Origin of the sequence: Streptomyces sp. NPDC056479 (assembly GCF_042795335.1) — a bacterium.
Classification (GTDB): Bacteria; Actinomycetota; Actinomycetes; order Streptomycetales; family Streptomycetaceae; genus Streptomyces.
The window spans coordinates 964,029-1,021,699 of record NZ_JBHTRZ010000002.1 but is presented as its reverse complement, the minus strand read 5'-3'; the positions used below and the strand labels follow the sequence as shown (position 1 = coordinate 1,021,699).

At 71.4% G+C, this 57,671-nt stretch carries 38 protein-coding genes (1 of these 38 only partly in view); 25 read left to right on the top strand and 13 right to left on the bottom strand.

The window, feature by feature from the left end:
- Positions 1–102: 102 nt before the first annotated feature.
- The 5 genes from ACFQ6S_RS10655 to ACFQ6S_RS10635 are packed head-to-tail and all read right to left on the bottom strand — an operon-like array spanning position 103 to position 4,280.
- Positions 103–678, bottom strand: a complete 576-nt coding sequence (locus ACFQ6S_RS10655) for a hypothetical protein (protein ID WP_383405986.1) — start codon at positions 676–678, stop codon at positions 103–105.
- Positions 675–2,066, bottom strand: coding sequence for a hypothetical protein (locus ACFQ6S_RS10650; RefSeq protein WP_383405983.1), 1,392 nt, complete (start codon positions 2,064–2,066; stop codon positions 675–677). Before ACFQ6S_RS10650 ends, ACFQ6S_RS10655 begins: the two co-directional genes overlap by 4 nt.
- A complete protein-coding gene (locus tag ACFQ6S_RS10645; RefSeq protein WP_383405980.1) occupies positions 2,063–2,896 on the bottom strand; it encodes an ABC transporter ATP-binding protein in 834 nt (277 codons plus the stop codon). Before ACFQ6S_RS10645 ends, ACFQ6S_RS10650 begins: the two co-directional genes overlap by 4 nt.
- Positions 2,893–3,711: a zf-HC2 domain-containing protein gene (locus tag ACFQ6S_RS10640; protein ID WP_383405978.1), complete on the bottom strand. Its 819-nt coding sequence runs from the start codon at positions 3,709–3,711 to the stop codon at positions 2,893–2,895. The genes ACFQ6S_RS10645 and ACFQ6S_RS10640 overlap by 4 nt, the downstream gene beginning before the upstream one ends.
- A 17-nt stretch (positions 3,712–3,728) precedes the next feature.
- The gene (locus tag ACFQ6S_RS10635) at positions 3,729–4,280 is read right to left on the bottom strand and encodes an RNA polymerase sigma factor (RefSeq protein WP_383405975.1); all 552 of its coding nucleotides are present in this window, start codon (positions 4,278–4,280) and stop codon (positions 3,729–3,731) included.
- Positions 4,281–4,461: 181 nt separating this feature from the next.
- Between ACFQ6S_RS10635 and ACFQ6S_RS10630 the strand changes: the two genes are divergently transcribed.
- Positions 4,462–7,818 (top strand): S8 family peptidase, encoded by a 3,357-nt coding sequence (locus ACFQ6S_RS10630; RefSeq protein WP_383405972.1) that lies wholly within the window; start codon positions 4,462–4,464, stop codon positions 7,816–7,818.
- A 120-nt stretch (positions 7,819–7,938) separates the two neighbouring features.
- Here ACFQ6S_RS10630 and ACFQ6S_RS10625 read toward each other — a convergent pair whose 3' ends face one another.
- Positions 7,939–8,580, bottom strand: a complete 642-nt coding sequence (locus ACFQ6S_RS10625) for a TetR/AcrR family transcriptional regulator (protein WP_383405969.1) — start codon at positions 8,578–8,580, stop codon at positions 7,939–7,941.
- A gap of 177 nt (positions 8,581–8,757) precedes the next feature.
- On the opposite strand from ACFQ6S_RS10625, the gene ACFQ6S_RS10620 reads away from it, so the two are divergent.
- From ACFQ6S_RS10620 to ACFQ6S_RS10605, 4 genes are all read left to right on the top strand, one after another.
- Positions 8,758–10,155: an MFS transporter gene (locus ACFQ6S_RS10620; protein WP_383405966.1), complete on the top strand. Its 1,398-nt coding sequence runs from the start codon at positions 8,758–8,760 to the stop codon at positions 10,153–10,155.
- Entirely contained in the window at positions 10,152–11,375 is a 1,224-nt protein-coding gene (locus ACFQ6S_RS10615) for an FAD-dependent monooxygenase (RefSeq protein ID WP_383405963.1), read from the top strand. The genes ACFQ6S_RS10620 and ACFQ6S_RS10615 overlap by 4 nt, the downstream gene beginning before the upstream one ends.
- Before the next feature lie 408 nt (positions 11,376–11,783).
- Complete coding sequence (locus ACFQ6S_RS10610; protein WP_383405960.1) at positions 11,784–12,581, top strand: maleylpyruvate isomerase family mycothiol-dependent enzyme; 798 nt, start codon at positions 11,784–11,786, stop codon at positions 12,579–12,581.
- Between the two features lie 76 nt (positions 12,582–12,657).
- Entirely contained in the window at positions 12,658–13,317 is a 660-nt protein-coding gene (locus ACFQ6S_RS10605) for a TetR/AcrR family transcriptional regulator (protein WP_383405957.1), read from the top strand.
- Positions 13,318–13,350: 33 nt separating this feature from the next.
- Here the strand turns inward: ACFQ6S_RS10605 and ACFQ6S_RS10600 are convergent, their stop codons facing one another.
- The 4 genes from ACFQ6S_RS10600 to ACFQ6S_RS10585 all read right to left on the bottom strand — a co-directional run bounded on the left by ACFQ6S_RS10600 (position 13,351) and on the right by ACFQ6S_RS10585 (position 18,892).
- Positions 13,351–15,057: a carboxylesterase/lipase family protein gene (locus ACFQ6S_RS10600; RefSeq protein ID WP_383405954.1), complete on the bottom strand. Its 1,707-nt coding sequence runs from the start codon at positions 15,055–15,057 to the stop codon at positions 13,351–13,353.
- Positions 15,054–16,181 carry a choice-of-anchor Q domain-containing protein gene (locus ACFQ6S_RS10595; RefSeq protein ID WP_383405952.1) on the bottom strand — a complete coding sequence of 376 codons (1,128 nt, stop codon included), beginning with the start codon at positions 16,179–16,181 and terminating at the stop codon, positions 15,054–15,056. Before ACFQ6S_RS10595 ends, ACFQ6S_RS10600 begins: the two co-directional genes overlap by 4 nt.
- Before the next feature lie 612 nt (positions 16,182–16,793).
- A complete protein-coding gene (locus tag ACFQ6S_RS10590) occupies positions 16,794–17,846 on the bottom strand; it encodes a zinc-binding dehydrogenase (protein ID WP_383405950.1) in 1,053 nt (350 codons plus the stop codon).
- 38 nt (positions 17,847–17,884) lie between these two features.
- Positions 17,885–18,892, bottom strand: a complete 1,008-nt coding sequence (locus tag ACFQ6S_RS10585) for an NADP-dependent oxidoreductase (RefSeq protein ID WP_383405947.1) — start codon at positions 18,890–18,892, stop codon at positions 17,885–17,887.
- 193 nt (positions 18,893–19,085) lie between these two features.
- Here ACFQ6S_RS10585 and ACFQ6S_RS10580 point away from each other — a divergent pair, with 193 nt between their 5' ends.
- From ACFQ6S_RS10580 to ACFQ6S_RS10570, 3 genes are all read left to right on the top strand, one after another.
- Entirely contained in the window at positions 19,086–20,042 is a 957-nt protein-coding gene (locus ACFQ6S_RS10580) for a GlxA family transcriptional regulator (RefSeq protein ID WP_383405944.1), read from the top strand.
- A gap of 127 nt (positions 20,043–20,169) precedes the next feature.
- Positions 20,170–21,168, top strand: coding sequence for a type I glyceraldehyde-3-phosphate dehydrogenase (gene gap / locus ACFQ6S_RS10575; protein ID WP_383405942.1), 999 nt, complete (start codon positions 20,170–20,172; stop codon positions 21,166–21,168).
- A gap of 26 nt (positions 21,169–21,194) precedes the next feature.
- Positions 21,195–23,084, top strand: coding sequence for an AMP-binding protein (locus ACFQ6S_RS10570; protein ID WP_383405939.1), 1,890 nt, complete (start codon positions 21,195–21,197; stop codon positions 23,082–23,084).
- On the opposite strand, the gene ACFQ6S_RS10565 is transcribed toward ACFQ6S_RS10570, so the two are convergent.
- Entirely contained in the window at positions 23,072–25,780 is a 2,709-nt protein-coding gene (locus tag ACFQ6S_RS10565) for a SpoIIE family protein phosphatase (protein ID WP_383405937.1), read from the bottom strand. The two genes, ACFQ6S_RS10570 and ACFQ6S_RS10565, sit on opposite strands and share 13 nt — an antisense overlap.
- A gap of 199 nt (positions 25,781–25,979) precedes the next feature.
- Between ACFQ6S_RS10565 and ACFQ6S_RS10560 the strand changes: the two genes are divergently transcribed.
- From ACFQ6S_RS10560 to ACFQ6S_RS10545, 4 genes are all read left to right on the top strand, one after another.
- Positions 25,980–27,101 carry a PP2C family protein-serine/threonine phosphatase gene (locus tag ACFQ6S_RS10560; RefSeq protein WP_383406530.1) on the top strand — a complete coding sequence of 374 codons (1,122 nt, stop codon included), beginning with the start codon at positions 25,980–25,982 and terminating at the stop codon, positions 27,099–27,101.
- Between the two features lie 130 nt (positions 27,102–27,231).
- Positions 27,232–28,218 carry a hypothetical protein gene (locus tag ACFQ6S_RS10555; RefSeq protein ID WP_383405934.1) on the top strand — a complete coding sequence of 329 codons (987 nt, stop codon included), beginning with the start codon at positions 27,232–27,234 and terminating at the stop codon, positions 28,216–28,218.
- Positions 28,219–28,268: 50 nt separating this feature from the next.
- A complete protein-coding gene (locus ACFQ6S_RS10550; RefSeq protein WP_383405932.1) occupies positions 28,269–30,125 on the top strand; it encodes an HSP90 family protein in 1,857 nt (618 codons plus the stop codon).
- Positions 30,126–30,127: 2 nt separating this feature from the next.
- Positions 30,128–33,058, top strand: coding sequence for a hypothetical protein (locus ACFQ6S_RS10545; RefSeq protein ID WP_383405929.1), 2,931 nt, complete (start codon positions 30,128–30,130; stop codon positions 33,056–33,058).
- A 78-nt stretch (positions 33,059–33,136) separates the two neighbouring features.
- On the opposite strand, the gene ACFQ6S_RS10540 is transcribed toward ACFQ6S_RS10545, so the two are convergent.
- Positions 33,137–34,237, bottom strand: a complete 1,101-nt coding sequence (locus ACFQ6S_RS10540) for a mannose-binding protein (RefSeq protein ID WP_383405926.1) — start codon at positions 34,235–34,237, stop codon at positions 33,137–33,139.
- A 478-nt stretch (positions 34,238–34,715) separates the two neighbouring features.
- On the opposite strand from ACFQ6S_RS10540, the gene ACFQ6S_RS10535 reads away from it, so the two are divergent.
- The 4 genes from ACFQ6S_RS10535 to ACFQ6S_RS10520 all read left to right on the top strand — a co-directional run bounded on the left by ACFQ6S_RS10535 (position 34,716) and on the right by ACFQ6S_RS10520 (position 41,366).
- On the top strand, positions 34,716–35,468 hold the full coding sequence (locus ACFQ6S_RS10535; RefSeq protein WP_383405923.1) for a type VII secretion system-associated protein: 753 nt from the start codon (positions 34,716–34,718) through the stop codon (positions 35,466–35,468).
- Positions 35,465–36,661, top strand: a complete 1,197-nt coding sequence (locus tag ACFQ6S_RS10530; RefSeq protein WP_383405920.1) for a ricin-type beta-trefoil lectin domain protein — start codon at positions 35,465–35,467, stop codon at positions 36,659–36,661. Before ACFQ6S_RS10535 ends, ACFQ6S_RS10530 begins: the two co-directional genes overlap by 4 nt.
- A gap of 152 nt (positions 36,662–36,813) precedes the next feature.
- Positions 36,814–40,131: a right-handed parallel beta-helix repeat-containing protein gene (locus tag ACFQ6S_RS10525; RefSeq protein ID WP_383405917.1), complete on the top strand. Its 3,318-nt coding sequence runs from the start codon at positions 36,814–36,816 to the stop codon at positions 40,129–40,131.
- Positions 40,128–41,366 (top strand): S8 family serine peptidase, encoded by a 1,239-nt coding sequence (locus tag ACFQ6S_RS10520; RefSeq protein ID WP_383405915.1) that lies wholly within the window; start codon positions 40,128–40,130, stop codon positions 41,364–41,366. Before ACFQ6S_RS10525 ends, ACFQ6S_RS10520 begins: the two co-directional genes overlap by 4 nt.
- A 92-nt stretch (positions 41,367–41,458) precedes the next feature.
- Here ACFQ6S_RS10520 and eccCa read toward each other — a convergent pair whose 3' ends face one another.
- Positions 41,459–45,457, bottom strand: coding sequence for a type VII secretion protein EccCa (gene eccCa, locus ACFQ6S_RS10515; protein ID WP_383405912.1), 3,999 nt, complete (start codon positions 45,455–45,457; stop codon positions 41,459–41,461).
- Positions 45,458–45,910: 453 nt separating this feature from the next.
- On the opposite strand from eccCa, the gene eccD reads away from it, so the two are divergent.
- The 9 genes from eccD to ACFQ6S_RS10470 all read left to right on the top strand — a co-directional run.
- Positions 45,911–47,317 carry a type VII secretion integral membrane protein EccD gene (gene eccD, locus ACFQ6S_RS10510; protein WP_383405909.1) on the top strand — a complete coding sequence of 469 codons (1,407 nt, stop codon included), beginning with the start codon at positions 45,911–45,913 and terminating at the stop codon, positions 47,315–47,317.
- A 40-nt stretch (positions 47,318–47,357) separates the two neighbouring features.
- Complete coding sequence (gene eccB, locus ACFQ6S_RS10505) at positions 47,358–48,917, top strand: type VII secretion protein EccB (protein WP_383405906.1); 1,560 nt, start codon at positions 47,358–47,360, stop codon at positions 48,915–48,917.
- 484 nt (positions 48,918–49,401) lie between these two features.
- A complete protein-coding gene (locus ACFQ6S_RS10500; protein WP_383405903.1) occupies positions 49,402–49,737 on the top strand; it encodes a hypothetical protein in 336 nt (111 codons plus the stop codon).
- Between the two features lie 89 nt (positions 49,738–49,826).
- A complete protein-coding gene (locus ACFQ6S_RS10495; RefSeq protein ID WP_381452153.1) occupies positions 49,827–50,135 on the top strand; it encodes a WXG100 family type VII secretion target in 309 nt (102 codons plus the stop codon).
- Positions 50,136–50,305: 170 nt separating this feature from the next.
- The gene (locus tag ACFQ6S_RS10490; RefSeq protein WP_383405900.1) at positions 50,306–50,770 is read left to right on the top strand and encodes a type VII secretion system-associated protein; all 465 of its coding nucleotides are present in this window, start codon (positions 50,306–50,308) and stop codon (positions 50,768–50,770) included.
- A gap of 162 nt (positions 50,771–50,932) precedes the next feature.
- Positions 50,933–54,241, top strand: coding sequence for an AAWKG family protein (locus ACFQ6S_RS10485; RefSeq protein WP_383405897.1), 3,309 nt, complete (start codon positions 50,933–50,935; stop codon positions 54,239–54,241).
- A 181-nt stretch (positions 54,242–54,422) separates the two neighbouring features.
- Positions 54,423–54,887 (top strand): YbaB/EbfC family nucleoid-associated protein, encoded by a 465-nt coding sequence (locus tag ACFQ6S_RS10480; protein ID WP_383405895.1) that lies wholly within the window; start codon positions 54,423–54,425, stop codon positions 54,885–54,887.
- A gap of 2 nt (positions 54,888–54,889) precedes the next feature.
- Positions 54,890–55,264, top strand: a complete 375-nt coding sequence (locus tag ACFQ6S_RS10475) for a hypothetical protein (RefSeq protein WP_383405892.1) — start codon at positions 54,890–54,892, stop codon at positions 55,262–55,264.
- A gap of 81 nt (positions 55,265–55,345) precedes the next feature.
- Positions 55,346–57,671, top strand: partial view of a hypothetical protein gene (locus ACFQ6S_RS10470; protein ID WP_383405889.1) — the 5' end (the start) only. The gene runs 16,331 nt beyond the window's last position; the window shows 2,326 of its 18,657 coding nt (coding positions 1–2,326); it begins with the start codon at positions 55,346–55,348; its stop codon lies beyond the right edge, outside the window.

Sequence of the window (57,671 nt, the reverse complement as noted above, 5' to 3'; positions counted from 1 at the left end):
ATCCCCGTGGAGGTTCCGTACTGACTCGCGTGCCGGCCTGTGGGGACGGGCGACGTCACATTCGCCCTGTCCTGACGGGAATCCGGTGGACCCGGGGCCCGGTCACCGCCTCGGTCCCGCGACCGCGTAGGCCGCAGTGCCGGTGACCGTGAGGGCCAGGGCCGTCCAGGTGGCCGATGCCGTGCCGGGTGGCAGCAGCAGCCAGGTCGCGACCTCCATCGACGTACTGGTCGGGGGCGGGGCGAAGAACGAGAACGAGAGCCAGGCGAACGGCAGCGTCCATGCGTACTGGCCGCCCGAGACCGCCGCGCCCAGGGCGACCAGTCCCATCAGACCCGCGCTGTCCCGGACGACGAACGCGGTGGTGGCAAGATCCGTGCCCATGCTCTGCACTGTCAGCAGCGCCGCGGCGACGACCGCGCCGGCGAGCAGAACGTGCGTCGCTCTGCGCGGCACCCAGCGGATCGCGGCCGTCCGGTCCAGCGCGAGGTCCTGCCCGCCGAGTCCGATCGAGGCCGCCATCGCCCCCGTGGCGAGGACGAGTACGGGCAGCCGCGGATCACCGGGCCCCTCGCCCCCGTCGCCGGCGAGTGCCCCGACCGCCACCGCGCTGATCAACACCGCGGCGAGCGACGCGGGTACCTGACGCGAGCGCGCGTACAGCGTCAGCCATCTCACCGGGACGCACCGCCGGACAGCGCGTCGAACGCGTCGCCCTCGCAGGAGAGCGCGGCGGCGTGCATGGCGCTGATCCGCGAAAGCTGTTCGGCGCGCGGCAGCGCCATCAGTTTCTTCCACACCGGGCGGGCCAGGGCGATCTGCTCGGTCGAAGCGTGGGGGGAGCCGCTGAGCGGCTTGAGGTCCCCGAGGACCCAGCTCGCCGCGATGCTCTGCGCGGCGGCGTCACTGAGCGTGCCGGTCCAGCCGAGGGGGGAGCACCCGGGCACCATGCCGTTGGCGATCAGCGCCCGGGTCAGTTCCTCGCCCTTCGCGTCGGCGATGATGGCGTCGTCGAAGTCGAGGAGCATGGTCTCGCGGGACCACCGCGGTGCGGAGCCGTCCGGCCGTACGGTGACGTTCTCCCGGATCGAGACCGGCGCCTTGCCGCCCAGGGCATCGTGCAGCAGACGTAGCGCCTTCTTGCCGTGAGGCCCGAGGTCGGCGAGCCGTGCCTCATGTGACTTCGTCACACACACAGGGCCGTCGCACACCAACTCCGCGGCGGCCTTGTCGACGACATGGATCCGGTGCGGGTCGGAGGGGAGGACGAGCAGGGCGATCATCGCGCCCGCCAGGACGGGCGTCAGGGCGATCAGCCGGGTGCGCAGGGTCGTGGCGACCAGCAGCGCGAAGCCGGTCGCGGCCATGCCGAGCAGCCAGATCGTCTGTCCGAGGTGCACGGAGGCGGAGAGCGTGACGAACACATCGCGCACCTCCTCCACCGTCGGTGACAGCAGGGTGATCCGGGTCGGCTCCGTGCTCTCGATCCCCGTTGCCGCGTCTGTCTCCGTCCGTCCCAGCCACATGGGCATGACGGCCGTGAACACGAAGGCGGTGATGGCCAGCACGGGCGGGGTGAGTGCGGACGGCAGGGCTCGCCCGGCCCCCATGCCCAGCACGGCCCCGGCGACGAGAAAGAGTGCCCCCACCAGCGAGATAGGCAGCCATCCGAGGTGCGTGTACTCGGTGTTGGCGAGCACCTGGACCCCGCCCACGAGGACGAGGAGCGCAAAGGCCGAGGCCAGGGTGATCGCCGTCGTGCCCGCCAGCGTGGCCGCGCGGTGCCAGGCGGGCCGGGACGTGCTCGTCAGCAGTTCGGACATCTTCGAGCGGTGGTCGCGCAGGCCCTGCAACGCCCCGAGCCCCACGGCGAGCGGCCACAGGTAGAACAGCATGGCGCGGGTCCACAGGGCCATGGTCGTCCACTGGGCCGTCCAGGCCGTGGTGCCGTGCCACCACGCGGCGTTCACCAGATACAGGAACCCCAGCGCCGTCGTCAGGACCACGGCGCCGGCCCAGGGGGCGACGGAGCGCCTCAACTCGATGCGCAGGACGCGGACGTTCACCAGGCGCCCCTTCCCTGCTTGGGGTTGAGCAGCATGGCCGAGTAGCCGCGCTCCAGCGGGCTGTCACCCTCGTGCTCCGGGCCGCCCACCGAGGCCAGTTCGTCCGGCGCGCCCTGGAACACCAGCCGTCCCTCGGCGAAGAGCACCACGTCGGTGCAGGCGGCGGCGACGTCCTCCACCAGATGGGTCGAGACGACCACGCAGGTGTCCATGCCCAACTCCTGCAACAGCTCGCGAAAGCGCAGCCGTTGTGCCGGGTCGAGGCCGACCGTCGGCTCGTCCAGCAGCAGGATCGTCGGGTCGTTGACGATGGCCTGGGCGATGCCGACCCGTCGGACCATGCCGCCCGAGAGGGCCTTCATCCTCTCGTCGGCGCGGTCCGCCAGTCCCACCCTTTCCACGGCGCGCTGCACCGCGGCGGGGATGTCCGCCTTCGGCACCTCCTTGAGCCACGCCATGTACTCGACGAACTCGCGCACGGTGAAGCGCTTGTAGTAGCCGAACTCCTGCGGCAGGTAGCCGATCCGACGGCGCAGCGCACGGTGCTCACCCCTGCCGCCCGTGGACTCGCCGAGCAGCTCCAGGGTGCCCTCGGTGGGGCGCAGCACGGTCGCCAGCGCCCGGATGAGGGTGGTCTTGCCCGCCCCGTTGGGGCCGAGGAGACCGTGTACACCGGTGCCCAGCGACAGGTCGAGTCCGTCGACGGCCATCCGTTTCCTGCCGACCCTGACCTTCAGCCCGGTGGCCTGGATCTCCCAGGCGTAGGCCGTCGGTGCGATGTCGGCCGCGCTCACCGCGGACGTCATGTGGTGTTCCTTTCCTTTGGTCATCGATGGGCTCCCAGCTCGGAGTACGCGCCTCTGCGGGCGATAACGACACCGATACCGAGCGCGAGGATCAGCCCCCACAGAGGCAGACCGTCCGTCTGCAGGGCGAAGGTCGTACGGCGGGTGGCCAGGGTCGGCGCCACGACCACGGCGGCCCATACGGCGGCCAGGCCGACGGCGGCACGGGTCACACCGACGACACCGCCGAGCGCCAGGGTCGCCGCGGTGAAGGCCAGGCAGGGCAGCAGCCACTGAGCCACCATCACCCCCGTCGCCCAGCCGCCCACCAGCAGCGCGGGGACGACCACGCCGAGGACGGACGCGGTGCGCCGCAGCACCAGATAGAGCCCGGCCCTGGGCACCGCCGCGGTCAGTTCGTACGCCGGGTCCAGACCGCGCGACCAGGACGCCGCGACACCGAGCACGGGCAGGACCGGCGCGAACAGCAGTACCAGCGACACGTCGCCGGTGCCGGTGCCGACCACGTCGAGCAGCAGGGCCAGCAGCGTCACGCCCAGGACCATGGCCAGCCACGGCACCATCGTGGGCGTCATCCACCTCGACAGCCGCGCCGAGAAGCGCCGTTCACGCGGCATCGTGGCGGTGACCGCCAACTGGGGTTCGAGGCCGGACCACACGGTCTCGACCAGCGACGCCACCGCGGGCACCCCGGCGTCGACGGCGGCGGACAACCGGTCACGGCACACCCGGCACATCTCCAGATGGGCCTCCACGGCCCACACCTCGTCGGCGGCGAGGTCCGCGCCGCCACGCGCGTAACCCTCGATGATCCGCGTCGACGCGTGTTCCACACTCATGCCAGCCCCCTCCGCACTCATGTCAGCGCCCTCCGCATCGCGATCCGGGCCCGGCGGGCACGGGTCTTGACCGTGCCTTCGGGCAGCCCGAGCAGGACCGCGGTCTCCCGGACGGACAGCCCGTCGAGCACCATGGCCTGAAGCACCTGTCTCAACTCCGGCGCGAGGCACCGCAGCGCGTCCCCGACGTCACCGCCGACGGTCGCCGCGAACGCCTCTTCCTCGGCGGCGGGCGACGCGTCGGGCACAGCGGCGGCCGGCGGCGGCTCCGCGTGGTGAGCCCTGCGCCGGAACGCGTCGACCAGACGGCGTGCCGCGATCGTCCACAGCCAGCCGACGGCCGTCCCGCCGGCCGCGGCCCCGGCGAATGCTCCTGCCGCGCGCCACACCGCCAAGTAGGTCTCCTGCATCACCTCTGCGACGATCTGCTCGTCCCCGCACCGGCGACGCAACCGCACCGCCATCGACGGCGACGTACGCCGGTACAACTCCTCGAACGCGGCACGGTCGCCCTTCGCCACGAGCCGGACGAGACGCTCCTCGTCCAGCTCATGCAGCGCTACCCTCACTGATCTCACACCCCCTAGACGCCCGAGCCGGGCCGCAGGTTTTCCCCTCAACGTGATCCCCGCCACATGCGAACAACCCCGCCCCTGCTGCGATTTGCGAGCGCCGCCGAGAACCGGACGCGTCCCACTCGCGTGGTAGCGGAGAACGCATTGGCATGCACACGAGGGCGGGGGAACGCGAGTGGGATCCACAGCACGCGCGAGAACGGCGGCACTGGCTGCCGTGGTGGCCGGGGCGCTGGTCACAGGAGCGGTGTCGGCCGGCGGCCAGCCGGCGCAAGCCGCCGGCTCGGCCGCACATGACGGGACGAGGGCCCCGGCGAAGGCGAAGCCCCCGGCGACCGTCACGCTGATCACGGGCGACCGAGTGGACGTCGGCTCCGACGGCCGGGTGGTTCGGCTCGTACGCGGCAAGAACCGCGAGGGGATCGGCTTCTCGGTGCGGCGCGAGGCCGGCCACACGTACGTCGTCCCGCAGGACGCCTTACGCCTGGTCACCGACGGGGTGCTCGACCGGCGTCTGTTCGACGTCGCGCAGTTGGTCAAGGACGGGTACGGCGACGCACGCCGCACCACGCTGCCGCTGATCGTCGGCTACCGGCAGGACGGCTCCGGGACAAGGGACTTGGCCCCCACCGGCGATCCGTTCGCGGGCGTGGCCGTCCGGGAGCGCCGTGCGCTGCCCGCGGTCGGCGGCGAGGCCTTCGAGGCACCCAAGTCCGGTGCCCCGACGCTGTGGGCGGCCGTCAAGGGCCGCTCGTCGGCCCGTACATCCGACGGTACGGCCGCCCCCGCGCGGCCCGTCGCCCACGTCTGGCTGGACGCCAAGGTCCGGGTCTCCCTGGCCGAGAGCGTGCCGCAGATCGGTGCGCCCGCCATGTGGCAGTCGGGCTACACCGGCAAGGGCGTCAAGGTGGCGGTCCTGGACTCGGGCGTGGACGAGACCCACCCGGACCTCAAGGGCGTCGAGACGGCGCAGAAGAACTTCAGCGAGTCCCCCGTCGTCGAGGACCGCTACGGCCACGGTACGCACGTGTCCTCCATCCTCGCCGGGAGCGGTGCGAAGTCCGGGGGCCGCTACAAGGGCGTGGCGCCCGACGTGAAGCTGCTGGACGGCAAGGTCCTGGGCGACGACGGCTTCGGGGAGATCTCGAACATCGTCGCCGGCATGCAGTGGGCCGTAGACCAGGGCGCACAGGTCGTCAACATGAGTCTGGGCGCCCGCGACACCCCGGGTGTAGACCCGATGGAGGCGGCCGTCGCCCGGCTCTCCGGCAAGGCCCTGTTCGTGGTGGCCGCGGGCAACCAGGGCGACGGGCCCCGCACGATCGACACGCCCGGCAGCGCCCCCGCGGCCCTCACCGTCGGTGCCGTGGACAAGCAGGACCAGATCGCCGACTTCTCCAGCCGCGGCCCGAACCTCGACGGCACGCCCAAGCCGGACATCACCGGCCCCGGCGTGGACATCACCGCCGCCCTGACCACGCAGAGCGAGGAGCCTTCGGGCGAGGACTACATTGCGCAGTCCGGCACGTCGATGGCCTCCCCGCACGTCGCGGGCGCCGCCGCCCTGGTGCTCCAGCAGCACCCGGACTGGAGCGGAGCCCGGCTGAAGGCGCTCCTGACCGGTTCGGCCAAGCCCAACCCGCAGCTGAACGCCCATCAGCAGGGCGCGGGCCGGGTGGACCTGGCGCGCGCCGCCACCGCCTCGGTCGTCTCCGAGCCCGGCTCCCTCGGCTTCGGCCTGCACGCCTGGCCGCATGCCGACGACAGGCCGGCCGCCAAGACCCTCACCTACCGCAACCACGGCACCCAGGCCGTCACCCTGCGGCTGAGTGCCTCCGGGACCGGCCCGTCGGGCGGCCCCGCGCCGGAGGGCATGTTCACCGTCAAGGACGACCGGCTCACCGTTCCGGCCGGCGGCACCGCGAAGACCACCGTCACCGCCGACACCCGTAAGGGCACGGTCGACGGCGTCTTCGGCGGCACCGTGCTGGCGTCGGGAGACGGCCAGCAGGTGCGCACCGGCCTGGTGGTCGAGCGGGAGGTGGAGTCGTACGACGTCACGGTGCGGCACATCGACGCCGACGGGGCGAACCCGGCCACCTACGCGACGACGATCACTCACGTCGACGGGCCCGGGTACGTGGAACTCGCGTACAGCGCGAACGGCACCGTGGTCCAGCGGCTGCCCAAGGGCTCCTACCAGCTGGAGAGCCTGGTCTTCGCCGAGGACAACGAGGTGGGCTTCTTCGTCCAGCCGGTTCTGGACGTGACCCGGAACGTCACGGTCACCCTCGACTCCCGCAAGGCCAAGCCGTTCGTCGTGAAGGCCCCGGATCCGGCCGCGAAGCTCGTCACCTCCACCGTCGGTTACTACAACGAGGCCCTGGGCGTGGGCAACACCTGGTCCAGCAACGGAGTGCCGCCGATGCGCACCGCCGCCCTCGGCCCGGCGTCCGACACGATGCGGGCTCAGTTCAGCGGGGTGTGGAAGACGCCCGGCGCGGCCGGCAAGAACGTCGACTACCGGCTCGCCTTCAACCGCAAGGGAAGCTTCTTCACCGGCCTGACCCGCACTCTCACCCGGGCCGACGTCGCCGAGGTGAAGCTCGGCTTCGGCGCGTCCGTCACCGGGGCGAAGGGCAGGGTCGACATCACGCCGATGGACGAACGCGGGATGACCATCGACACAAGGGAACCGCAGGAGCAGACCCTGCCGTTGGCCACCACGCACTACCTCAGCACCGCCGGTGTGCGCTGGTCCTGGAGGGCCGCACAGCTCGACGCCGGCAGCGAGGTCCGCATGCTCTACACGAAGGACCTGGTGACCTACAAGCCGGGCTCCACCCACACACTGCGGTTCAACACCGGTGTCGTCGGCCCCGATCTCGCGGCAGGGAGCCCGGAGGACCAGGGCGCCGAGCGGACGGGTGACTACATCAGCGCCAGGATCCCGCTGTTCAACGACGGCAGCGGCAACCCGGGTTCCTCGATCGTCACCGGCGGCTTCGCCCGGCTGGAATCCGGCGGCCGTGTCCTCGCCGAGGTCCCGCCCACGGACTGGGTGGGCGCCGAGGTTCCCGCCGCCTCCGCCGCGTACCGTCTGACGGTCGAGGCGAGCCGCTCCGCCGAGGACACCTCCACCAGCACGAAGGTGACAGGCGTGTGGACGTTCACCTCCGCCCGGCCGGCGTCGGACGCCACGGCCAGGCTGCCGCTGTCGACGGTGCGGCTCGCCCCGAAGCTGAGCCTGAAGGGGACGGCTCCGGCGGGCGGCACGCTCACGGTGCCGCTGAGGCTCAGCGGTGCGGCCGCCGCGGCCGGACAGGTCGCCACGCTGACCGTGAACGTCTCCTACGACGGCGGCCGGACCTGGAAGCCGCTCACCGTGACGACCGACGCGAACGGAGCGCGCTCGGTGAGCGTGAAACACCCGGCGACCGCCAAGGCCGTGTCCTTCCGGGTGGACCTCAAGGACAAGGGCGGCAACACCATGCGCGAGACCATCATGAACGCCTACCGGCTCGCTCCGTGAGGTGCCCCTAGGACGGTGCCCGTCGCCGGGCGCCGGTGAACCCTCGGCCTGGTCCTCGCGTCTGCGGGGGCCAGGCCGGATTCGTATCCGGTCGACCGGCGGGTGGTACTGGGCGCTGGCTCATTCAGTCGACCTCAACCGGTATGCCCGCAGAAAGGTCCGCACTCCCTCCACGATGAGTGGCCGCACGCGGTCGTCCTCCGTGGCATTCGCGGAACCGAGCCTGTCCAGCGCGACGCCGAAGGTCAGGGCGATGAACTGGTCGGCCGCGAGCCGGGGGTCGGGGACGTCGAGCAGTCCCGCCGCGGCGAAGGCGGCGAAACGCTCGGCAATTGCCTCGTCGGGGGTGTCGGCCATGGAGTTGTAGCCACGGTGCGGCAGGTGGCGGGATTCCGCCCGGACCAGTCGTTGCAGCGTTGCGTACTCCGCCGAGCCGAGCATGTCGGTCGCGATGCTCATCGAGAACGTGATCAGGGCGTCCTCGAGGTCGGCGGCCTCGGTGAGGTCGGTCAGGCTCTCGTCGAGGGTGCGCCGGATCGTGGTGATCATCGACTGGCCGATGGCGTCGACGACTGCTTGCAGCAGTGTCTGCTTGTCGCCGAAGTAGTCGTAGACCGTCCGCTTGGACACCTCGGCCCTGGCGGCGACCGCGTCGACGCTTGATCGGTCGAACCCGTCGGCGAGGAACAGTTCGCGGGCCGCGGAGAGGATGGCGGCCCGCTTCCGCGTGGACCCCTCGCGCAGTGTCTTCGTGGTCGGCATGGGCACATCTTAACGGTTCTACACTGCACGGTGTAGTGTAGAACCGTCTCATGGCGTTACCGATTGCCCGGGTTCACCCCGCGGGGCGACCTCGGACCTGTCCACACAGCACCAAGCGCCGCGCGTACGACCGGCCACTCTCCACCCACTCGCCGTGCAATGACGGAAAGGACGTCCATGACCGCAACTCTGGCTCCACCACTCCGCATCAGGAAGGCCGCTGTCGGGGCCCTCGGGATGCTCGCAGTCGCCACCGGTGCCTTGGAGTCGGTGGTGACGCCGACGCTCCCGCTTCTGCAACGCGAGCTGGACATGAGTCCCGCCGAAGGGGCGTTGCTCAGCATCGTGCTTCTCATCACCGGCGCGCTCGTCACTCCGGTCGCAGGCAAGTTAGGCGACCGCTACGGCGGAAAACGGATCCTGATCCGGCTGATGGCGGTGGTCTGTGCAGGCGGTCTGGTGTCCGCACTGGCGCCCAACCTGCCGGTGCTGCTGCTCGGTCAGGTACTTCAGGGAGCGATGGTGGGCGCGCTGCCCCTGTCGTTCATCCTGGTGCGCAGCCACCTCCCCGCGGGAGAGTCGAAGGTGGCCATCGGGGTGGTCAGCGGGTTGTTCGTCGGAGGCGGGATGGCGGGGACGCTGTCGGCCGGGCCCGTGGCGGAAGGGCTGTCCCGGCACTGGATGTTCGCGCTGCCGACGATGGCGGTGATCGGTTCCACCCTGCTGGTGAACAGGCTGATGCCGCATGATCCGCCGGGCCGGTCCGACGACGCCGGGGTCGACTGGCCCGGACTGGTGCTCTTGAGCGGGACGCTGGTCACTCTCATGCTCGTGCTCGCGCTGGCGCCCGACCTCGGCTCGCAGCCACTCGTACTCGGCGCACTCATCGTGGTTCTGGCCGCCTTCGTGACCGGATGGACGGCCGTTGAGCGTCGTGCGGCCTCGCCGATGGTCGACCTGCGCATGCTGGCACGGCCCGCGGTGTGGAAGTCGTGTGTGCTGACGTTCGTGATCTGCGTCGGTACGTCGGTGGCGGTCTATCTCGTCCCGCAGCTGTTCGCGGTGCCCGCAGACGCGTACGGATTCGGGGCCGGCGCCACCGAGATCGGCTTCTACCTGCTGCCCGGCGCCGTGGCCGCGTCGCTGGCCGGGCCGATCAGTGGGATCTGGGCGCGGCGCTACGGCTCGCGTGCCGTGGTCACCGCCGGGATCTTCATCATGGCCGCCGCCCTCATCGCCCTGGCCGCCGCGCACACCGAGATCTGGCACCTCGTCATCGGCAAGGTGATGATCTCGCTTGCCAACGGCCTGTGCGTCACGGCGATGGTGACCAGCACCGCCACATCCGTCGATCAAGGTGACACCGGCATCGCCACCAGCCTGGTCCTGGTGACCCGTGTGGTCGGCTTCGCCGTGGGTGTGCAGGTCAGTGGTGCGATCCTCACCGCCGGGACCCCTTCCGGGTCGGATGTCCCGGCCGAATCGGCCTTCGTCACCGGCTTCGTCATAGCCGGCGCCGTCACGGCGCTGTCCCTGCTTGTCGCCCGCACCATGAGCAAAGGAGTCAAGGAATGACGTCCACCGGTCTGTTGAGGGATGTCCGTTCCACGCCCAGGCGCAAGGTCCTGATATCCGGGGCCAGCGTCGCGGGGCCAACGCTCGCGTTCTGGCTGAACCGCCACGGGTTCGCGGTCACGGTGGTCGAGAAGGCGGGGGCAATTCGCAGCGGTGGTTACCCCATCGACGTGCGCGGCACCGCGCTCGAGGTCGTCCGGAGGATGGGAATCCTGCCGCAACTGCGGGACGCGCACATCGACCTGCGCCGGCTGACCTTCCTCGACGGGGACGGCAGCGAGGTGACCTCGGTCAACCCGCACACCCTCACCGGCGGTGTCGAGGGACGGGACCTCGAGGTGCGGCGCGGGGATCTGACCGACGCTCTGCACACGGCGGTCCGTGACGACGTGGAGTTCTTGTTCAACGACTCCATCGACACCCTCGACCAGTCCTGCGGCCACGGGGTCGACGTCACCTTCCGCGGGGGCAGCAGGCGTACGTTCGACATGGTGTTCGGTGCGGACGGTCTGCACTCACGTACCCGCGAGTTCCTGTTCGGCCCCGAGAAGCAGTTCCACCGATACCTCGGCTACTGCTTCGCCGGATTCACCATGCCCAACACCTTCGGGCTCTCCCACGAGCTCATGATGTGGAACACCCCGGGCAGGGCCGCGGCACTCTACGCCGTGGGCGACAACGACGATGTGCATGCCTTCCTGAACTTCGCCCACCCGGAACCACCGTTCGACGCGTTCCGGAACCCGGAGGCCCAACGGGACCTGGTCGCCGCGGTCTTCGCCGACGGGGGATGGGAGGTCCCGGGCATGGTTGCCGCGATGCGCGACGCGGATGACCTGTTCTTCGACGGGGTCAGCCAGATCCGCATGCCCCGCTGGTCCAGCGGCCGGGTCGCGCTGGTGGGCGACGCAGCGTACGCACCCTCGTTCCTCACGGGACAAGGCTCCAGCCTCGCGCTCGTCGGCGCGTACATGCTCGCCGGTTCCCTGGCCGACCGTGACCACGCCGCGGGCTTCGCCGCCTACGAACACAACACCCGCGAGTTTGTGACCGTGAACCAGGAGCAGGTCGGCGAGGGCGATGCCACACTCTTCCCGACCACCGCCCGGGCCCTGGAGCAGCGGAACACCATGCTGCGCAATCTCAGCGCCATGCCCTCCGCGGAGGGCCGACCGGCCCATTCGGCCCTCACCCTGCCCGAATTCATGCCCATGACGTGAGCACGGGCACGCGCACCGATGACGGGCGTCACCGGTGGTATCGCGCGAATACGGCATCGACCATCCCGGCCTCCTCGCCGCTCTCCCGCCGGCCACCGCGGCGCGTGCAGGGTTTCCTGCTCCTGTTCGTCGAGCCTGTCCAGGCCTCGCCGTAGTAGGCAGCCAGCGAAATGTCCGTCGCCCTACGCCCCGGAAACTTGACCATCTCAAATATCGGTGGCTACGGTCCTATTGCTTGAAGTTCACAAGCTTCGACGTTCTCAAGTAGTTCGTCGAGGACTCACTCCAGGGAAGAGATTCGGTGTCCCCAGCACAGCACTCGGCGGACCGACGGCACTCGGCGGACACTGCGGTCGTCCTGCTGCTCGGCCTTGTGACCCCCGCAGCCTCTTCGAAAGGCCTGTCACGTTGAACACGTCCGACCACACCGACCACGCCTCCGTTGTCACACCGGTCGATCACCGCACGGCGGTTGCGGCGGAGACCGCCCGGTTCGTCGCGGCGGTCAAGGACGCCGACCTGGCCACCGCGGTGCCCGGCTGTCCCGGCTGGACGCTCGCCGACCTGGTCAAGCACACAGGCAGTGTCCAACGCTGGTTCTCGACCCTGCTGCTGGCGCGTATCCAGGAACCCCCGCGCAAGCGGGAGGTGGACCTGCGGCTTCCCGAGCAGGAGGACGGATACGCCGACTGGCTGGCCGAGAGCGCGACCGTGGCCGCGGACGCGTTCGCAGCCACCGACCCGAACCTGCCGATGTGGGCGTGGGGCGTCGACCAGCATGCCCGCTTCTGGGCGCGCCGCATGCTCTTCGAGACCCTGCTGCACCGGACCGACGCCGAGTTCGCACTCGGCCTCCGGCCCGCCATCGATCGCCCGCTCGCCGTCGACGGGATCGACGAGTTCCTCGTCAACCTGCCCTACGCGACCTCCTTCGCCCCCAAGGTGGCCAACCTGCGCGGCCCCGACAGGACCATCCGTTTCCAGACGACCGACGCAGACGCTGCCTGGCTCGTCCGCCTGCGGCCGGACGGCTTCGGACTGGACACCGCCCACCCGACCACGGACACCGCTGATGCGACCGTCCGGGGAACCGCGGCCGACCTGCTCCTGCTGGTCTACGGCCGCCTGCCCTACCAGGCGGACGCGCTCGCTCACGACGGGGACGAGCACCTGCTGGCCGACTGGTTCGCCAACTCCGCCTTCTGAGCCGACGAGTGTTGCCGACGAGTGTTCCCCGAAATCCGCCGCACTGCCGGCCTGTGCCTCCTTTAGAGTCGGCCCTATGACGGAGGCACCGCCCCTGGACCGCGGCGCGCGGTCCCGTGACGCGATACTCGACACCGCCGGTGACCTGATGTCGCGTCACGGCTACGCCGCCACGTCCATCTCGATGATCTCCGCCGCGTGCGGTTTGCCGGTCAGTTCCATCTACTGGCACTTCCGCAGCAAGGACGGGATCTACGTCGCGGTGCTGGAGCGTGCCAGGACCGCGCTCCTGACGGCCCTGCCGCCGGCCGAGGTGCCGGGCGCCGATGTCGCGCGGCGTCTGGACGCCCTTCTCACGGACGTCGAGGACGCGTTCCAGCGCCACCCGCGCGGTGTGAAGCTGCTGTTGGGGCTGGGCATGGTGGAGCAGGACGCCAGCGCGGCCGCCGCGGCCGAGGTGCGTCACTACCGGGACGCGCTGCTGGCCTGGGCGCGGGAATCGGTGAGCTCCGTCTTCGCACTGCGTGACCGGCCAGAGGTGGCGGACGAGTTGGCGCGCTTCACACTGAGGATGGCGAGCGGAACCGCGGTGGCCCGTTGGTTCGAGCCGGATACGGTCCTGGAGACCGGACCGCTGCGTGTGGCGCTGCTGGCGCTGGCGACCCACCACGGCGTTCCGGTGCGGGGCGCCCCCGGCGAGGACGCCCCCTCCCGCCGCGTCATCACCGGGGATTGACGACCCGGTGGTCGCGGGATCCAGGTGTGGATGTCATCGCATGGCTCCTCGGGAAACCGGGGCGGACTGCCAGAACGGGCAGTGGTGGTCGGCTGCGAACCAGGTGGTGGGACCGACCCGGTCCGGTGCCAGCACCTGGATGCGGTCCCGGGCGGCCGCGTAGCGCGGCCAGGGCGTGGTTCCCGGCGCGTTGGGGTCGCCGGTGGCCACGAAGTGGGCCCAGTAGGCGGTCATCGTGGCGGACAGGCGCCGCTGGGCGGGCGTCAGGGGCGCCAGCGCGTCCGTGGGGAAGAGATAGGCCAGCTCGGAGGCGTGGAAGGCGCCCTGCGGCGTGTGCGGCGCCGGGATGAACGGCGGTGCCTGGGCGTCGTGGAACTCATATGCGTAGACGGGCGCCCGGTTGGCGTACAGACGGCTGTCCGCCCGTGCCGGGCAGGCGAACCGCTGGTCGGTGCCGACGGCGGAGTAGGCGAGGTTGGGGGACGGATACGCCGAGGCAGGGTACGTGTCCAGGACCGCGGCCGCTCGGTTGCCGTGCTGGAGCCTGATGAGGGCGGCGTACGAGTCGGGTGTCAGGGGGCCGCCGCCGAGCAGATCCACGTACAGCGCCGTGAAGTAGCGGTATTCGTCATGGGTGTTGCCGCTCAGCGTCGGGACCGCGTTCACCCGTCCCTCGGCCCACGCCGTGCGCGGAGGGCGGGGGAGGACACGGGGACCGGTGTTCGGCGCCCACAGGGAGGCGGTCCCTGTCCCGGTGGCGCGGATGAGCTCGGTGGTGGGCACGGCACGCAGGCAGCGCGCCGCGGTCGTCGGGTCGGTGCAGCCGACCGAGGCCGCGAAGACGCTTCCCTTGCGCTCGGCCGCGTCGAGCGTGAGGGGTGTCAGACCGCCGTCCGCGGCGCAGGCTCCGCTCTGCTGGATCGCCCGGTGGAACAGGCCTTTCGCGGTCGGCGAGGCGATGTGGAGGCACGTGTCCGCAGATCCCGCGGACTGGCCGCCGAGCGTCACCCGGTCCCGGTCGCCGCCGAAGGCGCCTATGTTGCGACGTACCCAGTGCAACGCGGCCTGCTGGTCCATCAGGCCGTAGTCGCCGGAGGCGCGGTCCGCGCTCTGGGCCGACAGAGCGGGGTGGGCCAGGAACCCCAGTGCTCCGAGGCGGTAGTTGACGGTCACCACGACCACGCCCCGCGCGGCCAGCGAGGTGCCGTCGTAGTCGCTGCCGGCGCCGTACGTGTTGGCGCCGCCGTGCAGCCACACCAGCACCGGGAGCGGCCGGCCGCTGATGCGGGCGGGTGTCCGGACATTGAGGTGGAGGCAGTCCTCCACAGTGCTGCCGGTGCGGTTGGACTCGCCGGGCAGGACAGGGCCGCCGTCGGGGAGCAGAGTCAGCGGCAACTGGGGGCAGGGGTGGGCCGGTTCGGTGGCGTCCCGTATGCCGGACCACCGTGCCGTGGGGCGCGGCGGACGCCAGCGAAGTTCACCCGTCGGCGGGGCGGCGAACGGGATCCCGTGGAAGACCCGCCCGCCGTCGCGGACGGCCGCGCCCCGTACCCAGCCCCGGTCGGTGCGCACGACCAGGGAGTCGGGGCCGGAATCGGCGCGGGCGGTGGGCGGGGGAACGGTCGGTGACAGGAGCAGGGCCGCGAAGGCGGCTATGGCGCGGGCCAGGGTGGGACGTAGGCGCGGGGCCCTCATCCGTCGCTCCGGGTACCAGTGCGGGGTGGGGTGGCTGGGGGTCATGACGATTGCTCGTAGGCGCCTATGTCGCAGGTGGTGCCCTGCGGGCGCGCGACGCCGCGCTGATCGGTGGCCGGGCAGCCGTCGGCCGCGTCGAGGGCGGGGCTGCCGGGCAGCAGCGCGACGGTGTCGGTGGGGCCGCCGTTGTTCGCGAGCGGTCCGATCAGAGGGGCACGGCTGGGCAGATCGCCGCCTGCGGTGAGTCGGCAACTCCCGTCGGCGTCAATGTTGTTGCCCTGCGACGCGATGGTGGCGAAGGCCTTCTTGCAGTCGGCGGGTGCGCCGGCGACGGTGTTGCCCGCGATGATGGAGTTGCGCAGCGTCAAGCGCCCCAGGGGCAGATCGACGATGTCGGGGATCGGTGCGGGCAGACTGTCGAGATAGGCGGGGGCGATGTTGATCCCGCCCCCGCCATCGCTGGAACGGTTGCCGGTGATGGTCGAGTTGAGGATCTCCACGGGCCCCCTTCCCCGGATGTCGATGCCTCCGCCGTAACCGGCGAGGCTGCCGGGGCGGTCGCCGGGGTTCGTCACCCGGTTGTCCGCGATCGTCGAGTTGGTCACGGTGCCGGTGTCGTCGAACCGGATGCCGCCGGCCTCTCCCGCGACGTTCCCGCTGACGGTGCTGTCGATCAGATCGAGGTGGGAGTCAGGGACGTTGAAGATGCCGCCGCCGTAACCGGCGGAGTTCCCGGCGACGGTGACCCGTCGCAGCGTCATGTGATGTCCGTTGGCGATCGCGCCCCCACCGGTGTCGGTGATGGGCAGTTCGCGTTGCCTGGTCACTCCTGCGGTGATCGTCAGATCGGACAGCCGGCTGTCCGCCTGCATGCGGAAGGCCCGGTCCAGGTGGTTGGCGTCGATGACGGTGGTCCGTGCGCCGGCGCCCTTGATCGTGGTCTGGGCGGTGACGTTCAGGTCGCCCGTGGTGGGGTCGGGGTGGTCGCCGATGATCAGCCGCGGGTCGGGCGGGATCGTGAGCCGGTAGCGGCCGGGAGGCAGCGTGATCGTACTGCCCGGCCGGGCGTTGGCGGCCATCACCGCGGCTCGCAGGCTGCACGCGCCCGAGGCGGTGAGACACCGGCCGTCCGACCCGACGGCGTCGACCGCGTCGGAGGTGGTGTCCACGGTGAACTCGCCAGGTCCGGCAGCCGGGGCAGCGGCGGCAGGGGCGACGGGATGTGCAGCAGTGGCAAGGAGAACGGCGGCGGTTGCGGCCGTGACGGCTAAGGACTTCACGCTGTGAACCCCTCTCGGTGAGGAATAGGGGCGTACCCGGATTCGGCTGCTGCGAGGGCTTCGTGCCGGTGAGCGATGCGCGGCTCGTACGGGGGCGGCGTCGGCGCGGCCGGGGCGTGCCTCCTGGGTATCGCCCGTGGTCTGTAGCGAGCGTTCCATTCAGACAGGCCCGTGTCCACGGACGGACGCGGGAATGGCCGAATGGGGATGTCGTGGCGCCAGGGAGCGGAAGCCGCTTGAGTGCCATGGGACCTGGCCACGACGACAGGCTGAGGCGATCGTTGGCCTGCGGAGGTGACGGCGCGTCACGCCGGGGCGGCCGTCACGGGCCGGGGAGGAGCGCCGTCCACGACGGGAGGGCTGCCTCGGGCTGACGGCTTCGTGCTGCGGGACAAGGCCGCGGGCCGCCCGGACGTGGCGGAACGGCCCGCAGCCCTGCCCATCGGCCCGCGCCATCCCCGGCCGGGCAGCGGATCCGATGAGACAGGGCGTTGAGGAGCGTCAGCGCGTGGGGTCGAGAAGGATCTTGCGGACGCCGTCGGAGCGGCCTGCGAACAATTCGTACGCCGCCGGGCCTTCGGAGAGGGCGAAGTGGTGGGAGACCACGACCTCGGGCTTGATCCGGCCGGCCCGGGTGAGGGCGATCAGCGGAGGGAGTTCGTAGTGCACCGAGCACAGCCCGATGGCGAACTCCAGTTCCTTGATCTGCGCCAGTCCCATGTGGAAGGGGAATGCCTTGTTCTGACTCACCCCGATGACACTGACCCGGCCGGCCTGTCGGACGGCCTTGAGGGCGAGCTCGATGGTGGCGTCGGAGCCCACGGCCTCCACCACGGCGTCCGGCCCGCGTCCGTCGGTCATCTCCCGTATGGCCGCCCGCACGTCCTCGCCCTCGACCGGCTCGACACCCAGGGTGGCGGCGAAGGCACGGCGCTCCGCGACCAGGTCCGTGCCCAGTACCCGCGCGGCACCCATCGCGAAGGCCGACTGGGCGGCCATGAGGCCGACCGGGCCGAGGCCGATGACCAGGACGGTCTCGCCTGGCTGGATCCGGGCGCGGCGGCAGCCGTACCAGGCCGTGGGGGCGTTGTCCGTCAGGACGATGGCGGCCTCGTCGGAGATGTCCTCGGGCAGGCGCACCAGATTGACGTCGGCGCATGGCACCGCCAGGGCCTGGGCCTGGCTGCCCTGGAGCTGCGGGCTCACTCCGTAGCAGAGCTCCATGCTCGACTTGGCGCGCTCGCACCGGGCGGTGAACCCGGCCGCGCACGACCCGCACTGCGCGCAGCCGACAGAGGCGGGCACCAGAACCCGGTCGCCGGGCTTGAAGCGGGTCACCTGGCCGCCGGTCTCGACGACCACGCCGACGCATTCGTGTCCGGGTGTGTAGCCCAGTTCCGGGCTGAACGGGTGACCGCCGTAGATGTGCAGGTCGCTGCCGCAGATGCCGGCCGAGGTCACCTGCACCACCGCGTCGGTGGGGCTGGTGACGGCCGGGTCGGGGACGTCCCCGTGGCGGATGTCGTGACGGCCGTGGTAGGTCAGTGCCTTCATCGGGTCTCTTCCTCTTTCCCTTCCTCCCTTCGGTCCGGTCAGTCCGCGATCTTCAGCACGAGCTTGCCGTGGTTGTCGCCACGGAACAGCCGCATCAGGGTTTCGGGGAACTCCGCGACCGAGCCGGACACCACGTGCTCCAGGGACTTCAGCCGGCCCTCCGCCCGCCACGTGGCCATCTGTGCGATGCCCTCGGCGTACCGATCGGCGTAGTCGAACACCACGATGCCCGTCATGGAGGCGCGGTTCACCAGCAGCGACAGGTAGTTGGCGGGGCCCTGCGGCTTGGTGCTGTTGTACTGGGAGATCGCACCGCACACGATGACGCGGGCACCGCGCGCCAGCCGTAGCAGCACGGCGTCCAGAACGTCGCCGCCGACGTTGTCGAAGTACACGTCGACGCCGTCGGGGGCGTGCTCGCGCAGCGCCTTGCGGATGTCCTCGTTCTGATAGTCGATCGCGGCGTCGAAGCCGAACTCGTCCACCACCAGCCGGCACTTGGCCTCGCCGCCGGCGATGCCGATGACCCGGCAGCCCAGGATCTTGGCGATCTGCCCGACGACGCTGCCGACGGCCCCGGCCGCTCCGGACACCACGACGGTCTGCCCGGGCTCGGGAAGCCCCACCTCGATCAGGCCGAAGTAGGCCGTCAGGCCCGACATGCCGAGCGTGCCGAGATACGTCGGCAAGGGGGCCGCCGCCGGATCGACCTTGGTCACGTCGCGTCCGTCGGACACGCAGTACTCCTGCACGCCGAACGAGCCCGACACATGGTCGCCGACCGCGAATCCGGAGTGCCGGGAGGCGATCACCCTTCCCACCGCACCGGCCCGCATCACCTCGCCGAGCTCCACCGGGCGGATGTAGGACCTGCCCGCGTTCATCCAGCCGCGCATCGCCGGGTCGATCGACAGACAGAGCACCTGCACCAGGAACTCCCCGTCGCCCGGCTGCCCGGCCGGCTCCTCGACGTGCTCCCAGTCGGTGGGCCGCGGCTCTGCCACGGGACGTGCGGCCAGTCGTACCTGGCGGTTGATCGTGCTCATCTCCGGCGGCTCCTTCGACGGGACATACCAGCTGGTCGGTATGGAGAGTGAGCGTACGGGGGGTGTGTCGTTCGAGACAAGAGGGAGCCCGGTCCGAGGTGTGGCCCATGGGTGGGGTTCAGGACAGGTCGGCGAGGCCGACGGCGGCGCTGCGGATGATCGTGACGGCACCGGCGGCTCGTACCCTGGTCCCGTGCCGCCCTCCCGCCTGCACCGTGTCGCCGTCCTTGTGCTCGAAGGTGCCAAACCGCTCGATGTCGGCATCCCGGCACAGGTGTTCACGACGCGCGCGAGCATGCCGTACGAGGTGCGGGTGTGCGGCGCGGCGCCCGGGCCGGTGACCGGCGGGGACGGTCTGGCGTACCACGTCGCCGACGGCCTCGACGCGCTCGCCTGGGCCGACATCGTCTTCGTGCCCGGCTATCGGTTCCCGGACCGCGAGGACCCACCGCGGACCGTCGTCGACGCGCTGATCGCCGCCCACGACCGGGGCGCACGCCTGGCCGCCATCTCGACGGGCGCCTTCGCGCTCGCCGCCACGGGCCTGCTCGACGGCAAGCGCGCCACCACGCACTGGCACTACACGCGGGCGCTCGCCGAGAAGCACCCCCTCGTGCGGGTCGACGAGAACGTCCTGTTCGTCGACGAGGGCAGCGTGCTGACGTCGGCAGGCGCCGCCTCGGGCATCGACCTGTGCCTGCACATCCTGCGCGGAGACCTCGGCGTGGCCGCCTCCAACCACGCGGCCAGGCGTCTGGTCGCTGCCCCCTACCGCAGCGGTGGCCAGGCGCAGTACGTGCCACGCAGCGTGCCCGAGCCGCTCGGCGAACGGTTCGCCGCCACCCGGGAGTGGGCCCTGCACCGGCTCGACGAGCCGCTCGGCCTGGAAGCCCTTGCCGAGCACGCGGCCGTCTCGCCGCGCACCTTCTCGCGACGCTTCGTCGAGGACACCGGATACACGCCGATGCAGTGGGTCATGCGAGCGCGTATCGACCTGGCCCGCGAGCTGCTCGAGCGATCGCAGCGGAGCGTCGAGCAGATCGCGGGCGACGTGGGTCTGGGCACCGGCGCGAATCTGCGCATGCACTTCCAGCGCATCCTCGGCACCACCCCGAGCGAGTACCGCCGCACCTTCACCCGCGGCGAGTAGCCGGCCCTCCACGCCGTGGCGCGATCCTTGCGAACCATGGCGCTCTCGCCACGGCCACGGCCGGATCCCGCACGGAAGTCTGGTGGTGACGAACCGTAGGGACACCGACAGACACCAAGAGGCATCCATGACTCGCATCGCCATCAACGGATTCGGCCGCATCGGGCGCAACGTGCTGCGCGTCCTGCTCGAACGCGACAGCGACCTCGAGATCGTCGCCGTCAACGATCTCACCGAACCCACCGCCCTCGCCCGGCTCCTCGCCTTCGACTCCACGGCCGGCCGGCTCGGCCGTCCGGTGACCGTGGACGGCGACACCCTCGTCGTCGACGGCCGCCGCATCGCGGTGCTCGCCGAGCGCGAGCCGGCGCAGCTGCCGTGGGCCGAACTCGGCGTCGACGTCGTGCTGGAGTCGACCGGCCGCTTCACCTCCGCCAAGGCCGCCCGCGCCCACCTCGACGCGGGCGCCAGGAAGGTCCTGGTCAGCGCGCCGTCCGACGGTGCGGACGTCACGCTCGCATACGGGGTCAACACCGACGCCTACGACCCGGCCCTCCACACGATCGTCTCGAACGCCTCCTGCACGACCAACGCGCTCGCACCGCTGGCCGCCGTCCTCGACGAACTCGCCGGCATCGAGCACGGATTCATGACCACGGTGCACGCCTACACGCAGGAGCAGAACCTCCAGGACAGCCCGCACCGCGACGCCCGCCGGGCCCGTGCCGCCGCGCTCAACATCGTGCCCACCACCACGGGTGCCGCCAAGGCGATCGGCCTCGTACTGCCGGGCCTCGACGGCAAGCTGTCGGGCGACTCCCTCCGTGTACCGGTTCCGGTGGGCTCGATCGTGGAGCTCAACACCACCGTCGCGCGGGAGGTCACCCGCGAGGACGTACTGGCGGCCTACCGCACCGCGGCTGAGGGTCCGCTGGCCGGCGTCCTCGAGTACTCCGACGACCCCCTCGTCTCGACCGACATCACCGGCAACCCCGCCTCGTCGATCTTCGACTCGGCCCTCACCCGTGTCGACGGCCGCCACATCAAGGTGGTTGCCTGGTACGACAACGAGTGGGGCTTCTCCCACCGCGTGATCGATACGCTGGAGCTGCTCGCGAACGGCTGACCGGCGGCGGACTCAAGGGGAGCGCGATGGGAATGTACGAGGACGTCTTCCGGGCCAGCCTCGAAGACCCGGAGGGCTTCTGGCTGCGGGCGGCGGAAGGCGTCGACTGGGAGGTGGCGCCGTCCCGTGCCCTGGACTCCTCGGGCGCACCCTTCCACCGCTGGTTCCCCGACGGCCGGCTCAACGTCTGCTTCAACGCCGTGGACCGGCATGTCGAAGCCGGTCGGGGCGAACAGCTCGCGCTCGTCTACGACTCCCCGGTGACCGACACCCGGCGCAGCTACACCTACGCCCGGCTGAGGGACGAGGTGGCCGCCTTCGCCGGGGCACTCGCCGGGCTCGGTGTGGGGCACGGCGACCGGGTGGTCATCTACATGCCGATGGTGCCCGAGGCCGCCATCGCGATGCTGGCCTGCGCACGCATCGGCGCCGTCCACTCGGTCGTCTTCGGCGGGTTCGCGCCGCCCGAACTCGCGGTGCGTATCGACGATGCCGCCCCCAAGGTGGTCGTCTCCGCCTCCTGCGGCATCGAGGGCAAGCGCGTCATCCCGTACAAGCCGCTGCTGGACCGTGCGATCGAACTCGCCGGGCACAAGCCGCAGAAGCGGATCATCCTGCAACGGCCGCAGGAGCCGGCCGAGTTGGGGCCGGACGACCTCGACTGGGCAGGCCTGGTCGCCGACGCACCGCAGGCGGCCTGTGTTCCCGTGGCCGCGACCGACCCCCTCTACATCCTCTACACGTCCGGAACGACCGGAAAGCCCAAGGGAGTTGTCCGCGACTGCGGCGGTTGTGCCGTGGCGCTCCACTGGTCGATGGGCGCCGTGTACGACATCGGCCCGGGCGAGACGATGTTCACCGGGTCCGACGTCGGCTGGGTCGTCGGGCACTCGTACATCGTCTACGGGCCGCTGCTCGCCGGTGCCACGACCGTGCTGTACGAGGGCAAGCCGGTCGGCACCCCGGATGCGGGCCAGTTCTGGCGGGTCGCCGCCGAGCACGGCGTGAAGACCATGTTCACGGCGCCCACCGCCTTCCGCGCCATCCGGAAGGAGGACCCGAAGGGCGCCCTCACCGCGGACTACGACCTCTCCCGCCTGCGCTACCTCTTCCTCGCCGGCGAGCGCCTCGACCCCGAGACCTACCACTGGGCGGGCGCCCTCCTGGACATCCCGGTGATCGACCACTGGTGGCAGACGGAGACCGGCTGGCCCATCGTCGCCAACCCGGTTGGCATCGAGGCCGCCCCCGTCAAACCCGGCTCGCCCACCCTTCCGCTGCCGGGCTGGGACGTCCGCGTCCTCGACCCCTCGGGGCAGCCCGTGCCGGCGGGCGTCGACGGCGCGATCGTGGTGAAGCTCCCTCTGCCGCCCGGTTCGCTGCCCACCCTCTGGAACGACGACGCCCGGTTCGTCGCCTCCTACCTCTCCGCCTACGACGGCTACTACCTCACCGGCGACAGCGGGCACCTCGACGAGGACGGCTACGTGTACGTCATGGGCCGCACCGACGATGTCATCAACGTCGCCGGACACCGGCTGTCCACCGGCAGCATGGAAGAGGCCCTGGCCGCTCACCCCGATGTCGCCGAGTGCGCCGTGATCGGGGTCGCGGACGCCCTCAAGGGGCAGGTCCCACGCGGCTTCGTCGTCCTGAAGGCGGGCGCCGCCCGCGACCCGGGAGAGGTCGAGACCGAACTGGTCCGGCTCGTACGCGAGCGCATCGGCGCCGTCGCCTCGCTCAAGGAGGTCGCCGTCGTGGCCGCCCTGCCCAAGACGCGCTCGGGGAAGATCCTGCGCAAGACGATGCGTGGTATCGCCGACGGCCTCGACGAACCCATCCCGTCCACGGTGGACGACCCGGGCGTCATCGAGTCCCTGCGCCCGCTTCTGCACCGCCCCGATCACCCCGTCTGAGCCGGCTGATCGCCGCCGCTTCCCGTCTCGGGCAGGGCCTGTTCGGCCCAGATGACCTTGCCCTGTGGGGTGTACCGGGTGCCCCAGCGCTCGGCCATCTGGGACACCAGGAACAGGCCCCGGCCTCCCTCGTCCGTCGTCGCGGCGTAGCGCAGATGCGGTGAGGTGCTGCTGCCGTCGGCCACTTCGCAGATCAGCGTGCGGTCGCGGATCAGCCGTACGTGGATCGGCCCGCTGCCGTAGCGGATGGCGTTGGTGATGAGCTCGCTCAGGATGAGCTCCATGGTGAAGCCGAACTCGGACAGGTCCCACGCCTCGAGCCTTTCGGACACCGCTTCGCGCATCCCCGCGACTGCCGCCGGATCCGGTGGTACGTCCCAGTCGGCGATCCGGTCGGGCGGCAGTTCCCGGGTGCGGGCGACGAGCAGGGCGACGTCGTCCTTGGGACGCTCGGGGAGCAGGCTGTCCAGTACGTCCTGGCAGGTCTCCTCCGGCGGCCGGCCGGGGTGGCCCGTCAGCGCGTCGCGCAGCAGTTCCATTCCGACGTCCAGGTCGCGCTTGCGGTCCTCGATGAGGCCGTCGGTGTACAGGACGAGCTGGGTCCCCTCCGCGAGGCACAGCTCCGCGGTCTGGAACGGCATGCCGCCGAGGCCCAGGGGCGGACCGGCCGGCACGTCCGGGAAAGTGACGGTTCCGTCGGGGTGGACCAGCGCGGGCGCCAGATGCCCCGCACGCGCCATGACGTAGCGGCGCGTCACCGGGTCGTAGATCCCGTACAGGCAGGTGGCGCCCACGACGCCCGCGGCACTCTCCGCCGCCTCGTTCTGATCGATGCTTCCGACCAGATCGTCCAGATGGCTCAGCAGCTCGTCGGGTGGCAGATCGAGGGTGGAGAAGTTGTGCACCGCGGTCCGCAGCCGTCCCATCGTGGCGGCGGCGTGCAGGCCGTGGCCGACCACATCGCCGACCGCCAGTGCCACCCGGCTCCCCGGCATGGGAATCACGTCGAACCAGTCTCCGCCCACGCCCGACTGGGCGGGGAGATAGCGGTAGGCGATGTCGAGGGCGTTCTGCTCGGGCATGGCCTGGGGCAGCAGGCTGCGCTGGAGGGTGACTGCCAGGGCGTGCTCGCGGGTGTAGCGGCGGGCGTTGTCGATGCTCGTCGCGGCGCGGGCCACCAGCTCCTCCGCCAGTGACAGGTCCTCCTCGTTGAAGCGCTCATGCTGTTGTGCCCGCCAGAAGGTGGCCATGCCCAGTACGACGCCACGGGCCTGGATGGGGGCGGTGATCAGGGAATGGATGCCGTAGTCGATGATCGCCTTGGCGCGATCCGGGTCCTGCACGCGCCAGCCCGTGGCGGTCGGCAGGTCGCTCACCAGCTGCGAGCGGCCGCTGCCGTAGCCGCGCGCCTGCGGCGTGGAGGGCAGGTAGTCGAAGAGCCGGCCCCGTTCGGAGAGCGGATGGTTTTCCTGGATGCCGCACACGGCCGCGCGTCGCATGTCCGTCCCCGTGGGGGCCGGCTCCTCGCCGTGCAGGACGGCGTCGGCCAGGTCCACGGTGACGAAGTCCGCGAAGCGGGGAATGGGGACCCGCGCCAACTCGTCGGCGGTGCGCAGCACGTCCAGGGTGGTGCCGATGAGGAGTCCGGCGTCGTACAGCAGCCTGAGCCGCTCCCGTGCGACCTCCGCCCTGCCCGTCACCGCCTGCAGCTCGGTGGAGTCGCGTAGCGTCACCACCGTTCCCTTGGGGCCTCCCTTGCGATCCGTGGGTCGTTGGTTGACCGCGAGCAGCCGCTCGCCCGCGAGGTGCACCTCGTCCGTGGTCTCGCGCCCGGAGGTGAGCAACTCCTTCGTCTCGGGATCGAGTCCCGGGAGTTCCGAGACGAGCCGGCCCTCGACGTCCGGGGGCAGCTCCAGCAGTCGTCTGGCCTCGTCGTTCGCCAGCATCAGCCGCCCGTCGGCGGCGACGATCAGCACGCCTTCCCGAACGGAGTGGAGCACCGTGTCGTGGTGCTCGTACATCAGGGTCATCTCGCCCGGGGCAAGGCTGTGCGTCTGCCGTCGCAGCCGCCTGCCCACCAGTGCCGTCACACCGGTCGACAGCACGAGCGCCCCGGCCCCGGCGCCGATGATGATCGGTAGTTGCCGGGTCAACTGACTCTGGACGTTCTTGACCTTCATCCCGGCCGAGACGAGGGCCACCACCTTGCTGTCGGCGTTCTTGACCGGGACCGTGGCCTGCACCTCGCGACCGAGCGGGCCGTTGACGCTCTCCACGTAGACCTTCCCCGCCAGCGACGGCCCGATCTCGCCCACGAAGCGCTTGCCGATGCGATCCGGCAAGGGGTGCGTGTACCGGATGCCCTCGGTGTTCATGACCACGATGAAGTCGACGCCGGCGGCGCGGCGTGCCGCCTCGGTGAGCGGCTGGAGAATCTTGCTCGGATCCGGGGTCTGCAAAGCCGCCAGGACGCCTGGTGAGTGCGCGAAGGTCTGTGCCACGGCAGTGGAGCGACGCTTGGCCTCGGCGCTGGTGTCCCGCTCCGACTGCAGGATGAGAGCGAACACGCCGCAGGCCACGAGGAGCACCACCAGGGCCACCTGGAAGATCAACACCTGCCCGGCTACGCTCCGCGTGCTCTTGCCGATCACGCGTTTGACCGGGAGGTGTGGAAAACGGGCGAAGCGACTCGCCATGCGACCTTTTTAACACCGGTGATCCCGAGTGGCCAGGGCTCATCCGTTCCTCGCTCGGCCGACCCCGGGCGTCTTCGCAGCCATGCGTTGCATGGTCTCGGCCCCGCCGGACATGGCTGCCACCGCAGATTCTCGTGCGCGGCGCTTGATCCTTCCGTGCTTGATGCCCGTTTAGGCCGATATGATGCTTTTTGTGATCATGTCTGCACGGCTGTGGCGCCGTCGCCCCGCCTACAGCGGCCGATGGGAAGCTGCCCGGCTGTCACCCGTGGTCCTGACCGTCCTCATCGCCGCTCTGGCGTTCTCCACACCCAGGGAGATCGCCGTCAGCCGCCTGCTGCCCGCCGCACCCGCCCTGGCCGCCGCGATGTGGCCCGTGCTCCCCACGATGCTCCTGGGGTCGTTCTGCCTGCTGCTCATGATCGTTCTCAGCTTCTTCTACACCGATCTGGGGACGCAGTACACGGGGGCGGCGATCGTCGCGGTCACCTTGGCGGCCGCATACGGGAGCCATGTCCGACTTCAGCGAGAGGAAATACTCTTCCAGGTCCGGCTCGTCGCCGACGCGGCCCAGAAGGTGCTGCTGCGCCCGCTGCCGCGCCGCATCCAGGACGTCGAGATCGAGTCGCTGTATCTGGCGGCCCAGGAGCAGGCCCGGATCGGCGGTGACTTCTTCGAGGCGATCGGAACACCGCACGGGGTCCGGCTGCTCATAGGCGATGTACGGGGCAAAGGTCTGTCCGCGGTGGGAGCGGCCTCGGCGGTGATCAGTTGCTTCAGGGAGGCCGCGTACGACGAGCCGGACCTGCAGGGCATCGTCCGCCGCCTGGAGACCACCGTCACGCGCCACAGCGCCGCGTTTCCCGCCCACGACCAGCCCGAGCACTTCGCCACCGCTCTCCTCGCCGAGATCCCGCTCGGCGGCGGCAACCTGCGACTGCTCAACTGCGGGCATCCCCCGCCGCTGATCGCGCGTTGCGGGAAGGTCCGGGTCCTGGAGCCCACCGTCGCTTCTCCGCCCCTCAACCTCGCGGCGCTCATCGGCGACCGCTACTGGGTCGACATGGTCCCCTTCGCCCCGGGCGACCAGTTGCTGCTCTACACGGACGGCGTGTCGGAGGCCCGGGACCACAGCGGCCGGTTCTTCCCGCTGTCGGACTGGATGGGTCGGCAGGACCAGGAGCAGCCGCGCGAGCTGCTCGACCAACTCCACCGGGATCTGCTCCAGCACTGCGGCGGAAGACTCGACGACGACATCGCGGCGCTCGCGCTGAGATGCTCCGGCGCGCAGGATCGCAGAGCCGCCGGCGCAGAGGGCTGAGTCCTCGGGAAAGACGGAGGACGGGCCCGGAACCGGCCCGTGAAGTGCTCGTGAAAACCCTGTGGAAGCGGTGTCGGTGCAGCCGTTTATGCTGCACCGAAGATCACGCGGGACCTGGGGAGGGCGCGGCATGTTCGGCAAGCTGTTCGGTAGGGGCGAAGAGAGACCGGCGGCGGATCCGCATGCCCTTCCCGTCCCGCGCAGGCAGCGGAACGGGATGTACACGCTGCGCGCGCTCGGGGACGCGCGGGTGCTCGCGCTGGTGGAGGCCGCCGAGGCGGGTGACTGGGAGGCGGTCAAGACGGCGCTGGGTCCCTTCGATCTCGGCCGCGACCACCTGGTCCTGGCCGAGCTGGCCGACCTGGACGGGGTGCAGGACTGGATCGGCCGGGCCGTCGAGGAGGACAAGGAGCACCGGGCGACCGCCCTGTTGATCTCCGGGACGCGCCACATCAGCTGGGGCTGGGAGGCCCGCACCGCCGCGCGTGCCGTGGACGTCACGCAGGAGCAGTGGCGGGTCTTCCACGAGCGGCTCGGCATCGCCGAGGAGCAGCTGCTCGAGGCCGCCGAGTTGCGTCCGGACTGGATCACGCCATGGCGCCGCCTCCTCACCTCCGGTCGCGGCATGTCGCTGGGGTCCGCCGTCAACGAGACCCGGCTCGCCGCGGCCCTGCGCCGCGACCCCCTGGACCTGGAGTCACGTATCGAGTGGGTGTCACAACTGCAGCCCCGCTGGGGCGGCGAGCCCGGCCAGGCCCTGACGTTCGCCCGTGAGGCGTTCGCCGGTGCGCCGGAGGGCCACCGTCTCGGCTGTGTGATCGCCATGGCCCACATCGAGGAGTGGGTCGAGTCCGACCGGAAGGACCATCTCGACACACCCCGCACCCAGGAGGAGCTGCGGGATGCGGCCAGGCGCAGCATCCTCCACCCCGCCTACGACCGACGTCCCGGCTGGCAGGCGGACTTCAACATGTTCGCCATGGCCCTGGCGCTGTCCTCCGAGAGCATCGTGGCACCGCGCGTCTTCCACGAGCTCGACGGCGCCTACACCTCGTGGCCCTGGGAGTACATGGCGCGGCCGGAGAAGATGTACGCCCACTTCCGGCGTCGCGCCTGAGTCCGCCACCTCACCTGCCTCTCGTCGAACTCCTCACCCCGGACTGCCAGATGACTCTGCCCGACACCCCCTTGAGCCCGGCCGGCGCCGACCGCACCTTCCAGGTGGACCTGCGCGGCCTCGTCGATCTCCTCTCCCACCACCTCTACTCCAGCCCGCGCGTCTATCTGCGCGAACTGCTGCAGAACGCCGTGGACGCGCTGACCGCCCGCCACGGCCTCGAACCGGCCGCGCCCGCCGACGCCTTCGGTATCCGCCTGTACGCCGACGGCAAGCTGGTACGCGTCGAGGACGACGGCGTGGGTCTCACCGAGGACGACGTGCACACCTTCCTCGCCACGATCGGCCGGAGCAGCAAGCGGGCCGAGAGGATCGCCGAGCAACGCGGCGACTTCATCGGCCAGTTCGGCATCGGTCTGCTCTCCTGCTTCCTGGTCGCGGACGAGATCCACGTCCTGAGCCGCTCCGCCCGCACCCCCGACGCGCCAGCCGTGGAGTGGCGGGGACGCGGCGACGGCAGCTACACCGTCCGTACCCTGCCGGTCTCCGCCCGCCCCCGGCCCGGTACCACCGTCACCCTGACGCCACGCGCCGACGCGGTCGAGTGGACCCGCCCGGCGCAGGTGCACGCGCTGGCCCGCCACTTCGGCTCGCTGCTCCGGCACCCGGTGACCTTCGACGACGGCACAGGCGGCACGGGCAACCCGGGCGCGGCCGTCAACCCCGAGCCCGCACCCTGGGCGTGTACGTACCCCACGCCGGGAGCCCGTTCCCGGGCGCTGGCCGCGTACGGCGAGGAGGTCTTCGGGTTCACACCGCTGGACACCATCGAGCTGGACCTGCCGGCCGTGGGCCTGAAGGGCATCGCGTGCGTGCTGCCCGAGACGGTGCCGGCCGGGCGCCGCCACGGCCACCGCGTGCACGTCAAGGGCATGCTGCTGTCCGAGCAGGCCGAGGAGATCCTGCCCGACTGGGCGTTCTTCGTCCGCTGTGTCGTCGACGCCGAGAGCCTGCGCCCGACGGCGTCCCGCGAGTCCCTCTACGAGGACGACACCCTCGCCGCCGTCCGCGACGCCCTCGCCGAGCGGCTGCGCGCGTGGATCGCCCGGGCCGCCGCCAGCGACCCGGACCTGCTCGGCCGCTTCCTCCAGGCCCACCACCTGGCCGTGAAGTCGCTTGCGGTGCACGACGACGAGATCCTGCGGATGCTGCTGCCCTGGCTGCCGTTCGAGACCACCGACGGGCACACCACCCTCGACGAGTTCGCGCGCACCCACCGCACCGTGCTCGTGACGTCGAGCGTGGAGGAGTTCCGGCAGGTCGCCGCCATCGCCTCGGCCGCGGGGCTCGGCGTCGTCAACGGCGGCTACACCTACGACCGTGAACTCGTGCACCGGCTGCCCGAGATCAGGCCCGAGGCCACCGTCGCCGACCTCGACCCGGCGACCCTCACCGCCCACCTCGACCCGGTCGACCGCGAGACGGAACTGGCCGCCGCGGCCTACCTCGCCCAGGCCCGCGACGCCCTCGCCGTCTTCGACTGCGATGTCGCGCTGCGCACCTTCCAGCCGGCGTCCGCCCCCGCCCTGCTCGTCGACAGCCGCGAGGCCCGGCACGAGCGCACCCGCTCCCAGCTCGCCCGGGAGCAGGACGGCGGCCTGTGGGGCGACATCCTCGGCGCCCTGCGCCAGGAGGCACCGCGGGCCCAGCTGATCCTCAACCAGCTCAACCCGCTGGTCCGCACCGCCGTCACCATCGACGAACCTGAGCTGGCCCGCACCAGCGCCGAAGCCCTCTACGGGCAGGCCGCGATGCTGTCCCGGCGCCCGCTCAGGCCCGCCGAATCCAGCCTGATCAACCGCTCGTTCCTCGACCTTCTCGCCCACGCCCTGCGCAAGGACAGCTGACGATGCCGATCACACCCCAGACCACCGACGAGCTGTACCAGGCGCTCCAGGAGAACGACCGGCGACCCTACGGCCGCACCCGCACCGTCACCGCCGAGGAACTCGCCGACGCCGCCGAACAGTTCGCCGAGCCCGTCCCGCTCGTCCACGCGCTCCTCGAACTGCAGGAGGCGTACACCTACGGCTCCGAACCCCGGAAGTCACCCGTCGTCTTCGCCCGCCTGCTCACCCTCTTCGACGAGCAGCCCGACGTCTTCGACGACCGCCTGCGCCACCTGCTGTTCTGGCGTTTCAAGTGGGTGGGCCACGCCCTGCGCCAGCTGCCCGAGATACCGCTGGCCAGCCTGCGCCAATGGCTGACGGAGATGCGCGACCGCTACGAGAAGGCAGACCTCGGTCTCCAGCCCTACTACGGACAGGCGTACCAACTTGCCGCCCACGTGGGGGAGGACACCACCCTCGCCTACGAACTGTGGGCGAGCCGCACCCGCACCCGGCTCAGCGACTGCGAGGCCTGCGAGATCTGCGAACGCGCCCTGTACCACCTCGCGGCGGGCGACGACGAGCGGGCGCTGCACACCTGGGAACCCGTCCTGGCCGGGAAGGAATCCTGCCAGGAGGAGCCGGCCCGCTCCGTCTCGTACGCCCTGTTGCCTCTGCTGCGCACCGGCCGCACCGACCAGGCCCGCGAACTGCACCTCACGGGCTACCGCGGCTGCCGCCGCAACCCCTCGATGTCCCAGGAGGTCGGCCGGCACCTGGAGTTCTGCGCGCTGACCGGCAACGAGGCACGCGGCCTGGAACTGCTCGCCGAGAACCGAACCCTCTTCGACGAGGTCGACTCGCCGCTGGACCAGCTCGGCTTCCTCACCGGCGTCGAGGTCCTCCTCCAGCGCGTCGAGCTCCTCGGCCACGGCGAACTGCCCGCAGCCGGGTACGCGGGCCGCACCTGGACGGCGACCGAACTGCGCGCCGAGGTGCGCGGTCGCGCCGACGACCTCGCCGCCCGCTTCGACGCCCGCAACGGCACCACGGCCCACACCGACCGCCGGGGGCCCCGCCTCGGGCGGCCCCCGCTCCTCGACGCGCTGGAACTGACCCTGCGTGCCCGCAGCCTCGACGACGTGGCCCCGCCCGCCCCGGTTCCCGCGCCCGCCGCCCCCACGGTCGCCGCCGTCCCCGACTCCTTGCCCGAACTCATCGTCCACGCAAGGACCTTGGAGGAGCAGGGACACCCGGACGCACAGGCCGGCTGGGCCCGCCTGCGCACGCTCGTTGCCGCCCGCGACTACACCCACCCCGACGGCGCGGCCGTGGGCCCGCTCGTACAACTGCGCGCGGACCTGCTGAACGACGAGGCGAGCCGGGCCGGTGAGAAGGACGACTACGCCGTCTCGGCCGACCTCCACGAGGAGGCCGCGGCCCTGTACGACGACGCCGGACTGCCGGGCCACGCGGCGCTCGCCCGCGCCTGCGCCCTGCTCGCCACCGCCGAGATCCCCGCAGAGGGCACGGCCGGAGCCGAGGCGAAGGCCGCCGAGCTGACCGCCGTCCACGCGTCGATCGTCCGCCTGCACGAGGAGACGCCCGGCCTGGCTCCCTACCTGGAAGCCCGCCTGCTGCGGCTGCGGGCGACCGCACTCGCGCTGCGCCTGCAGACCTCACCCGGCGAGGAGCACGTCGCGCCGGTCCTCGCTGAGGTGGACCAGCTGCATGCCTTCGCCTCTCGGCACGACATCGCCGGGCAGATCTCCGGCGCCCAGCTGCTGCGGACCAGCACCTACGCCATCTCCGGCGACCTGCCCGCCGCGGTCACCGAGATCGACGCCCTCCTCGACCGGCTGAAGACGCACGGCCCCGCCTGGCACCTGCCCCGCACCCTCGGGCTGCGCGGCCGGCTCCAGCTCGGCCTCCGGGACGCGCAGGCCGCCCACGCGGACCTGTCCGAGGGCCTGCGACTGGCCGCCGACTGGCCGGCCGACGCGATCGACACCAGCCGCCTCCACGGTGATCTGGCCGAGGCCTGTATGCGCCTCGGCCGCCCCGACGAGGCACTGCGGCACCTGACACGCGCGGCGGAAGTGGACCTTCGCCGGGGCAACCGGACGGACGCGTTCTGCGCGTACGGCAACGCGGCCCAGCTCAGCCTCGACCTGGGCCGCGTCGAGGACTGCATCGCCCTGCTCGACTCCCTGCTGGCGGAACCGGACGTCGCCGCCGGAGAGCTGGACGACCGAGTCGCGGCCCAGCTGCGCCTGACCCGCGCCCGTGCGCTGCACGAGGGGGAGGACCTCAAGGCCGCCACGGCGGAGTTCGTCGCCCTGGCCGCCGAGTCGGCCGGCTGGGACGACGACCCCGGAAGCCACGCCATGATCGCCGCGGAGACGGCCGTACTCCTCGGCGAGTCCGGCGAGTTCGGCCCCGCCCGCGAGGCCGCGGACCAGGCACTCGCCGCGCACGCCCGGGCCCCGCGTTACGAGCAGCTCAGCAACTGCCTGCGTGAACTCGCCCGCCTCCAGGCCCAACAGCAGGGCCCCGACGGCCTGGCCGAGGCCCTCGCCTTCCTCACCGACGCCGGCCGGATCGCCGAGGAGGCCCGGACCGCCGAGTACGAGGCACACGGCCGCTCCCTGGACACCGCCCTGGCCTACGAACGCGGAAGGGTCAACGCCTACGTCGGCGAGTACGAGGAGGCCCTGGCCGCCCTGGAGAAGGCTCTCTCCCTGCTCGGCGAGCCGGGACCGGAGGACGACCACGCCGGTGAGTGGGCCGAATGCGTGCGCCTCGCGGGTGCCGTGGAGGGCATCTACCTGGAACGCCCCGCCCCCGCCCTCACCCGCCTCGACACGGCCGTCTCCCGCCTGACCGCCTCGGGCCACACCGAGGAGAGCGAGTCGTTGAGCGCCCTGGCGGCCCAGCTGCGCGACGAGTAGTGACGTGACGGTGCCGGGGCGACGATCCGCCCCGGCACCGGGCCCTCTTGCCGGGGCACCGTGCCCCGCCGAAGAGTGTCAGGTCGACCAGACCACCCCGCCGTTGTGCACGATGACCACCTTGGCGTCGGACCGCAGGACGAGCTGGGCGCCCTCGTGGCCCCAGGTCTGGGAGGCCCAGATCGGGCGATCGTCGCCGTCGTGGATGACGAGGTTGCCGTCCTGCTGGAAGATCGCCCGGTGGTTCGCGCCGAATGTCATGGACGCCCAGATGGGGTTGCCCTGCTCGTTGTAGACGACGAGGTTGCCGTCGGTCTGCATCACCATCCGGATGCGGTTGGTGGTCCAGGCCTGGTTGACCTCCAGGACGCTGGTCGCGAAGACGGTCTCGGTGCTCCAGTCGGGCTTCGGGCTTGCCTTGGGCTTGGGCTTCGGCTTGGGCTTCGTCTCCGGTGTGTCGCTCGGGCTGGGCTCCGGCGCGGGCGGGGCGGGCTCGGGTGCGCTGATCTTGGGCGGCTCGCTCTTCTTCGGCTTCGCCTTCTTCGGCGACGGGCTGGGCTTCTCGGCCACGTAGTCGTCGAGGGCGGCCGGGGCGGAGGTCGGGTTCAGGACGGTGTCGGAGCCCTCAGCGGCCAGCCCCTTGGCGGAGTTGCCGGGCCCGTCGTCCTTCTCGCTCCCGGCCAGGAACAGCGGGATGGCGATCAGCGCGGCGCCGGCGATCGCGGCCCCCGCCAGGATCGGCTTGCGGGGGCGTCCGCTGCCGACGCCGGTTCTGGTCCTGGCAGTGGGCGGCGTAGTTCCGACGGCCGCCGCCACGGCGGCGCGCTGCTCGGGTACATCAGTGGTCCCGGCGGCTGGTGCTGATTCCGGGGGTGAGGGCGGGGTGGCGGTGCTCTCCCCGGCCCTGGTCGCGTTGGACTCTGTCCCGGAGGTGCTGGATTCCGCGCCGGTGGTGCCGGATTCCGCGCCGGTGGTATCGGGTTCCGTCCCAGTGGTGCCGGACTCCGTCCCGCCGGTCCGAGATCCGGTCCCTGAGGTGTCGGACTCCGCCTCGGGGGCCGGGACTTGGCTCGGCGCTGCCACGTCCGGTGTGGAGGACGCGGGCGGTAACGCGGCCTCCCCTGCGCGGGCGGCGGCCGCCTCCGCGTTCGCGCCGGGGGTGTGGTGCTCGGGGGGCATGCGGTACTCCTCCTCGGTGGCGGAGCTGTCGGTGGTGGGCTGGGCCCGCCCAGTGGCGGCTGGACGAACGCCGGGCAGCCCGGCGGGGCGTGGGCGAGTGCCGTGCCCAGGCGGGCCGGTCCGCCCGGTCCCGGTCGTCGAGGCGCACTTGACCCGCCGCGGTCGAGGCCGCAGGCCGATCCGACGCCTGTCCGAGCTGCGAGGTCTTGCCGTGGCGCCCAACTTAGCCCGTACCGCGGACGATCAGCCGTACTACCCCCTCAACTCTCCCGTCGCTTTGTCCACTCCCGCCTCCCTGCTCCCGGAAAGTCCCTCACTCGGGCAGCAAACGGGCACGTGGGCGCCCGATTCGGACCCTGCCTGCTCCGCAACGGGCGGGGCTCGTGTGGCATCCTGGGGCTCCCCGATCTGATCATCGTCGGCGCGCGCACTCCGTCGGCACCCAAGTGTTCGTACCGACCCAAGAGTTCAGGTGGAGATGAGGCCCGGACAACGGCAAGAGGGCGGGCATGACGGCCTGTCCGCGATGCCCGACGGCACCGGTCCGGCCGCCGCCGAGTCACCCGGCACCGAAGACGCCGGGGCCACCGACACACCCGAGATACCCGAGGCCGTACGGGCCGCCGCCCGCAGGGCGCCCGGCCACTGGATCGGCGTGGTGGACGCGGAGTGGACGCAGAACCGGACGCCGCCCCAATGGGCGGTGCTGGGGGAGTGGCAGTCGGACGAGAGCGGGGATGTGGGGGAGTATCGCCCCAACCCGGCATATCGGCCCTCGGCTCGGGTGCTCGGCTGGCCGGAGCCCACCGACCCGGTCGACGCCGCCGCGCAGCGGGCCGCCACCGGCTACGGCTCGGTGGACGAGGCGCTCGCGGCGCTCGCGGAAGCGGAGATCACCGTGGTGCGCGGACCGGACGGCGGTCCGCTCACGGCCGCCGGGCTGGACGGGGCGCCCGTGGTGCTGTCGTTCACCTCACCGGCACATGAATTCATGTCCGAGGCACTTCGGCATGACACGGTTCCGGCACGGGAGCTGGCCCGTTCACTGCAGGGTTCGGACACCCTGCTGATGGTCAACGCCGGTGGCGCGGCCCCTTTGCTCGTCCCGGCGGACACGCTCCTCGATCCCTTACTCGAGCCGGGAGCCGAGCGGGCAGTCGCGGCACCCTCCGAGTACCGGACCCACAGCTCTTCTGAACCCCGGCCCCCCACCACACGGAGGACCCCGTGACGCGTCCGGTCCAGCACACTCCCACCTCCCCGAGGGCGGAGTCCGGTTCCGCCGCCGAGGAGACGGCCGCGACCGCCGCCGTCGCCGAGCCACAGGCGGAGGTCGAGCCCGCCGAGGCGAAGACCGCGGCCGAGGTGGAAGCGACCACCGCTGAGGTCGAGGCCTCTGAGGTCGAAGAACGGGCCGCGGAGGCAGGCCGGACCACCGAGCCCGTCGCCGAAGCCGGACCCGAAAGCGTCGCGGCCCCCGGCGGTCGGCCCGACTCCGAAGCGGAGTCCGAGTCCGACCCCGGTGCCGCCGCGGCGGCGAAGAGCCGGCTGCCCGCCCTCGTGCGGACCATGACCGCGACCGCCATCGACCGGCCCCAGCAGCAGTCCGCTCACGTGGGGCGGCCGGGCAAGGCGGTGCTGGCCGGGGCGGCCATCGCCGGCGCGTTGCTCGTGTCGGTGCCGTTCCTGGTGCTCACCGGGGGCGACGACAAGGACCCCAAAGCCGCGCCGGCGGGAGGAACCGTGCTCGGCGGCGGTTCGCAGGAGGCGCCGGGCGACTTCGTGGTGACCCAACCGGACAGCGGTGCCTCGGGCGACGGCGAGAAGAGCTCCGCCAAGCCCGCCAAGCCGGTGCGGGAAACCCCCGCGGGTGCGGCGACCCAGGGCGCGGGCAAGGGCACGCCGAAGCAGGACGCCGGTCAGAAGGACCAGCCCAAGGGGGACACGGGCCAGCGGGACCAGCCGGCGAAGTCGAGCGGTGACAAGGCGTCCGGCGGCGGCAACGACCAGCCCGCGAACCCCGGTTCGGGCGTGACGTTCAGTGCTCCGGTCTCCGTGCGCAGCCATCTCTCCGGCCGCTGTATCGACGTACCGAACGCCGACTTCGGCGACGGCAAGAAGCTGTTCGTGTGGGACTGCAACAACGGCGTGGCGCAGAAGTGGCAGTTCGCCTCCGACGGCACCATGCGGATCAACGGCCTGTGCCTGGACGTCGCCAACGCGAATTACAGCGACGGCACTCCCATCCAGATCGCCCGGTGCAGTGGCAACGCCGCCCAGAAGTTCGTCCTCAACGAGCGTCACGACCTGGTCAACACCGTCGTCGGCAAGTGCGTCGACATCAAGGACAACAACACGGGCAACGGGGCCTGGCTGCAACTGTGGACCTGCGCCGGCACCGACAACCAGAAGTGGAGCGTCTGACCGTCCGGCAGACGCCTTCAGGCCGAGAGCATCGCTCCCGGCATCCGCCCGCCCCGACGGGCGGGCATGATGGCACCGTCGGCTCGCCGACACGCGTCCCCGCTGACCGGGGGCGCTCGCTGAAGACGCCGCCCTAGCAAGGAGGTTGGTGCGTGTCGCGCCAGGTACTGACGGTCGGTCCCGGGGACCGGGATCGCTACCGGACGATCGGTGAGGCACTCTCGGCTGCCCGTACCGGCGCGCTGATCAGCGTCCGGCCCGGGACGTACGCGGAGAACCTGGTGATCCACACCCGGGTCACCCTCACCGCCGCCGAGGGGCGGGGCACGGTCGAGATCCGGCCGCGTTCGGGCAGCGTGCTCGCGCTGCGCGCCGACGCCGTGATGCTCTCCGAGCTGACCCTGCGCGGCGGCGACGCCGAGCTGCCCGCCGTGGACGTCCGGCGCGGTCAGGCCGCCCTCGACGGCTGCGAGATCGTCGGCGCCGCCTGGACCGCGATACTGGCCGGCGGCACCGGCTCCCTCGCGCTGCGGGACTGCCGGGTCAGCAACCCGCAGGGCGCGGGCATCGTGGTCACCTCGACCACGCCCACCACCGTGGAGTCCTGCACGCTGGAACACCTGGGCACCAGCGGCCTGGTCCTCGCCGAACAGGGCGAGGCCCGCCTCCGCGGCTGCACGGTGCGCGCCGCCCGCGGCAACGGCCTGCTCGCCAACGGGGAGGCCACCGGCAGCGTCGAGGACTGCGACATCTCCTCCACCGACAAGCCCTCCATCGCCCTGGAGCAGAACTGCTCCGTCACCGTGATCCGCACCGTGGTGCACGACACCAGTACCGGTGTGCACCTGAGCAGCGCGGGCCGTACGACACTGGAGGACGTCCGCGTCACCGGGGCCTCCGGGAACGGGATCGCGCTGGCCGGGGGCACCGATCCGGTGCTGCGCCGGTGCCGCGTCTCGCGCACCCGAGGCCATGGCGTGCTGGTCACCGACCGGGCGCGCGGCACGTTCGAGGACTGCTGGGTGGACGGCGCGCAGGGCGCGGCACTGCGGGTCGCGGGGGCGGCCTCGCCGGCGCTGACCGGCCTGACGGTCCGTGACTGCGATCAGACCGGACTGCTCCTGGAGGAGGACTCCGCGCCGGAGCTGGACCGCCTGGAGGTGATCGGGGGTTCCCCCGCGGTCTCGGTGCGAGGCGGCGCCAACCCCCTGCTGCGCCGGGCCCGGCTGGTGGAGCCCTCCGGAGACGGCATCGTGGCCGGCAAGGACGCCCGCGGCCGTGCAGAGGACTGCGAGATCGTCCGGCCGAAGGGCGCCGGTGTGCGCGTGGCGTCCGGCAGCACCCTCTACCTGGCCGGTGGCGGGGTCTCCGACACCGCCACCAGCGGCCTGGTCGTGGAGGACGGCGGCAACGTCACCGTCCGCGACTTCCGTGTGGAGATATCCGGCGAGGAAGGCGTGGTGGTCGCGGCGGGCGGCGAGCTGACCGCCAACCGCACCACGGTGCACGCTCCCCAGGGGCACGGCTTCCTCCTCCGTGAGGGTGCGCTCGCCTCGCTCAGCGGCTGCGAGGTCAGCGGCGGTGCCCAGGACGGCTTCCGGGTGGAGTCCACCGCCCCCGTCTCGCTGGTGAACTGCCTGGCCCGGGAGAACGAGGGCGGCGGCCTCGTGCAGACCACGCCCGGCGAACGACTCGCCGTGGACGGCCTCAAGAGCAACGGCAACGGCAAGCGGGACGCCTGGGGCACCGGGAGCGCCGAGAACACCGACCCGGCCGGCTCCGGCGCCGCGGACGCGCCCCCGCCGGACCGCGTGGACGGCCCGCTCGGCGCCCTCAACGCGCTGATCGGCCTGGAGAACGTCAAGCAGCAGGTGGGCACCCTGGTCAACCTGACCCAGCTCGCGCAGCGCCGTGAGCAACTGGGCATGTCCGCACCGCCGATGAGCAGACATCTGATCTTCGCCGGCCCGCCGGGCACCGGTAAGACCACCGTCGCCCGCCTCTACGGGGCGATCCTGGCCGAACTGGGTTCCCTGCGCAGCGGGCATCTCGTGGAGGTCTCCCGCGCCGACCTGGTCGCACAGGTCGTCGGCGGCACCGCGATCAAGACCACCGAGACCTTCCAACGGGCCCTCGGCGGCGTGCTGTTCATCGACGAGGCGTACACGCTCACCGCGGACAGCGGCAACGGCGGCGCCGACTTCGGCCGCGAGGCGGTGGACACCCTGCTGAAGCTGATGGAGGACCACCGCGACGACGTCGTGGTGGTCGCGGCCGGTTACTCCCGCGAGATGGAGTCCTTCCTCGGCTCCAACCCCGGCCTCGCCTCCCGCTTCTCCCGGACCGTCGAGTTCGAGAACTACTCCGTGCCCGAACTGGTCGCGATCATGGAGAACATGTGCGCCCAGCATCAGTACGAACTGGGCGAGGGCACCGCGGACGCGCTGGCGGCGCACTTCGAGGCGATGCCCAGGGACGCCGGATTCGGCAATGGCCGTGCCGCGCGTGGGGTGTTCGAGGAGATGGTGGACCGGCAGGCGGTCCGTCTCGCCTCCCAGGCACAGGTCGGCGAGCACGACCTGCGGCTGCTGCTGCCGGAGGACGTGTCCGCCACGGCCGCCGCGAAGGCCGCCGAGTCCGGTGTCCCGGACGACGACCCGCTGACCCGTCTCGGCGACATGATCGGCCTGGCCGAGGTGAAGCGCGATGTGGCGGACCTGGTCAACCTCATCACCACCGCCCGCCACCGGGCCGCCGCCGGGCTGCCGGTGCCCTCGCTCAGCCACCACCTGGTCTTCACCGGCCCGCCGGGCACCGGCAAGACCACCGTCGCCCGTCTCTACGGCGAGATCCTCACCCAGCTCGGCATCCTGGCACGGGGCCAGTTGGTGGAGGCGGCCCGTGCCGACCTGGTCGGCCGCTACATCGGCCACACCGCCCAGCTCACCCGCGAGGTCTTCGAACGGGCCCGTGGCGGCGTGCTGTTCATCGACGAGGCCTACACCCTCACCCCGCAGGGCGGCGGCGCCGACTTCGGCCAGGAGGCGGTGGACACCCTGCTGAAGCTGATGGAGGACCACCGCGACGAGGTGGTCGTCATCGTCGCCGGCTACACCGACGAGATGACGCGCTTCCTCGCCTCCAACCCCGGGCTGTCCTCCCGCTTCCCGCGCCGGATCGGCTTCGCCGACTACTCCTCCGAGGAACTGGTCACGATCGTGCGCGCACAGGCCGCGAGCATGGGCTACGAGTGCGGGCCGGGCACCGGTCCGGTGCTCAAGGCGTACTTCGACGCGGTGCCCCGGGACCGGTCGTTCGGCAATGCCCGGCTGGCCCGGCAGGTGGTCGAGTCGATGGTCACCCGCCAGGCGGGGCGGCTCAGTTCGCTGGCCGCGCCCACCCTGGACGACCTGCGCATCCTCATTCCCGAGGACGTCGCGGTCGCGTCCCCGAAGGGGGCCGGACTGTGAAGCCGCCCGCCCGCGGGGCGGCCCGCCTGCTGTCCGGCGCCGGCCTCGCCGCCGCCCTGCTGCTGCCCGCGGCCGTTCCGGCACATACGGCACCCCACACGGGGATGCCGACGGCCGACGGGAAGAAGGGCCAGGAACTTCCCGCGATGCCCTCCTCGCTCGATCCGGAGGCGGAGGAGGCGAACTGCACCGCCGCCTCCCGGGAGAAGGCGCAGAAGCAGGACTGGTCACGTCAGCGCCTCGACCTGGACCGGCTGCACGGGCACGGCACCGGTGCGGGCGTCACCGTCGCCCTGATCGACACCGGCGTCGCCCCTGACGCCGCCGGCCTCGACGGCCGGGTGACCGCCGCCGGCGCGGCCGCCGACGACTGTGTCGGACACGGCACCTTCCTGGCCGGGCTGATCGCCGGAACCGGCTCGAGCCTCGCCGGAGTCGCCCCGGGCGCGAGGATCCTCGCCCTGCGCGGCACCGACACGCGCGGTGAGCCGAGCCCCGCACTGGTCGCGGAGGCGGTACGCGAAGCCACCGAAGCCGGGGCCGAGGTGATCGCGGTCACGGTGGCCCTGCCGCGCCGGGACACGGACCTGACCCGCGCGGTCGCCGACGCCCGCCGCGCGGGCGCGGTCGTGGTCGCCGCGGCCACGCTGGACCCGCCGTCCCGGGGCGGCACCGACGAGATCCCGTCCCGCGTGTACTGGCCTGCCGGGGAACCCGGCGTCCTCTCTGTCGCCGACATGCTCCCCGGCGGCGTACGCCCGGACAACTCCCTGCCCACCACGGGCATCGACCTGGCCGCCCCCGGGGCCGGAGTGGTCTCCGGGGGCCCACGCGGTGACGGGCACTACCTCGGAGCCGGTGCCTCGGTCGCCGCCGCATACGCCGCCGGATCCGCCGCGGTGGTCCGCGCCGCCTACCCGGACGACTCGCCCGACGCCGTCACCCGCCGCCTGACCGCGACCGCCTATCCGGCCGACATCCCGCAACTGGATGCCTATGCCGCCGTGACCACCGTCCTCGGCGGCTCGGGTGGGGCGGCCGGCGCCGAGCGCGCCGCGGATCGCGTGACCGTCCGCGATACGGCCGCCGCCGACCGCGCCGTGGACCGTGCCACCCTCTTCCTCCTCCTCGGCTCCGCCGCCGTACTCACCGTCCTGTGGGCCGCCTTCACCCTTCCCCGGGCGCGTGCTCGGGGCTGGCGCCCGGCGAGGGCGGGCGGATCGAGCGAGGACTGAGCCGGAGCGCCGGGAGGCGACCGCAATCCGTGATGCCGACGGCGGGGGCCACCACAGGTGGCCCCCGCCGTGTGTCTCACCGTCCCGTTCCCTCAGCCCTCCTGCCCGCGGCCCGTCTCCACCAGCGCCGTCTGCATCAGCCGTGACTTGCGGCGGGCGATGTGCTGGGCCCGGCCGGGCGGAAGGTTGACGGGCTTCGCGTTGCCGAAGAGGCGGCCTTCGGTGGGCGGGCACGACAGGAGTACGGCGGGGTTGTTCGCCTCGTCGAGGCGGCGGATGAGGGAGTCGCTCAGGCCCCGTCCCGCACCCATCGCGCTGCGGGCGACGATCAGGTGCAGGCCCATCTCGAAGCCGAGGGTCAGATGCTCGAAGAGCGGCTCGAAGGGGCTCTGGAAGGAGTTGCTGGAGACCATGTCGTAGTCGTCGACCAGGATGAACAGGCGAGGGCCGGTCCACCAGTCGCACTTGCGCATCCGGGCGGGGGCGATGTCCGCGCCGGGGACGCGGGTCTTCAACCCGCGGGCCGCGCCGTCGATGGTCTCGGTGAGGTTGTCCAGGGAGATCACGTGCCCGATGCGGTACTCCTCCGGGATGGCGTCCACCAGCGTGCGCCGGTAGTCCACCGCGATGATCTTCGCCTCGTGCGGGGCGTAGCGGGCGGTGATGCCCTGCGTGACACCGCGCAGCAGGTTGGTCTTGCCGCTCTCCGTGTCGCCGACCACGATCAGATGCGGGGTGCGGCTGAAGTCGTGCCACACCGGCTCCAGGGCGTCCTGGTCGATGCCGAGCGGTAGACGCATGCCGCCGCCCTCGGTGGGCTCGGGCGCGGGGAGTTCGGCGAGCGGCAGCCGGTGCGGCAGCATCCGGACCTGCGGGGCGGCCGGGCCGGACCAGTGCCTGGCGACCTCGCCGACGAGGTGGGTGACCCCGTCGCCGAGGTCCTCGAGGGAGCCGCTGCCGTCCAGGCGGGGCAGGCCGGCGAGGAAGTGCATCTTGCTGTCGGCGGTGATGCCCCGTCCTCCGCTGCGCGGCACCGAGCGGGCCTTGCGGGTGTCGATCTCGGAGTCCATCGGGTCGCCCATCCGCAACTCCAGGCGGGTCGCCGCCTGATCACGGACCTGTGCGGACAACTCCACCCAGCGGGTGGTGGTGATGAGCAGATGGATGCCGTAGTTGAGGCCACGGGCGGCGAGTTCGTTGAACTTCGGGACCAGTTCGTCGTAGTCCTGACGGACCGTGGACCAGCCGTCGACCACCATGAACACGTCGCCGAAGGGCTCTTCGGGGAACTCCCCGGCGGCCCGGCGACGGCGGTAGGACTGCATGGAGTCGAGGGTGTGGTCGACGAAGAACTGCTCGCGCCGGGCGAGCAGCGTCATCACCTCGGCGACGGCCCGGTGCACCCGCTCCGGGTTGAGCCGCGCAGCGACACCGCCGACATGGGGGAGCCCGGCGAGCTGGGAGAGGCCGCCACCGCCGAAGTCGAGGCAGTAGAACTGGATCTCGGCGGGGGTGTGGGTGAGGGCGAGGCCGGCTATCAGGGTGCGGGCGAGGGTCGACTTGCCGCTCTGCGAACCGCCCGCGATGGCGACATGGCCGCCGGCCCCCGAGAGGTCCACGACCAGCGGATCGCGGCGCTGGTCGAAGGGCTTGTCCACCAGACCCACCGGCACCCGCAGTCTGCCGGTCCCGGACCAGCCGGCCGCGCTGAGGCCGCGCTCCGGGTCGGGCGCGATGCCGGGGAGCAGCGCGTCCAGCGGGGACGGCTCGTCCAGCGGCGGCAGCCACACCTGGTGGGCGTCGGGGCCCGAGTCACGCAGCCGGTCCAGAGCCACGTCGAGCAGGGTCTCCTCGTCGCCGGTCTCCTCGACCTCCGGCTCCGGGTCGGGCGTGGGGTCGAGCGTGCGGGGCACCACCCAGCCGCTGGTCCACGGCACCACCTGACTGGCCACCCGGGCCTGCACCACCGCGCCGGTGCGGCGCCGGTACGTACCGGAGGAGTAGGCGGCCCGGAAGCGGGTCAGGGCTTCCACACCGGACTTCAGATAGCCGCTGCCGGGCTGGGCAGGCAGTTCGTAGGCGTCCGGCACGCCGAGCACGCCGCGGCTCTCCATGGCGGAGAAGGTGCGCAGGCCGACCCGGTACGACAGATGGCTCTCCAACTGGTGCATGCGGCCCTCGTCCAGACGCTGCGACGCCAGCAGCAGGTGCACGCCGAGGGAGCGGCCGAGGCGGCCGATCATCACGAACAGGTCCATGAACTCGCGGTGCGTGGAGAGGAGTTCGCTGAACTCGTCGACGACCACGAAGAGGCTGGGCAGCGGGGTGAGGTCCGCCCCGGCGGCGCGGGCCCGCTCGTACTCCAGGGCGGAGGTGTAGTTGCCGGCCGCGCGCAACAGCTCCTGGCGGCGGATGAGTTCGCCGTGCAGGGCGTCCTGCATGCGCTCCACCAGGGCGACCTCGTCGGCGAGGTTGGTGATGACGGCGGAGGTGTGCGGCAGTTCCTCCAGGCCGAGGAAGGTGGCACCGCCCTTGAAGTCGACCAGGACGAAGTTGAGCGTCTCGGAGGAATTGGTCAGGGCCAGGCCGAGGACGAGGGTGCGCAGCAGTTCGCTCTTGCCGGAGCCGGTGGCGCCGATGAGCATGCCGTGCGGGCCCATGCCGCCCTGCGCGGACTCCTTGATGTCCAGCTCCACCGGACGGCCGTCCACGCCCACCGCGATCGGCACCCGTAGCCGGGCGGAGCCGGTGTGCCTGGCGAAGAGGGCCTTCGGGTCGTGCCGGTGCAGGTCGGGGATGCCGAGCAGGGTGGTCAACTCCACGTCGGAGTCCAGGGGCTGCGCGATGTCGCTGCCCAGGCTGATCCGGCGGGAGGCGAGCAGCCGGGCCAGCGACTCCGCGCCGAGCGGGCCGAGCCGGTCCGGCCGGCCGAGCGGCACCGAGCGCTCCTTGCGACTGCGGTCGGTACGCACCAGGCTCACCTGGTCCGGTCCGACGGTCAGCCGCAGCGTGTTGCGGCCGGGCCGCCAGCGCAGCGCACCGGAGACGTCCAGCACCACGGCGTTGCGATATCCGTGCCCCTCCCAGCGATGGCCTTCGGGGACGGTGATGCCGTCCAGGACGACCACCGTGTAGGGCTCGTCACGGCCCGGACGGGCGTCCGGGTCGAAGCCCGGGCGTTCGGCGAACTCGGCGCCGAGCAGGTCGTCCAGCTCGGTGAGGTCGGCGGTGATCCGGCGGATCTGGCCGGCGCCGTCCTCCTCGTGCGGGTGCAGGGCGTGCGGCAGCCACTTGACCCACTCCCAGTCGGGCCGCTGCTCGTCGCTGACGCAGAGGGCGATCCACAGCTCCTCGGGCGCGTGGAACACGGCGAGCTGGCCCAGCGCGGCGCGCACCAGGGCGCGTACCGCGTCGGTGCCGGGGTCGCCGGCCGGGTTCCCGCCGCTGCGCTCGGCCGGCTCCTCGGCCGGTGTCTCCTCGGGGCGCACCATGACGCGCGCCGAGGAGCGCAGATACAGACCGAGGGGCTGCTCGGGGATGGTGGAGTAGGCGCGGATGAAGCGGCGCAGGGCGTGCGCGCAGAGCGGTTCGAGGTCCTCGACCGGGCGGGTGGAGACCGGGTTCAGGGTGAGGGCGAGCTGCTGCTCGCCGACCGCGAGCCGGACCTCGCCGAAGTCCTCGTCGGCCGGGCGGCGTTCCCACAGCCGTGTGGTGCGGGCCAGCGAACGCAGTGACGCGGGCTCCGGGTGGCGCCAGGCGAGCGCCCGCTGCTGCTCCACGATGGTGGCCCGGACCCGCTTGCGGGTCTGCGCCAGATAGCGGAGGTAGTCGCGGCGTTCGCCCTTCAGACGCTGCTTGCGCTCGCTGGAGCGGCGCATCAGCTGACCCAGCAGCATGGCGCCGGCGGACAGCGCCATGACGCCCATCGCCAGATACATGAAGACGCCGTTGCCACCGCCCGGACGCAGGAACATCAGCATCATCGACACCGACATCAGCGCCATCGGCAGATACGTCCATATCGCCGAGGTGTCGGGCACCGTCTCGGCGAGGACGGGCGGCTCCTGGAGGGTCAATTGCCCTTCGGGCATCTCGGGTCCGCGCCTACGGGCCGGCCGGCGAAACAGCACCACACTCAAGGAACAGAACCTCCGGTTTCACTGGCTTTCCGGCCCGCGCCGAATACCGGTACTCCGGTAGCCGGAAAGACCGCACCGCGCTCATTTTCCGGGGACCCGGGTACGCGGTGAACGCCGGATGAATGTTGAGGGCGGAAAGCAGGGAGCGGTCAACTCCCCCACCATGCAACTGCATACCGGACACGGCGTCCGGTCCCCAGCGCGATCCGGCGGGCGTAGGCAGTAGTCTGCATTCACGAAACGCGACCTGTCCACGCGGGAGAGGTGGTTACCGGGCACACGGACGCAATTCCCCCGCCCGACCCCCGTGTTCTGGCCCGTGCGGACCTTCCGTACTCTTCGCACTGCCCCCGTCCTGGGGAAGTCCTCCTGCCAAACCCCCCACGGAAGACGAGAGTTCAGCTGATGACCGACAGCGCGGTGGCCGAACTGTGCCGCCTGACCGTACGTGCGCCGAGCGTCTCCGTCGATCTGGCCGTACCCGCCGACGTGCCGGTCGCCGATCTGCTGCCCACGCTGCTGCGTTATGTCGGCGAGGAAGCCGAAGAATCCGGGCTCGACCACGCCGGCTGGGTGCTTCAGCGGCTCGGTGACGCCCCGCTCGACGAGGAGACCACCCTCGCGCGAGCCGGACTCGCCGACGGGGACGTGCTCTATCTGCGCCCGCACACGGAGGCGCTGCCCGAGGCACGGCTCGACGACCTGGTGGACGGGATCGCGGACACCGCGGGCCGGAGGCTGCACACCTGGCACCCCGAGGCGGCCCGTGGGCTGCTGGTCGGTGCCACCGTGGCGACCGTGGCGGCCGCCCTGGTGCTGGTCTTCTGGCCGGGGGTGACCGGCTCCGGTTCCACGAAGGCGGCCTGCGCGGCCGTGGCGGGAGTGCTGCTGCTCGCGGGCGCGGGCACCGCGAGCCGCGCGGTCGGCGACCGCCTCTCCGCGACCGCGCTCGGCCTGCTGGTCGCGCCCTGCCTGGCACTGGCCGGCTGGGTGCTGCCCGGCGGCGATCTGACCGGCCCGGACGCGGCGCGCGTCGCGGGCGCGCGGCTGCTCGCGGCGGGCGCTGCGGGTGCCGGCGGCGCGGTCCTGGCGCTGGCCGCCACCGCGGTCGGCGCCCCGGCCCTGCTGGGCACCGCGGTCGTGTCGGTGGCCATCGCGATCGCCGGGGCGCTGATCGGCTACACCGATCTGGACGTGCCGGCGGCGGTTGCGCTGGTCGCCACGGTGTTCGTGCTCGCGGCCGGGACCGTGGCACCGTTCGCCTTCAAGCTGGCCGGGATGCGGATGCCCGCCCTGCCCTCGTCCGCCGGCCAGCTCCAGGAAGGCATCGAGCCCTACGCGGGCAGCGAGGTCGCCGAGCGCACCGAACTGGCCGGACGCTGGGTCACCGCGCTCTTCGCCGTCACCGGCGTCATCGCCGCGGCCGCCCTGGTCGTCCTCGCCGAACGGCCGGACCTGCCCGAGGTGTTGACCGCGCTTGCCCTGAGCCTGCTGCTGCTTCTGCACTCCCGAGGGCTGGTGCACATCGGGCAGCGGCTGACCCTGGCGGTACCCGGGATCTGGGGGCTGCTGCTGCTCGCCCGCACCTGGGCGTCGGACAGCGACGGCGACGGGCGACTGGTCGTCTTCGCGGTGCTGCTCGGCGCCGCGGCCGCACTGGTCATCGCCGCCTGGACGGTGCCCGGCCGCCGGATGCTGCCGTACTGGGGCCGTGCGGCGGAAATGGCGCACACCGGCATCGCCGTCGCCCTGCTGCCGCTCAGCCTGTGGGTGGCGGGACTCTTCGGCTGGCTGCGCGGCCTGTTCGGCTGAGCACACCCGCACTGCGGCAAGAGAACGAGTAGGAGAGGCCGTGCAGTCCAAACGCGATCAGGTCCACGCCCACAGTTTCATGATGGGCAGGCTCAGTTCGGGCCTGCTGATGGCCGACCCGGACGCCCCGGAGAGCCCGCTCGGACGCACCACCCGCGGCGTGGTCTTCGGTGTGCTGGCCACCGTCCTGATCGGCGCGGGCGCCACCGTCTACGGCCTGCTGCGTCCCGGCGGCAACGACGCCTGGCGCGACGGCGCGAACCTCGTGGTCAACCGCGACACCGGCGCCCGCTACCTGTGGACCGGTACCGACGGCGTGCTGCACCCGGTACGCAACTACGCCTCGGCGCGACTGATCGGCGGCTCCGACCTGAAGACCGTGGACGTCGGCACCGCTTCCCTCAGGGACGTCCCGGTGGGCGCCCCGGCCGGCATCCCCGGCGTCCCCGACGCCGTGCCCGAGCCCGGCCAACTCGACGACGGCGCCTGGCACATGTGCGTCACCGGACCGGACGGCGCGCTGCCGGACACCTCCGGTGCCGTGGCGAGCACCGGCGTGGAGAAGCCGGGTGCCACCACCCTGGTGGCCGGGGCGCCGCTGGACTCCCGCGGCATCGACGGCGACCGCGCGATGCTGGTGCGCGGGCCGGACGACGCCGAGTACCTGGTGTGGCGGGGCAGCAGGCTGCCGCTGGACCGCACGTCCGACGCCCGTAACGCTCTCGGCTACGGCTCCGAGCAGCCGATGCCGGTCACGGCGGCCTTCCTCGACGCGCTCGCGCCCGGACCCGTCCTGAAGCCGCCCACGGTGCCGGGGCGCGGCGAGGAAGGTCCCGTGCTCGGTGGCGAGCCCAGCCGGATCGGCCAGCTGTTCAAGGTCAGCGTCCCCGGTGGCGACAGTACCTACCACCTGCTGCGCAAGGACGGTCTGGTGCCGCTGACCCGGCTCGGCGCCGCCCTGGTGCTGGGCGACCCGGCCACCCAGAAGGACGCCTACGAGGGACGCTCGCCCGAGGTGCGCACGGTCGGTGCCGACGCGCTGCGCGAGCACCGGGCCACGGACCAGGGCGCCGGCGCCTCCGAGGAGTTGCCGGACGCGCCCCCCGTCCCGCAGTCCGCGCCACGCGGCACCGCGCTCTGCGCGCAGGTGGACGGCGATGACGGCGGCGTTCGGATCAGGTCGGTGCTGGTGCCGCTGACCCGGCTCGCCCCGGTCGCGGTGTCCGCGGGCACCGCTCAGCCGCTGCGGCCGGCCTGTGTCCCGGCCGACGCCACAGTGGTCCGGCCCGGCCGGGGCGCCCTGGTCCGGGCCCTGCACGCCAGCGGCGCCGCGCACGCGGGAACGACCTATCTGGTGGCGGAGAACGGCGTGAAGTACCGCGTCGCCACCAAGAATGCGCTGGCCGCGCTCGGTTACGAGACCGCGGACATCGGCTCGGTCCCGGCGCCGCTGCTCGCGGCCCTCCCGACCGGTGCGGACCTCGACCCGGCCGCCGCCTCGGGAGAGGCGGACCCCAAGGTGACGGCGCCGCAGTGCACTGCCGCCGCGGGGCGGGGCGAGGGGCGCACCGAGGAGGACAAGGCGGACACCTCACGCTGATCACGGCAACGGGTGCATTCGGCGCCGATGAAAAGGAAAAGGGCGCGGCAGCATAAGTATTGAGCCAAAGTCGGTGCCGATGTGTGAAGTCCCCGATGCGTGAAGTCCGCAGAGCAATCAGCGGATCGGGCGCGGCGGCAACCTCAAACAAAGCTCAGATATTTCGGCCGGTCATGCCCGCGAAATCCCGAGGAAGCGCTTTCAATGCCGGATGCGGCTCTCCACGATGCCCGTTCGCCTTCTACGCGTGCCCGTTTCCCGCCCGCCTCGCGTCGCCCGCCGAGGCGGCGCACGTCCCTGCGCCCGGCCGGCGGGCAGGCTTGTTCATTTCGCTGAAACCTCGGCACAACTCCCTTGCCACGCAAGAATTCTGGGGCGAGCTGACTTAAGCTCAAATCTTCCCTGCGCGCGTTGCGCGGAACGCTGGCTTCTCTTTAGCCTCAGCGGGCAACGACGAGACAGGGCTGAACGAAGGGAGCGCGACATGGCGGACAGTGCCGCGAGGAAAGCGGACTATGCCAAGGGCTTGGGGGGTGTCTCCTCCCTGGAGTCGGCCCGGAGCCAGGTCGAGAAGATCCAGAACAACGTCAGCGAGATCGCCGCGCGTTCGGGCGTCGGCGGCGACGAGGGTCAGGCCCTGCTGAAGCTCTTCCGCAGCTGGACCGCCGAGTCGCAGAAGGTCGTCGTCCAGATCAGCAAGATGGTCGACGCGCTCCAGGAGAACGTGACCTCCGCCAATCGTCTGGCGCAGGAGAACCAGGACCTGACCGAGGTCCTCAACAGCAAGACCAGCCAGGGCGTCTTCGAAGCGCTGCGCTGACCGACCCGCAGCACCGGTCCCGCCACGGCGAGGGCCGGACCCCTTGAGCTTCCCGGGCCCCGCGCCCGGCCGTTCCGAGAGGAGACGTCATGGCCGACGGCATCATCGACGTGCAGTACCCCGTGGTCCGCAATGCCATCGAGGAGTTGATGGCCCAGACCCAGCAGATCATCACGACCCTCAACAACCTGGAGGACGAGCTGAAGCCGCTCGTCAACTCCTGGGAGGGTTCGGACCAGGAGACCTACCGCCAGGTGCAGGCGGAGTGGGACCAGGCCACCAAGAACATGGCCCAGCTCCTCGGCGACAACGGCGAGCTGATCCAGACCATCCACGACAACCACTCCCGCGACGAGCGCAAGAGCGCCGACAACTGGGGGAGTGTGCGGGCCCGTTAGGGCGCTGCCGGAATTTCCCCCGCGGCACGTCGTGGAGCGGGCGGGAATCTCCGGACCGGCCCGCTTGCCCCCGTGCGGCACGCGGGCCGCCGGCCCGGCCGGCGTCCGTACGCCGGGCGCCCGCCGGGCCCCGTATCCCCGTCCCGCACCAAGCGGCAGGAGGACGTCCCATGGCCGGTGAGAAGGCCGACGTCAAGCATTTCGACCTCAAGCAGATGGAGAACTTCCGGGACAACGAGGTGCAGCCGGTCTACACCGCCGCGAAGAAGCACAAGGAGGAGGGCGACGGGTCCCACATCCGCCCGCTCGGCCACCTCATCGACGGACACACCACCCCGGACAACCTCGCCCAGGACAAGCAACTCCTGCGCATCGGACGGATGGTGACCGAACCCCTGGTCTCGGGACCCAAGCTCATCGAGGACATCCGTACCGCGGCCACGGCCATCGACAAGCTGCTCGGTGACCAGATGGAACTCTTCAAGGAGCTGAAGGAAGCCCTCACCGAGACCATCGAAGAGGCCAACAAGACCAAGGACAAGAACCTCGACGCCATCGACGCCCAGACGCTGCTCCAGACGTTCGACGAGGTCGACACCCTGACCGCCGGCAGCACCGGCGATCCGGAGGACTAGGGCTCCCGGCACAGAGCTGATTCCGCGAGACATGCCCTAGGTCGTGTCCGCAAAGTCCCCTCGTCCGCCCGGTGCGGCGAGAGCGCGTGCCGGGCGTCGCGGGGCAGGCGGGACTTTGCGGACACGGCCTAGTCCTGACCAACCGAGAAGAAAGGGCGCCCGGTGGCCGATCGGTACGATCCCAACTCCGTCGCCAACCTCGACAAGTTCGACAACGCAGGCGACCCGTCGACCGACACCTGGGCCACCCTGGTCACCCACATCACCGGCTATCCGGTGCCGGACCGCAACACCGTCTTCGACACGCTCCGCTCGGAACACGGCGGCAAGCTCTTCCGGATGGACATCAAGGAGCGCAGCCTCAGCCTGCTCGTCAAGGACTCCGGCTTCCTGACGAACAAGGGCGAGGACTACGACATCTGGTTCTTCGACAGCGGCAAGAAGCGGTCGATCATGCAGGCCCGGATCGTCTTCGAGGGCCGGGTGAAGGACGGCGAGGAGATCATCTTCGCCGGTCCGGGCTCGGACAACGTCAATGACGCGCAGGTCCGTGAGGGCAACGAGTTCACGGACTACAACAAGGACAAGATGAGCACCATCCCGCTCGCCCGGTACATGAACGGGCCGCGGGCGGCGCTTCTCGGCCTCTTGGGCGGCAACACCCAGGACGCCCGGTTCAGCAACCTGGGCGTGCCCGGGGCCGACGTGGTGGACCTGAACTCCTTCAACACCACAGGCGAGTCCTTCGACTTCGCCGCCAAGTTCTTCAAGGACCACGCGGTGGTGCTGAAGGACTGGGAGGACCGTTTCGGCCGGGACGACGCGAGCTGGAAGGGCGAGGCCGCGGAGGTCTTCCGCAGCCTGCTGAAGAAGATCCGCGAGAACTACGACAGCTACGTCGAGACCTTCAACGAAAGCCCCGGAGCCGGCGACGGGACCGGCACCGGCGGCACCGTGTACTCCCGCGCCCTGTCGCTGGGCCGCAAGTACCTCGAGGACGCCGCGAACAAGCTGCTTCAGGCATGGCTCGCCTGGGCCAAGTCCTCGTACTACGACCCGCACCAGGTGCTGCGCTACGTCCTGGACGACCTCGCCCAGTGGGTCGACGCGAACAACGTCGCCAAGACGGACATCAAGTCGTACACCTCCCGCTACACCACGACCGTCAGCCACAGCCCGCAGGCCGGGTTCACCCAGGTGCACCCGGAGTACGGCGATCTCACCGACATCGCGAACTGGGCGAAGGTCGGTGACAAGGCGGTCAAGATCTGGAGCCAGGGCGTCAACGAGTACCTGGGCAAGCCCGCCGCCGAGGTGCAGTCGAACCTGAACAACCACTTCCTCGACCTGGGCGACGACTTCTCCGACAACGTGCCCAAGCCGAAGTCGACCAGCACCGCCTCGGAGGAGTACGAGGAGCGCAAGGCCGAGGAGGAGCAGGAGGAGATCAACCGGCAGAACGAGGAGAACCGCAAGTACCAGGACGAGCTGCGCGCGGAGCAGGAGCGGCAGCGCGAGGAGGACCGCAAGTACCAGGAGGAGCTCCGCGAGGAGCAGAACCGGCAGCGGGAGGAGGACAAGAAGTACCAGGACGAGCTGCGCGACGAGCAGAAGCAGCAGCGCGAAGAGGACAAGCGCCTCCAGGACGAGCTGCGCGACGAGCAGAACCAGCAGCGCGAGGAGGACAAGAAGTACCAGGACGAGCTGCGCGAGGAGCAGCGGCGTGAGCAGGAGGAGGCCAAGCGTGAGGCCGAGGAGCAGGCCAAGGCCGTGCAGGAGAGCCTCGGCGGCATCAACGACCCCAACGCCGTCACCGAGCAGAACCTCGGCAACCTCGACGCGCTGAGCCCGACCACGGTCACGGAGAGCCTCGGCGACCTCGGCGACGTCAACAACCCGGGCGGCGACCAGCAGGCCTTCACGTCCACCCCGCCCCCGGTCACCACGAACCTGGGCAACCTCGGGTCGCTGAACGGCGGACCGGGCGGGACGAACAACTCCGCCAACGACGCGATCACCCAGAACCTCGGCAACCTCGGCGGCCTGAACACCGGCGGCGGCTCCGTCAAGACCCCGACCGGTGGCAGCACCCAGCTCGATGCCGGCAAGCTGACCACCGACTTCCCGGACGGCAGCAGCACCAGCTTCGACCCCGACAGCGGGGTGCTCACCACCACCCACCCGGACGGCAGCGTCACCACGCAGAACCTGGGCGACGGCACCAGGGTGACCAACCCGGACGGCTCGGTCACCTCCCTCGGCGACGACGGCAAGCTGACCACCACCTTCCCCGACGGCAGTGTCCAGACCGTCGACCCCACGACCGGACAGATCAGCACCACCGACGCCGACGGCACCACCACCACCCAGAACCTCGGCAACCTGGGCGACCTCAACGGCCAGAACAACCCGGCGGACCTGGGGGACCTCGGGGACATCAACTCCGACCTGCCCACCCAGTCGGAGGGCGACCTGGGCGACCTCGGGAACCTCAACAGCCGGTCCGGCCTCGAGACCCCGACCGGCGGCAGCACCCAGCTCACGGGCGACGACATCGCCACCGAGTTCCGCGACGGCAGCAGCATCAGCTTCGACCCGGACAGCGGCCTGCTCACCAGTACCAACCCGGACGGCTCCACCACGACCACCGACCTCACCCACGGTGCGCAGGTGACCAACCCGGACGGCTCCGTCACCAGCCTCGACAACGGCCAGCTGACCACCCACTTCCCGGACGGCAGCACCCAGGTCATCGACCCGGACACCGGCATCGCCACCGTCACCGACCCGCAGGGCAACACCGAGACGGTGAACCTGCACGATCTCAACTCGCCCGGCGACTCCGACAGTTCGAACATCCTGGACGGCCTCGGCGATCTGGAGAGCATCGGCGGCCTCAACGACACCGGTGGCGGTGACGGCACCTCCACCCGGGACCTGTCGCTCTCCGACCTGGGTGTCGGGGGCGGCGCGAGCGCCGGAGCCTCCGGCGGCGGCCTCTCCGGGGAGAGCTACCTCTCCCCGGACGGCTCGGGCGGAACCGGCGCCGAGCCCCTCTCGGACGGTACGGCCGACAGCGCGGGCACCCCGCTCGCTGCCGCCGCGACGGCCGGGACCCCTGGCGCGCCCGGCATGCCCGGCAGCCCCGGCATGCCGATGGGCGGCATGGGCGCGGGTGGCATGGGTGCGGGCGGCGACAAGGGAAACGGCGAGCGGGTGCGTGCCGTTCTGGTCGACGCGGCCGAGGAGAGCGAGCGACGCAACCGCCGACGGCGCAGCCCGTGGAACCGCCAGGAGGACGACGACACCTTCCTGGCCCCGGCCTCCCGGGTGACGACGACGGGCGGCGAGTCCCCCGAGGAGGAGGCGGAGCAGGGCCGCAGGGCCACCAGCTCCGCCGACTACCTGGAGGAGGACGCGGACGTGTGGGGCACCGAAGAGGGCGGCACCCCTGCCGTCATCGGACGGTGAGCACCGTACGGCTCCGGCTCGACCAGCGCGCGGAGACGCATCCCACGTGGCTCCCGGCTTCCGCGGCGGGGGCCTCACCAGGCAGGATCAGCAGGGCAGTTGAGGGACCGGCAACCACGACCGGGCGCACGGACCGGTGTCCGGAAGCGCGCGGAGACCGACGGAGAAGGCAGGAGCGGGCGTGACCGAACCGCTGGAGAAGCGTCTCGAGAAGGCGATGGCCGAACTCCAGGCCGCCCAGGAGGCGGTCGCGCGCACCGAGCGCGAGCTGCGGCAGGCGTCGTTCGCGGTGCTCTCCTCCGACCGCGCGGTCCGCGCCACCGTGGGCCCGCAGGGCGAGCTGTCCGGGATCGAGTTCCTGGAGAACAAGTACCGCGACATGTCCCCCCAGGAGCTGGCCGCCAGCGTCCTGGAGGCGGCGAACGCGGCGCGCCTGAAGATGAACCGGCACGTGATGAAGGCGATGGCACCCTTCGCGGAGCCCAGCAGCAACGTGCCCGAGCTGAAGGGCTTCGAGCTGGACTGGGAGCGGATCTTCGGCCCCGAGGTGCTGGGCGACGACGCCGAAGACACCGCGCACACGACGCGCGACGGCCAGGCCACCCCCGCCTGGCGGGACGCGCTCGGCGAGGACGGGGAGGACTGAGGATGGGACAGCGGTACTACGTCGACCCGAACCGGATCGAGGCCCTGGCCAGGCAGCTGGAGGAGATCGGCACCCTGTCCAAGAGCATCACCGAGGAGTTCCTCGACGATCTGGCGCCCACGGTCACCTGGCCCGGTACGGACGGCGAGTTCGCCGAGAAGGCCAAGCCGCAGGAGCAGAAGGAGCGGCAGACCACCAAGGAGACGATGATGTCCATCCGCGACGCGGTCGTGGGCATCACCGACGCCACGGTCAGTCAGGTCCGCATGATGAAGGACACCCGCGACCGCAACATCGAGGACGTCGAGCGGGTCAACAACCGCATCGAGACCGATGGGCTGAACGGCGACGGCCCGGGCGGGCATGGCCGTCGCTGACCTCCGCACCGCCGGCCGCTCCCACAGCACACGGGGAGCGGCCGCTCCTTCCTGCCCGTACGGCCCCCAGGACGGCCCCCGTTGAGCATCAAGGCATCGCCCGAGGTCAACGCGATGATCTTCATCCTCACCGGGGAGAAGCTCATCGACGCCGACGAGGACCTCGCGTACGAGAGCCGTCGGCCCTACTCCGGACTGGGCCGCAAGCTGGACAGGATGTCGGCGCTGATCGACAAATCGATCCACGACATCGCCGAGGTCATGCCGGACGACCTGTCCAAGTCGTACGCCAAGGCGATGGGCATGCTCATCGACGACGGCGGCAAGAACTACCTGCGCGATTTCGCCGAACAGCTCGACAAGATCGCCGAAGGCCGGCGCAAGACCTCCATGGACATCATGGAGTCCAAGTGGCAGGTCATCGCCGAGGTCATCCGGCTGCTCATCGAGATCGCCATCTACCTGGCGATGTCCTTCTTCACCGGCGGTGCCTCGGCCAGCCAGATCATGATGGCCAAGCTGCGCAGCCGGTTCCTGATCCTCACCACGCTCACCCACCTGCTCCAGAGGCTGCACCTGGCGCCCTCGCTGACCGAGGCGTTCGCCGAGGCGTTCACCACCTTCGCGGTGCGGCTGGCGATGATGAACTTCGCCCCGGACGGCCGTCGTCCCGACGGCTTCGACTGGAACGACATCCTGAAGTCCGCCGCGTTCGGCGCCGCCGCGGGCTTCCTCACCAGCATCTTCGACGACATCGCGAAGAAGATCGTCAAGAGTTACGACAACAACTTCCTCAAGAACGGGCCGGACCTCGACTTCAAGCCCAACCCCAACCTGAAGAACACCCCGAGCCCCGACTTCAAGAACAACGGCCCAGGCCCCAACCCCAAGCCGGACCCCGACCCCGGCCCCACCCCGAACGACCGGCCCCGCCCCGACCCGAACGCGAACGGCCCGGGCTCCCCGAACAACACACCGCTCACCTTCCGGGACAACCCGCTCTCCTTCCGGAACAACCCCGACCTGTGGCGCAACAACCAACTCCTGCGCAACAACGCCGACCGGCCGGGAGCGCTGGCCGGGCACTACGGGCTCAAGGGGACGGCCGACTTCCTCGCCGCGGGCGCCGGCGAGGCGCTCGCGGAGATCCTGATCAAGGGCGCCTTCGACGGTGACTGGTCCACCAACTGGTCCACCTTCGTCGGCGCGGGCATCAGCAGCCAGGTCGAGTCCACGCTCACCGACGGCGCCCTGAACAGCGGTGCCGAACTGCGCCACGTCATCGACAAGATGCGCAACCAGCCGCCCACCGTATCCGGTGGCACGGGTGACTCCGACACACGAGAGGGCACCGACTCCCCGCGCACACAGGACGGCGACGGCCCCGACCGTACCGGCGGCCCCTCGACCACGAACACCTCGGGCGGCGCGGGCTCCAACTCCACCTCGCCCCCGCCCGTCACCCAACAGAACACCGGGCAGGGCGACTTCACCGACCGCCAGTCGCCGCCGCCCTATACGTCTGAGAACCCGCCGCAGTACACGACCCAGGACCCCCCGCGGTACTCCCCGGGCTCGTTGCCCTCGACCGCCGCCGAGAACGCGCTGTGGCAGCAGATCCACAACGGCCCCGCCGACATCCGCGACCAGGCCCTGCGCGACCTCGCCGACCTGCGCGGCGACCAGCCGCCCAGCAGCGCCGAGATCGACGTCCGTGACAGCGTGCACAGCGACCTGTCGCAGCGGCCCGAGGTCCGCGTGGTGCCCGCCGGGAACGGCCCCGCCGTCGAGGTCGACGCCGACAACGTCCGCCGCGCCCTGGACGGCTTCGGCACACCGGTCACGGTGGACACCCCGCTCACCACGGTGGGTTCCCCGGACAGCGACATCCAGAACTCGTCGGACGTGACACCCGAGCAGGACGACCGTACGGCTCCGATGCCGGGCCAGGTGAACAACGGTCCCGTCGCCTCCAGCGGCTCTCACAACTCCGCCGCTCCCGGCACGGGCACGGGTGCCGGCACCGGCGGTCGGCCGGGTGGCGCACCCGTCGCCGGAGGCACCCCGGGGGCCTCCGGCCCGCATCCGCAGGACACCCGTACGCCGGACGGCACGGCTCCGGTGGACGGCTCGCAGGCGACGACGGACGACGCTGCGCAGACCTCACAGTCGCCGGAGACCACGTCCTCGCCGGAGGTCCCCTCTTCTCCGGAGACCCCGGTCTCGCCGCCGGAGACGGTCGACTCGTCCGACAGCACCGTCACCTCGGAGTCCACCGAGAGCGTCTCCACCCCGAGCCCCGACATCAGCACCGCTCCGCAGAAGGTGAGCACGACCGGCTCGTACGCCGATGCCGGCGAGGTCGGTGACACCGGCGACGCGCGTGACACCGGCGGCGCAGCCCAGG

Bases quoted from the DNA above. Each gene is read 5' to 3' on its own strand.
- ACFQ6S_RS10645 (WP_383405980.1), bottom strand. From the start codon at position 2,896: ATGACCAAAGGAAAGGAACACCACATGACGTCCGCGGTGAGCGCGGCC.
- ACFQ6S_RS10640 (WP_383405978.1), bottom strand. From the start codon at position 3,711: ATGAGTGTGGAACACGCGTCGACGCGGATCATCGAGGGTTACGCGCGT.
- ACFQ6S_RS10625 (WP_383405969.1), bottom strand. From the start codon at position 8,580: ATGCCGACCACGAAGACACTGCGCGAGGGGTCCACGCGGAAGCGGGCC.
- ACFQ6S_RS10620 (WP_383405966.1), top strand. From the start codon at position 8,758: ATGACCGCAACTCTGGCTCCACCACTCCGCATCAGGAAGGCCGCTGTC.
- ACFQ6S_RS10615 (WP_383405963.1), top strand. From the start codon at position 10,152: ATGACGTCCACCGGTCTGTTGAGGGATGTCCGTTCCACGCCCAGGCGC.
- ACFQ6S_RS10605 (WP_383405957.1), top strand. From the start codon at position 12,658: ATGACGGAGGCACCGCCCCTGGACCGCGGCGCGCGGTCCCGTGACGCG.
- ACFQ6S_RS10600 (WP_383405954.1), bottom strand. From the start codon at position 15,057: ATGACCCCCAGCCACCCCACCCCGCACTGGTACCCGGAGCGACGGATG.
- ACFQ6S_RS10590 (WP_383405950.1), bottom strand. From the start codon at position 17,846: ATGAAGGCACTGACCTACCACGGCCGTCACGACATCCGCCACGGGGAC.
- ACFQ6S_RS10585 (WP_383405947.1), bottom strand. From the start codon at position 18,892: ATGAGCACGATCAACCGCCAGGTACGACTGGCCGCACGTCCCGTGGCA.
- gap (WP_383405942.1), top strand. From the start codon at position 20,170: ATGACTCGCATCGCCATCAACGGATTCGGCCGCATCGGGCGCAACGTG.
- ACFQ6S_RS10570 (WP_383405939.1), top strand. From the start codon at position 21,195: ATGGGAATGTACGAGGACGTCTTCCGGGCCAGCCTCGAAGACCCGGAG.
- ACFQ6S_RS10565 (WP_383405937.1), bottom strand. From the start codon at position 25,780: ATGGCGAGTCGCTTCGCCCGTTTTCCACACCTCCCGGTCAAACGCGTG.
- ACFQ6S_RS10560 (WP_383406530.1), top strand. From the start codon at position 25,980: ATGTCTGCACGGCTGTGGCGCCGTCGCCCCGCCTACAGCGGCCGATGG.
- ACFQ6S_RS10555 (WP_383405934.1), top strand. From the start codon at position 27,232: ATGTTCGGCAAGCTGTTCGGTAGGGGCGAAGAGAGACCGGCGGCGGAT.
- ACFQ6S_RS10550 (WP_383405932.1), top strand. From the start codon at position 28,269: ATGACTCTGCCCGACACCCCCTTGAGCCCGGCCGGCGCCGACCGCACC.
- ACFQ6S_RS10545 (WP_383405929.1), top strand. From the start codon at position 30,128: ATGCCGATCACACCCCAGACCACCGACGAGCTGTACCAGGCGCTCCAG.
- ACFQ6S_RS10540 (WP_383405926.1), bottom strand. From the start codon at position 34,237: ATGCCCCCCGAGCACCACACCCCCGGCGCGAACGCGGAGGCGGCCGCC.
- ACFQ6S_RS10535 (WP_383405923.1), top strand. From the start codon at position 34,716: ATGAGGCCCGGACAACGGCAAGAGGGCGGGCATGACGGCCTGTCCGCG.
- eccCa (WP_383405912.1), bottom strand. From the start codon at position 45,457: ATGCCCGAAGGGCAATTGACCCTCCAGGAGCCGCCCGTCCTCGCCGAG.
- eccD (WP_383405909.1), top strand. From the start codon at position 45,911: ATGACCGACAGCGCGGTGGCCGAACTGTGCCGCCTGACCGTACGTGCG.
- ACFQ6S_RS10500 (WP_383405903.1), top strand. From the start codon at position 49,402: ATGGCGGACAGTGCCGCGAGGAAAGCGGACTATGCCAAGGGCTTGGGG.
- ACFQ6S_RS10495 (WP_381452153.1), top strand. From the start codon at position 49,827: ATGGCCGACGGCATCATCGACGTGCAGTACCCCGTGGTCCGCAATGCC.
- ACFQ6S_RS10490 (WP_383405900.1), top strand. From the start codon at position 50,306: ATGGCCGGTGAGAAGGCCGACGTCAAGCATTTCGACCTCAAGCAGATG.
- ACFQ6S_RS10475 (WP_383405892.1), top strand. From the start codon at position 54,890: ATGGGACAGCGGTACTACGTCGACCCGAACCGGATCGAGGCCCTGGCC.